The 54,782-nt window shown below is 42.4% G+C and carries 59 protein-coding genes and 1 pseudogene; 33 read left to right on the forward strand and 27 right to left on the reverse strand.

Translation table 11 applies throughout. The annotated features are described in order from the left end of the window. The 5 genes and pseudogenes from F891_RS18045 to F891_RS06070 form a co-directional block, all read left to right on the forward strand. A pseudogene (locus F891_RS18045) lies at positions 1 to 1,779 on the forward strand (phage tail protein); the annotation flags it as partial. Next, on the forward strand, positions 1,776 to 2,318 hold the full coding sequence (locus F891_RS06055; RefSeq protein ID WP_005262713.1) for a DUF4376 domain-containing protein: 543 nt from the start codon (positions 1,776 to 1,778) through the stop codon (positions 2,316 to 2,318). The pseudogene F891_RS18045 and the gene F891_RS06055, both read left to right, overlap by 4 nt. A gap of 43 nt (positions 2,319 to 2,361) precedes the next feature. Continuing rightward, positions 2,362 to 2,919, forward strand: a complete 558-nt coding sequence (locus F891_RS06060; RefSeq protein ID WP_005262714.1) for a hypothetical protein — start codon at positions 2,362 to 2,364, stop codon at positions 2,917 to 2,919. After that, positions 2,916 to 3,134, forward strand: coding sequence for a DUF7940 domain-containing protein (locus F891_RS06065; RefSeq protein ID WP_005262715.1), 219 nt, complete (start codon positions 2,916 to 2,918; stop codon positions 3,132 to 3,134). The genes F891_RS06060 and F891_RS06065 overlap by 4 nt, the downstream gene beginning before the upstream one ends. Next, a complete protein-coding gene (locus F891_RS06070; RefSeq protein ID WP_004645288.1) occupies positions 3,134 to 3,709 on the forward strand; it encodes a lysozyme in 576 nt (191 codons plus the stop codon). The genes F891_RS06065 and F891_RS06070 overlap by 1 nt, the downstream gene beginning before the upstream one ends. Positions 3,710 to 3,814: 105 nt before the next feature. Here F891_RS06070 and F891_RS06075 read toward each other — a convergent pair whose 3' ends face one another. The 3 genes from F891_RS06075 to F891_RS06085 form a co-directional block, all read right to left on the reverse strand. Then, on the reverse strand, positions 3,815 to 4,531 hold the full coding sequence (locus tag F891_RS06075) for a hypothetical protein (RefSeq protein ID WP_005262716.1): 717 nt from the start codon (positions 4,529 to 4,531) through the stop codon (positions 3,815 to 3,817). Positions 4,532 to 4,900: 369 nt separating this feature from the next. Continuing rightward, complete coding sequence (locus F891_RS06080; RefSeq protein ID WP_005262717.1) at positions 4,901 to 5,764, reverse strand: alpha/beta hydrolase family protein; 864 nt, start codon at positions 5,762 to 5,764, stop codon at positions 4,901 to 4,903. Between the two features lie 68 nt (positions 5,765 to 5,832). Further along, positions 5,833 to 6,696, reverse strand: a complete 864-nt coding sequence (locus F891_RS06085) for an IS982 family transposase (RefSeq protein WP_004729973.1) — start codon at positions 6,694 to 6,696, stop codon at positions 5,833 to 5,835. 171 nt (positions 6,697 to 6,867) lie between these two features. Between F891_RS06085 and F891_RS06090 the strand changes: the two genes are divergently transcribed. Next, the gene (locus tag F891_RS06090) at positions 6,868 to 7,326 is read left to right on the forward strand and encodes a hypothetical protein (protein ID WP_005262718.1); all 459 of its coding nucleotides are present in this window, start codon (positions 6,868 to 6,870) and stop codon (positions 7,324 to 7,326) included. A 113-nt stretch (positions 7,327 to 7,439) separates the two neighbouring features. Here F891_RS06090 and F891_RS06095 read toward each other — a convergent pair whose 3' ends face one another. Then, positions 7,440 to 7,658: a hypothetical protein gene (locus F891_RS06095; protein ID WP_004645284.1), complete on the reverse strand. Its 219-nt coding sequence runs from the start codon at positions 7,656 to 7,658 to the stop codon at positions 7,440 to 7,442. 586 nt (positions 7,659 to 8,244) lie between these two features. Next, on the reverse strand, positions 8,245 to 9,531 hold the full coding sequence (gene brnQ, locus F891_RS06100; protein ID WP_005262728.1) for a branched-chain amino acid transport system II carrier protein: 1,287 nt from the start codon (positions 9,529 to 9,531) through the stop codon (positions 8,245 to 8,247). 350 nt (positions 9,532 to 9,881) lie between these two features. On the opposite strand from brnQ, the gene map reads away from it, so the two are divergent. Beyond that, positions 9,882 to 10,676 carry a type I methionyl aminopeptidase gene (gene map / locus F891_RS06105; RefSeq protein ID WP_005262743.1) on the forward strand — a complete coding sequence of 265 codons (795 nt, stop codon included), beginning with the start codon at positions 9,882 to 9,884 and terminating at the stop codon, positions 10,674 to 10,676. Between the two features lie 246 nt (positions 10,677 to 10,922). On the opposite strand, the gene F891_RS06110 is transcribed toward map, so the two are convergent. The 4 genes from F891_RS06110 to F891_RS06125 all read right to left on the reverse strand — a co-directional run bounded on the left by F891_RS06110 (position 10,923) and on the right by F891_RS06125 (position 14,127). Beyond that, complete coding sequence (locus tag F891_RS06110; protein WP_005262745.1) at positions 10,923 to 11,822, reverse strand: LysR substrate-binding domain-containing protein; 900 nt, start codon at positions 11,820 to 11,822, stop codon at positions 10,923 to 10,925. Positions 11,823 to 11,907: 85 nt separating this feature from the next. Next, positions 11,908 to 12,612: an SIR2 family NAD-dependent protein deacylase gene (locus tag F891_RS06115; RefSeq protein WP_005262746.1), complete on the reverse strand. Its 705-nt coding sequence runs from the start codon at positions 12,610 to 12,612 to the stop codon at positions 11,908 to 11,910. Between the two features lie 19 nt (positions 12,613 to 12,631). Beyond that, positions 12,632 to 13,564, reverse strand: a complete 933-nt coding sequence (locus F891_RS06120; protein ID WP_005262748.1) for an alpha/beta fold hydrolase — start codon at positions 13,562 to 13,564, stop codon at positions 12,632 to 12,634. 20 nt (positions 13,565 to 13,584) lie between these two features. Further along, positions 13,585 to 14,127 (reverse strand): PadR family transcriptional regulator, encoded by a 543-nt coding sequence (locus F891_RS06125; protein WP_005262757.1) that lies wholly within the window; start codon positions 14,125 to 14,127, stop codon positions 13,585 to 13,587. A 166-nt stretch (positions 14,128 to 14,293) separates the two neighbouring features. On the opposite strand from F891_RS06125, the gene F891_RS06130 reads away from it, so the two are divergent. The 4 genes from F891_RS06130 to F891_RS06145 all read left to right on the forward strand — a co-directional run bounded on the left by F891_RS06130 (position 14,294) and on the right by F891_RS06145 (position 19,316). Further along, positions 14,294 to 16,318 (forward strand): NADPH-dependent 2,4-dienoyl-CoA reductase, encoded by a 2,025-nt coding sequence (locus tag F891_RS06130; protein WP_005262759.1) that lies wholly within the window; start codon positions 14,294 to 14,296, stop codon positions 16,316 to 16,318. 269 nt (positions 16,319 to 16,587) lie between these two features. Continuing rightward, a complete protein-coding gene (locus F891_RS06135; protein WP_005251678.1) occupies positions 16,588 to 17,574 on the forward strand; it encodes an IS110 family RNA-guided transposase in 987 nt (328 codons plus the stop codon). Positions 17,575 to 17,722: 148 nt separating this feature from the next. Continuing rightward, on the forward strand, positions 17,723 to 18,133 hold the full coding sequence (locus tag F891_RS06140) for a nuclear transport factor 2 family protein (protein ID WP_005247220.1): 411 nt from the start codon (positions 17,723 to 17,725) through the stop codon (positions 18,131 to 18,133). A 70-nt stretch (positions 18,134 to 18,203) separates the two neighbouring features. Further along, the gene (locus F891_RS06145) at positions 18,204 to 19,316 is read left to right on the forward strand and encodes a YheT family hydrolase (RefSeq protein WP_005262760.1); all 1,113 of its coding nucleotides are present in this window, start codon (positions 18,204 to 18,206) and stop codon (positions 19,314 to 19,316) included. A gap of 56 nt (positions 19,317 to 19,372) precedes the next feature. Here F891_RS06145 and F891_RS06150 read toward each other — a convergent pair whose 3' ends face one another. Then, on the reverse strand, positions 19,373 to 19,795 hold the full coding sequence (locus F891_RS06150) for a hypothetical protein (RefSeq protein ID WP_370940779.1): 423 nt from the start codon (positions 19,793 to 19,795) through the stop codon (positions 19,373 to 19,375). Between the two features lie 225 nt (positions 19,796 to 20,020). Between F891_RS06150 and F891_RS06155 the strand changes: the two genes are divergently transcribed. From F891_RS06155 to ispD, 5 genes are read left to right on the forward strand one after another with little or no spacing between them, the layout of a single operon-like run. Beyond that, positions 20,021 to 21,661 carry a CTP synthase gene (locus F891_RS06155; protein WP_004278723.1) on the forward strand — a complete coding sequence of 547 codons (1,641 nt, stop codon included), beginning with the start codon at positions 20,021 to 20,023 and terminating at the stop codon, positions 21,659 to 21,661. 32 nt (positions 21,662 to 21,693) lie between these two features. Further along, positions 21,694 to 22,551: a 3-deoxy-8-phosphooctulonate synthase gene (gene kdsA / locus F891_RS06160; RefSeq protein WP_004278721.1), complete on the forward strand. Its 858-nt coding sequence runs from the start codon at positions 21,694 to 21,696 to the stop codon at positions 22,549 to 22,551. A gap of 59 nt (positions 22,552 to 22,610) precedes the next feature. Then, a complete protein-coding gene (eno, locus tag F891_RS06165) occupies positions 22,611 to 23,900 on the forward strand; it encodes a phosphopyruvate hydratase (protein ID WP_004278719.1) in 1,290 nt (429 codons plus the stop codon). Between the two features lie 7 nt (positions 23,901 to 23,907). Beyond that, positions 23,908 to 24,300, forward strand: a complete 393-nt coding sequence (locus F891_RS06170) for a septum formation initiator family protein (protein WP_004645271.1) — start codon at positions 23,908 to 23,910, stop codon at positions 24,298 to 24,300. Continuing rightward, positions 24,269 to 24,982 (forward strand): 2-C-methyl-D-erythritol 4-phosphate cytidylyltransferase, encoded by a 714-nt coding sequence (ispD, locus tag F891_RS06175; RefSeq protein ID WP_004278717.1) that lies wholly within the window; start codon positions 24,269 to 24,271, stop codon positions 24,980 to 24,982. Before F891_RS06170 ends, ispD begins: the two co-directional genes overlap by 32 nt. A 55-nt stretch (positions 24,983 to 25,037) precedes the next feature. On the opposite strand, the gene F891_RS06180 is transcribed toward ispD, so the two are convergent. After that, on the reverse strand, positions 25,038 to 25,784 hold the full coding sequence (locus tag F891_RS06180; RefSeq protein WP_005262761.1) for an IS5-like element ISAba31 family transposase: 747 nt from the start codon (positions 25,782 to 25,784) through the stop codon (positions 25,038 to 25,040). A 170-nt stretch (positions 25,785 to 25,954) separates the two neighbouring features. On the opposite strand from F891_RS06180, the gene rodA reads away from it, so the two are divergent. Together rodA and F891_RS06190 are read left to right on the forward strand one after the other, a co-directional pair. Then, positions 25,955 to 27,094 (forward strand): rod shape-determining protein RodA, encoded by a 1,140-nt coding sequence (gene rodA / locus F891_RS06185; RefSeq protein WP_004278715.1) that lies wholly within the window; start codon positions 25,955 to 25,957, stop codon positions 27,092 to 27,094. A gap of 88 nt (positions 27,095 to 27,182) precedes the next feature. Continuing rightward, a complete protein-coding gene (locus F891_RS06190) occupies positions 27,183 to 27,851 on the forward strand; it encodes a DUF6988 family protein (RefSeq protein WP_005247214.1) in 669 nt (222 codons plus the stop codon). Between the two features lie 14 nt (positions 27,852 to 27,865). Here F891_RS06190 and F891_RS06195 read toward each other — a convergent pair whose 3' ends face one another. From F891_RS06195 to F891_RS06245, 11 genes are all read right to left on the reverse strand, one after another. Then, positions 27,866 to 29,170 (reverse strand): IS4 family transposase, encoded by a 1,305-nt coding sequence (locus F891_RS06195; RefSeq protein WP_005104965.1) that lies wholly within the window; start codon positions 29,168 to 29,170, stop codon positions 27,866 to 27,868. Positions 29,171 to 29,274: 104 nt separating this feature from the next. Further along, positions 29,275 to 29,577: a cyd operon YbgE family protein gene (locus F891_RS06200; protein ID WP_004278714.1), complete on the reverse strand. Its 303-nt coding sequence runs from the start codon at positions 29,575 to 29,577 to the stop codon at positions 29,275 to 29,277. A gap of 3 nt (positions 29,578 to 29,580) precedes the next feature. After that, on the reverse strand, positions 29,581 to 29,682 hold the full coding sequence (gene cydX, locus F891_RS17320) for a cytochrome bd-I oxidase subunit CydX (protein WP_004278713.1): 102 nt from the start codon (positions 29,680 to 29,682) through the stop codon (positions 29,581 to 29,583). 26 nt (positions 29,683 to 29,708) lie between these two features. Then, positions 29,709 to 30,854 carry a cytochrome d ubiquinol oxidase subunit II gene (gene cydB / locus F891_RS06210; RefSeq protein ID WP_004278709.1) on the reverse strand — a complete coding sequence of 382 codons (1,146 nt, stop codon included), beginning with the start codon at positions 30,852 to 30,854 and terminating at the stop codon, positions 29,709 to 29,711. After that, a complete protein-coding gene (locus F891_RS06215; RefSeq protein ID WP_005262762.1) occupies positions 30,851 to 32,437 on the reverse strand; it encodes a cytochrome ubiquinol oxidase subunit I in 1,587 nt (528 codons plus the stop codon). Before F891_RS06215 ends, cydB begins: the two co-directional genes overlap by 4 nt. Further along, the gene (gene cydP / locus F891_RS06220; RefSeq protein ID WP_004278707.1) at positions 32,437 to 32,628 is read right to left on the reverse strand and encodes a cytochrome oxidase putative small subunit CydP; all 192 of its coding nucleotides are present in this window, start codon (positions 32,626 to 32,628) and stop codon (positions 32,437 to 32,439) included. The genes F891_RS06215 and cydP overlap by 1 nt, the downstream gene beginning before the upstream one ends. Positions 32,629 to 33,064: 436 nt before the next feature. After that, the gene (locus F891_RS06225) at positions 33,065 to 34,198 is read right to left on the reverse strand and encodes a porin (protein ID WP_004278706.1); all 1,134 of its coding nucleotides are present in this window, start codon (positions 34,196 to 34,198) and stop codon (positions 33,065 to 33,067) included. Positions 34,199 to 34,542: 344 nt separating this feature from the next. Beyond that, positions 34,543 to 34,956: an HIT family protein gene (locus F891_RS06230; protein ID WP_004278705.1), complete on the reverse strand. Its 414-nt coding sequence runs from the start codon at positions 34,954 to 34,956 to the stop codon at positions 34,543 to 34,545. A 31-nt stretch (positions 34,957 to 34,987) separates the two neighbouring features. Further along, positions 34,988 to 35,257: a YARHG domain-containing protein gene (locus F891_RS06235; RefSeq protein WP_004278704.1), complete on the reverse strand. Its 270-nt coding sequence runs from the start codon at positions 35,255 to 35,257 to the stop codon at positions 34,988 to 34,990. A gap of 86 nt (positions 35,258 to 35,343) precedes the next feature. Continuing rightward, on the reverse strand, positions 35,344 to 36,216 hold the full coding sequence (locus tag F891_RS06240) for an NAD(P)-dependent oxidoreductase (RefSeq protein WP_005100067.1): 873 nt from the start codon (positions 36,214 to 36,216) through the stop codon (positions 35,344 to 35,346). A gap of 61 nt (positions 36,217 to 36,277) precedes the next feature. Beyond that, positions 36,278 to 37,375, reverse strand: coding sequence for an alpha/beta fold hydrolase (locus F891_RS06245; protein ID WP_005100070.1), 1,098 nt, complete (start codon positions 37,373 to 37,375; stop codon positions 36,278 to 36,280). Between the two features lie 142 nt (positions 37,376 to 37,517). Between F891_RS06245 and F891_RS06250 the strand changes: the two genes are divergently transcribed. From F891_RS06250 to trpB, 9 genes are all read left to right on the forward strand, one after another. Beyond that, positions 37,518 to 38,705, forward strand: coding sequence for an O-succinylhomoserine sulfhydrylase (locus tag F891_RS06250; protein ID WP_005100072.1), 1,188 nt, complete (start codon positions 37,518 to 37,520; stop codon positions 38,703 to 38,705). 28 nt (positions 38,706 to 38,733) lie between these two features. After that, on the forward strand, positions 38,734 to 39,063 hold the full coding sequence (locus F891_RS06255; RefSeq protein WP_004278699.1) for a YbaB/EbfC family nucleoid-associated protein: 330 nt from the start codon (positions 38,734 to 38,736) through the stop codon (positions 39,061 to 39,063). A gap of 13 nt (positions 39,064 to 39,076) precedes the next feature. Further along, positions 39,077 to 39,673 (forward strand): recombination mediator RecR, encoded by a 597-nt coding sequence (gene recR, locus F891_RS06260; RefSeq protein WP_005100074.1) that lies wholly within the window; start codon positions 39,077 to 39,079, stop codon positions 39,671 to 39,673. Between the two features lie 178 nt (positions 39,674 to 39,851). Continuing rightward, on the forward strand, positions 39,852 to 40,994 hold the full coding sequence (locus F891_RS06265) for a ribonuclease D (protein ID WP_005100076.1): 1,143 nt from the start codon (positions 39,852 to 39,854) through the stop codon (positions 40,992 to 40,994). Between the two features lie 130 nt (positions 40,995 to 41,124). After that, entirely contained in the window at positions 41,125 to 41,430 is a 306-nt protein-coding gene (locus tag F891_RS06270) for a YcgL domain-containing protein (protein WP_004278695.1), read from the forward strand. Positions 41,431 to 41,451: 21 nt separating this feature from the next. After that, on the forward strand, positions 41,452 to 41,835 hold the full coding sequence (locus F891_RS06275; protein WP_005100077.1) for a hypothetical protein: 384 nt from the start codon (positions 41,452 to 41,454) through the stop codon (positions 41,833 to 41,835). Between the two features lie 20 nt (positions 41,836 to 41,855). Then, the gene (locus tag F891_RS06280; RefSeq protein ID WP_005262763.1) at positions 41,856 to 42,707 is read left to right on the forward strand and encodes an AAA family ATPase; all 852 of its coding nucleotides are present in this window, start codon (positions 41,856 to 41,858) and stop codon (positions 42,705 to 42,707) included. Between the two features lie 13 nt (positions 42,708 to 42,720). Continuing rightward, a complete protein-coding gene (locus F891_RS06285; RefSeq protein WP_005262764.1) occupies positions 42,721 to 43,908 on the forward strand; it encodes a vWA domain-containing protein in 1,188 nt (395 codons plus the stop codon). A gap of 107 nt (positions 43,909 to 44,015) precedes the next feature. Next, a complete protein-coding gene (gene trpB / locus F891_RS06290) occupies positions 44,016 to 45,224 on the forward strand; it encodes a tryptophan synthase subunit beta (protein WP_004278689.1) in 1,209 nt (402 codons plus the stop codon). Positions 45,225 to 45,352: 128 nt separating this feature from the next. Here the strand turns inward: trpB and F891_RS06295 are convergent, their stop codons facing one another. The 3 genes from F891_RS06295 to F891_RS06305 all read right to left on the reverse strand — a co-directional run bounded on the left by F891_RS06295 (position 45,353) and on the right by F891_RS06305 (position 46,654). Continuing rightward, the gene (locus tag F891_RS06295; RefSeq protein WP_004278688.1) at positions 45,353 to 45,784 is read right to left on the reverse strand and encodes a CBS domain-containing protein; all 432 of its coding nucleotides are present in this window, start codon (positions 45,782 to 45,784) and stop codon (positions 45,353 to 45,355) included. 104 nt (positions 45,785 to 45,888) lie between these two features. Then, complete coding sequence (locus tag F891_RS06300) at positions 45,889 to 46,269, reverse strand: DUF2750 domain-containing protein (RefSeq protein WP_004278687.1); 381 nt, start codon at positions 46,267 to 46,269, stop codon at positions 45,889 to 45,891. 151 nt (positions 46,270 to 46,420) lie between these two features. Next, entirely contained in the window at positions 46,421 to 46,654 is a 234-nt protein-coding gene (locus F891_RS06305) for an SEL1-like repeat protein (protein ID WP_005262765.1), read from the reverse strand. 224 nt (positions 46,655 to 46,878) lie between these two features. On the opposite strand from F891_RS06305, the gene F891_RS06310 reads away from it, so the two are divergent. Both F891_RS06310 and F891_RS06315 read left to right on the forward strand, forming a co-directional pair. Then, entirely contained in the window at positions 46,879 to 47,238 is a 360-nt protein-coding gene (locus F891_RS06310) for a hypothetical protein (RefSeq protein WP_004278683.1), read from the forward strand. Positions 47,239 to 47,336: 98 nt separating this feature from the next. After that, a complete protein-coding gene (locus F891_RS06315; protein ID WP_005262766.1) occupies positions 47,337 to 47,660 on the forward strand; it encodes a hypothetical protein in 324 nt (107 codons plus the stop codon). Here the strand turns inward: F891_RS06315 and F891_RS06320 are convergent. Both F891_RS06320 and F891_RS06325 read right to left on the reverse strand, forming a co-directional pair. Continuing rightward, complete coding sequence (locus tag F891_RS06320) at positions 47,584 to 49,158, reverse strand: M16 family metallopeptidase (protein ID WP_005262767.1); 1,575 nt, start codon at positions 49,156 to 49,158, stop codon at positions 47,584 to 47,586. The genes F891_RS06315 and F891_RS06320 overlap by 77 nt on opposite strands. Then, positions 49,158 to 50,567 carry a M16 family metallopeptidase gene (locus F891_RS06325; RefSeq protein ID WP_005262768.1) on the reverse strand — a complete coding sequence of 470 codons (1,410 nt, stop codon included), beginning with the start codon at positions 50,565 to 50,567 and terminating at the stop codon, positions 49,158 to 49,160. Before F891_RS06325 ends, F891_RS06320 begins: the two co-directional genes overlap by 1 nt. A gap of 177 nt (positions 50,568 to 50,744) precedes the next feature. Between F891_RS06325 and ftsY the strand changes: the two genes are divergently transcribed. The 4 genes from ftsY to F891_RS06345 all read left to right on the forward strand — a co-directional run bounded on the left by ftsY (position 50,745) and on the right by F891_RS06345 (position 54,331). Then, positions 50,745 to 51,848 (forward strand): signal recognition particle-docking protein FtsY, encoded by a 1,104-nt coding sequence (ftsY, locus tag F891_RS06330; protein ID WP_004278679.1) that lies wholly within the window; start codon positions 50,745 to 50,747, stop codon positions 51,846 to 51,848. Positions 51,849 to 52,025: 177 nt separating this feature from the next. Beyond that, the gene (locus F891_RS06335; protein ID WP_004645250.1) at positions 52,026 to 52,715 is read left to right on the forward strand and encodes a nitroreductase family protein; all 690 of its coding nucleotides are present in this window, start codon (positions 52,026 to 52,028) and stop codon (positions 52,713 to 52,715) included. Positions 52,716 to 52,911: 196 nt separating this feature from the next. Further along, positions 52,912 to 53,505, forward strand: coding sequence for a nitroreductase family protein (locus F891_RS06340; RefSeq protein ID WP_004731228.1), 594 nt, complete (start codon positions 52,912 to 52,914; stop codon positions 53,503 to 53,505). A gap of 211 nt (positions 53,506 to 53,716) precedes the next feature. Further along, entirely contained in the window at positions 53,717 to 54,331 is a 615-nt protein-coding gene (locus F891_RS06345; RefSeq protein ID WP_005262769.1) for a DUF2057 family protein, read from the forward strand. The last annotated feature ends 451 nt before the right edge of the window (positions 54,332 to 54,782 follow it).

Genomic DNA, 54,782 nt, shown 5'->3' on the forward strand with positions numbered 1-54,782 from the left:
GCATTGTCTCAAACCGATGCAAAAGTGGCTGAACATGAAGGAAAAATCAGCGCCAATACAACCAAAATTGATGGTGTATACGCACAAGTCAATCCAAAGTTAATTGGCTCCTCTGAAGACTTGATCGGTAGTACCGAAGGCTTTGCAGGCACATGGACTTTACAATCAGCAATGATTGAAAACGATATGGCTTTGAGTCAGCGAATTGATACCACAGTTGCACAGATTGGAGATAACACAGCGCTTATTCAGGCTGAAACTATTGCTCGGGCTAATGCGGATTCCGCACTGGGGCAGCGGGTTGATACCCTGCAAGCTCAAGTGGGTAATGATCTGCAACAGAATCTAGCAGCTATTCGCTCAGAAATGAGTGTTTTAGCTGACGCGGATTCTGCCTTGTCATCACGTGTGGATACTGTTCAAGCATCAACTACTGTAGCTCAATCAACCGCAGATCAAGCTATTTTAGATGCGCAATCTAAATCAGCAGCAGCGGAGGTGGCAGCAAAAACTTATGCAGAAGCGAAGGCAAAAGCCGAGGCGGATGCAGCAAAGGCATCAGCTTCAAGTGATGCAACCGCTAAAGCCAATGCAGCTGAGTCAGCAGCAAAAGCAGCAGCAGCGCTAGATGCCAAAAATAAAGCGGATGCTGCCGAAGCCGCCGCCAAGGCTGTAGCCAACGCAGCTCAGGCTACAGCCAATGATGCGCTTGGCAAGGCAAATACTGCGACGCAAAACATCGCGACGGTACAAAACCAAGTCAACACCCTGACTACACAGCAAGGGGCTACAGCAACGCAAGTTGGCACCATTCAAACAACCGTAGGTCAAAATACTGCGTCTATTCAGGAGGTCAGCCAATCAGTTAATGGCTTGTATGCACAAAAATACATCAAACTCGACGTAAATGGGAAGGTGGCAGGCTGGGGTGGCGCTAACGATGGCAAGGAATCTAACTTCATTTTGAACTTTGATTCATTTGCAATTGGTTCTGGTAATAGCACTGGTTATTACCCATTTATATTCCGCAATACGCCATTTACTGATCCGGTTACAGGCACAGTATTTCCTGTTGGTGCTTACATAAAGTCTGCATTTATGGACTACCAGTCTGTCAAAACTTCGCATATTGAAGATTTAGCGGTTAAGACTGCAAAGATTGATGATTTGGCGGTGACTACTGCGAAGATTGGCGATCTACAGGTTGATACGCTGAAGATTAAAGATAACGCTGTTACGGTGCCAATTGCTTCGTACAACGATACGCCAAATACATGGCCTTCAAGTATGACCATGCGATATCCCAGCACCTACGCAGGAGGCACTGCAACTCTGGATGATACCTCGAATGCCTTTGGCGATCTTATAAGCATCACACTGAATAGGTCTGGAGGTAAGTGTCGCATCGAGGGTAACGTAGAGTTTAAAAATCTACAGGCATCGGTATGGTCAAGCAATCAAACCGCCTTGGCAAATTCAAACCAAACACTATATGTAGGGCTTATTTTACTGAAAAACGGAAGCGTTATCCGGAGAATGCGCGTACCTGCCAATACAGTCTTGCTCGGGGACACAATTGCGCAGTTTAATGGATTTGTGAATATGCCTATCCACTTGGATGATGCAGGCACAGGGAATACAACATATACCTTGCGCATCGGCATAGGAACAACAAGGAACAGTCCGGCCGGAGTATATATGAGTAGGCCGGCTACACCTGCTGAGTATTGGCCTTCTGTAGTTTCAGCATCATTAGCAGTAATGGAGATTAAGAAGTGACAGCGATAGTGGAAAAAGCTACGGGGCGATTTATTAAGTCAATAAGCGCCCCTGACGATGTTGTAGAGATGAATACGCCTGAAGGGTGTCTTGCGGTTGAAGACCCTCCTGAACCAAATATGTATTATCAGGATGGCTGGGTAGCAATGCCTGCTCAACCAACCCTGTACCACATATTTAATTACGATCTAAAGGATTGGATTGATCCGCGCACCCTGGATGAAATCAAAGCCCAGAAATGGGCCGAGATTAAATCTGGGCGCGACAGTCTTGAATTTGGCGGCTTTGAGTTTGAGGGTGGTGTTTATGATTCAGATCAGGTTTCTCAAGGTCGGATTATGGGTGCAGCGGTTGCAGGCGTAGATCAAGTATGGACGCTGGCTGATAACACAACAGTCGAGTTAAGCGCATCACAGTTACAGCAACTCTATGCAGCACTACAAGCCCACATTGCAAGTGTTCACGAAAGAGGACGCATTGCTAGACAGTTAATCTTTGATGCTGAAACTAAAGAGCAAGTGGAAGAAATCAATCTCTAGCACCTTCGGGTGCTTTTTTATTACCAATAATTTAGGGGGCGCAATGTCCAACGATTATTCAACTGATCCGCCACCAATAACACCAAGTCAACTTTACGCAATTTCAGACAACATCAATCAGTTGCGGCAAAGCATGGAAAAATTGGCTGATGTGCCTCAAAAGATCGACCGAATGAGCATGCAGTTTGATCAACTTCAGGAAAAGCAAAAACACCTGGATAATAACCTGCAACAGGCAAAAGGGGATTTTGAAGCAGATCTAGACCGAACAAAATCAAGTATTCGAGCTGATATAAAGCAGCTGCGAATGGATGCTGAGGTAAGGCACAAGGAAACCGATATGCAGATCCGTGTGCTGCATGAAAGTAAAACCAAAATAGATAGTGTGACCAATCTGGTTCGCTGGGGTGGGATTGCAATCATAGGTGTCTTTGCTGCCGCCTGGAACAATCAAACTGCCAAAACCGACACAGTGAATGCACAAGCAATGGCAAATAGCCAGTCCATCCAAGTTCTTGAAAAACAATCTGACCAACTCTTAAGAACGGTTGAAGAAATCCGCAACAAACTTTATGAGCGAAATATGAGAGAGGAAAAATGAAATTAATCCCCGAAAATGTCTGGAAATATTTATCTGTAAAGCTCCCAATTATCGGAGCTTTTTTATTGGGTGTGCTGCCTGTTTTAATTCAGGAAGGCATCAATACGCAGCTTATCCCTGCTGAATACCATGCTATTTTGCTTTCTGTAGTTTTACCGGCACTAGCATACGTTGGCCGTAAGATTGCGCAGCCTAAAGTTAAGGGTGGTCCATAATGAAACACATTTTTGATTTCTTGCGAAAGATTAGTGGCGGCAAACTCACCCAGAAGCAGGTTGATGCTGCAGATAATCTGATTGCAACTGCCTATGACGATCTGAACGATGTATTAGGTATCGCCACAGATGAAATGCATGTGAGTCCAAGTGGAGTCGATTTGATCTGCAATTTTGAAGGTCTGCGACTGAAAGCCTATGATGATGGCGTAGGTGTATGGACTATTGGTTTCGGCACCACAAAATACCCAAATGGTATTCGTGTCAAAAAAGGGGATACCTGCACACTGGATCAAGCCAAAGCTTATATGCAGAACGATCTGAAATCATTTGAGCAGACTGTAAATAATACGGTCAAAGTTCCACTCAATCAGAATCAGTTCGATGCTTTAGTTTCACTGGCCTACAACATTGGATCAACTGCATTCAAAAATTCCACTTTGGTCAAACGATTGAATGAAGGAAATTATAAAGCTGCAGCCAATCAGTTTGATGTATGGGTGAATGCCGGTGGCAAGCGCATGCAAGGTCTGGTCAATCGCCGGGCTGCTGAAAAGGCCTTATTCTTAAAATGAAGTTATTTGCTTTATTGCTGTGCCTCCTCCTATCAGGCTGCACAGCTCATTCAATTACGACGAATGTGAATGTGGGGATTTGTGTGAAGGCTTTTTAAGTGAGGGTTAACCACCTATGAATACTCCTGGTATAGGGGAGAACCCTTCGGTATGTATTTTAGGTATTTCCCTCATGTGGGATGTGATACGACTATTGCCTTTGCTATCTTGCAGCCAATTATTTACCCCCTCAATAATTCGATAGCAAAAGGCTTCTAATTTTAGAAGAAGAATATTATTCAATTTTAGACAATCTGAATTCATTTCAGCCATAAATTCTATTTTTACAGATTTACTTTCATAATCTTTAATAATTCTCTCATCTTCAATGTTATTTGTTCCTTTATGGAGGTAACTACATCTTAGAGCAAAACATTCTTCACCAGATAAGAAGGTAGTTTCAACTTGGTCTGAACCGATGTGCGAAATATAATGATGTCCAACATACTTCTTAAACCATTTAGCGTATTTTGCACCGGATGTCCATCTATTCTCATTATCCATAGAGCAACAAATGTCTGGCAAAGTTAATGCCACAATCAAAGCTGAAAAATAATTTTTTGAGATCAATGATTGCTCAATAGATTTAGTGAACTGCAATAAGCGAGGCTCACTTGATTCAAGTCGACTTTTAGCAAAAGCTAATAGTTTTGCCCCTAGAATCTCCTGTTCTTCTCTTTCGTGTTGCTGTGTTCGCAAAGACTCATCTTCTTTTTGAGACTCTAATTCCAAGGCTTGCTTTTTTCTTTCTTCAAAATTACCGCGATTTTTTGCCTCACCCATATCATCACCCTTATAAATTACTTAATTTTTTCTGATCTCAAACCCCACCCAGACTCCTTCCTAAAAAAACTTCCTTCCTGAATCGTGTGCACTATATAAAAGTAGGTCCATGTTTTCATTTTTCCATCCATTCTTTTTATTTCAAGATGAGTGATATAATAAGCATAAACAAGAAGTTGTTAGCTGTGGATAACTTTAGGATTACGCCAGTTTTTCGCCAGTTATTCATAAGTATTTGTTTTTAGAAAATAAAAAGCCCCATGGTTAGGGGCTAGTCGTATATAGGTCAAGCCCATATACTGTAAGAGGCTCATCTCAAACTGCGTGTATTAGAACACAGCAGCCCGCAAATAACTATCTAAATCTGATTTAAACAGCCAATTGCTGTTCAATCACCGGCCATAAATTCTGATGCGACTTTTTAAACATCAGCATATGACCAATGGTTTTATAGGCATAACTTTTAGGTCTAAGTTCAATTATCTGGGTTTTTGCGTTTGGATATAAACGTAGTAAATCTTTCACGTTGGCTTCCGTGGCAATTTCATCATCCGATGACCAGATCGAGGTAATCGGGCAGGTGATTTGAGTATGAAAATCTGCTTTAGGTGATATAAGTTTACCGACCGCATTCATCACATAGCCCGGTTTACTACAAAACAGTGCCCATTCTCGTGCTACATCTTTAGGCAGGTTTTCACCCATACCAATCGCTTGAGTCGGGCCATAACCTTTTGTGATTCGAGCCAGTGGGAAAATGACATTAAACATGACCGGCGCAAGTAACTTGGTTTTACCTTTGAGTCCTTTCACATGTCCAGTAGAGCCAGAGACAGCCACCACTTTTGCGACTTTATCGTAATTTGGCACAATACCTAAAAGCTGACCACCGGCACTATGTCCAAGTAGGATCACTTTTTCTGCATTGGTACGCGTTGATAAAGCATCAATCGCGGTCGGTATATCCAGTTGCCCCCATTGCACAATACTGGCTTTTGAATTTTTCAACAGGCCATGTAGTGAATCACCAATCCCCCGGAAATCAAAGACCATAACCGCATAGCCTTGAGCTTGTAACCACACACAAAACTGATGATAAAACTGTTTAGTAATGCCAGTTGCCGGACAGACTAATACTGGAAGTTTGTCAGTTTCAGAAATAGCTGAATAAAAACGTGCACTTAAGCGATAGCCATCTTGGCACTGGAGAGTCAATGTTTCAAATTCAGACATACGTTACACTATATTTTTTAGAATCCTGATGAAGCTTTTAATATATAACCTGAGTTCGATGAAATATTTTAGCTTTTTAGCAAGTTTTGGAAAGTTGGCTTATTTGGATTTAAGCAATAAGCCACTATAGCAGCCATAATATTCACCATAAAGTTATTCACCGAACGATGACGTGAATGGTCAATTTGATGTAAGTTTTTTAACTGATCATTCACTGTTTCGATCAATCCTCTTCTGCAAAGCAATTGTTTTTCTTCTTCAGTTTGGATGGGTTTATTTTTCATATTCTTGCGTGACGGGGTTAATAGTCTGAGCCCCCTTGCTGCTAAAGCTTCAGTTTTTGCTTTACTCAGATAGCCTTTATCGCCCAGTAAAATACCTTTTAACTCTTGGGTTAAAGATTCAAGTACAGCAACATCATGAACACTTCCCGATGTAATCTTGAGATTAATAATTTCACCCAAGTTGTTGATAACAATATGGACTTTAAATCCATAAAACCAACCTGTGCTACTTTTACCACGACCAGCTAAGCCTTTAAATACACGATGTCTTTTAATTCTAAGATTATGGCAAACGACCAATTTAGTCGAATCAATAATACAAATTCCGGTATCTTCTCCTTTAACTTGATGGAAGAAACTACTCAAAGCTTGCAAACAACGCGGCATAATTTCAATAAAACGATTGTAACTAAGAAGCTTGGGAAAAGCTGATTTCCAAAATGGGATGATCATATGACAATAAAAATATTTGAAAAATCTAAACCCGGATTTATGAAATAAAATGACAATGGTCATGACTTCAGACAAGCTTAAAGCTGACTTTTTCATTGTTGTTTTTTGATCAGAAATTAGAGCTTTCTCTAAAGATTCATTAAACTTTTTGCAGAAATCATCCAAGATACAAAATAATTCGGTAATATAGTCCATGAAAAAGCCTTGCTCTGAAATGTTTTGTCTTCGTAACCAAGATATTACAGATGCTAAGGCTTTTTTTTATTTATTTTTTATGTCGAACTCAGGTTATATACATTTTTAGCAGGGTGACTCGGGGAAAATATGACTTAAACGTCAGTAAAATAACAGAGATGGAATAAACTTATGCAGCTAATGGAACTTGAGCTGGCCGTTAAAATAGCCATTATTTTTAGTGGAATCTTCTTGTGGATCGGGATGTTTACTGGTGTCTGGAAATATTGGCAGATCCGTCAATCGCCTCAATCACGCGCACATTATTATGTTGATATTGCGCATCGCAGTAGTCTGCTTTATGCACCTGCGACCTTAATTCTGGCAGTATTGGCCTATTGTTCGGTTTTGCCAAGTATGGTGAATCTGCTTTGCGTGCTGGTTAATATTGTGTTTTTCAGTTTTTCTATTGGGGCTTATATGCTGCATGGTTTACTACAAGACACCACTAATCAGTTTAAACAGCCGCATCAACTGGGTAAATTTCATTTGCCAGGAAGTTTAATGACTTTCGCCATGCTAGGTTTAATTGTCGCAGAATTGGGCGGGACAGGGATTTTGGTCTATGGAGCATTTGCGGGATTATTCTAATCTTCTTTTTATAGTTATTCTGAAAGGATGCTGGAATGTTTGAAAGTTAAAACACTTTTTTCACCAGATGGATGACTGGCCAAATCATCCATCTGGGCTAATTTAAAATTTGATTATCGGTATTTCTGGTCTATGGCAGCCCATAGGAAAAATGCAGCTGAGACAATCAGTGCATAGCCAAAGTATTCAAGTTTTAAATTACCTTGAATTAAGCAATGGACGGTTAAAGTCAGCATGAGTGCAAAAGTGGTGCATATAAATGTCACCAGATTGGTGTTGTTGGCTTTAAGAGCGTCAATGAAGACTTGCTTGTTGAAATGTAATGATAACATCTCCATCCCTCCCATTTATTCATATTATTGAAGATTAAAGCAGATTTAATCAGTCAGAATTGAATATATAGTTGTACTGTTTAATTTGGACCTTTGCAACTGCTGTGGCAGGCTTTTACAGTCAAAATGCTCATCTTTAGTCGTATAACTACATAATCACTTGATTAGGCAAGAATTATATTTTCAGATTTCACCTCCAGCTAATTTTGGAAATAAGATGTAGTCATCATTTGATTAATGCGACCAGATAGAAAATGCAAATTCTACGCCAAAGATATGTAGTGTTAATCAATACTTTGTAAGCCTGCGTATGACTCGGAGGGGGACTTGGTTTAAGTTGGCAACAATAGGTATCTAAAATCAGGAAATTAAAGTTTTGTTTATATTTATATAAAAAATAAAATAATTAAAGTGCAATTCTATACATCATATTTTATAGAAAATCTTAGTATCAAGATTTACAGCGGTGATTTGATGTCATTATTAAGAAACAATAAATGTCCGTTTGGGTAAAACCTGACAATTATTGATCACGCTCAAACCGGATTTTGGGTAAAAATACGATTTTTCAGACATCCTAGAAGTTTTAGTTTCTAATACGGTCAATCACAGCTGTAATCAGCAATACAATCATGGACGGGATAAACCAGGCCAGATTCTGATCTGATAGAGGTAAATTTTGCAGGAATGCAGGCAATTCAAAACCAGCGACTTTTAATCCATCAAAAATACCAAAGATCAAGGCCACCAGGGTCACTGGCGCAATCACATGAGATGGTTTCTTGAAGAAGTTTGCACAGAAGCTCAGCATAATGACGCTAATGGCAGGCGGATAAATCGCACTTAAGACTGGAACCGAAACAGCGATCAGTTTGGTTAAACCCAGATTTGAAATCACCAGTGAGAAGCCCACCAGAATAAATACAAAGATCTTGTACGGAATTTTGGTCAAGCTGGAAAAATACTCAGCGCAGGCACAGGTCAGACCAATTGCAGTGACCATACAGGCAATAAAAATCATGCCGGACAGGAAGTAAGCACCCATATCGCCAAAAGCATGTTGTACATATGCATGCAGGATAATGGCACCATTGGCTGCATTTGGTGCAATCTCATGGCTACCTAGTCCAAGTTTAAACAGACTTAAATACACCAGAGTTAAACCAATACCAGAAATAATGCCGGCATTCACTGCATATTTGGTAATCAGTTTTTTATCGGTTACACCACGTGAAGTAATGGCTTTAACAATCACAATACCGAAAACTAAAGCGCCCAAAGTATCCATGGTTAAATAACCATTTACGAAGCCTTCAGTCACTGGACTGGTAACGTAATTATCGATCGCTGCAGGCGGATTGCTGGCAGGGATCATCACGGCTGCTACACCCAAAATTATCAAAGAAATAATTTTAAGTGGTGACAGGAAATAGCCGACGGTATCCAGAATCTTGTTTGGATATAAAGATACGATGGTCACCACAGCAAAATAGATGATGCTGTAAATGAGCAGGCTGCCAGATTCATTGCCAAAGTAAGATGAAAAACCGATTTCATAAGAAACGGTTGCGGTACGCGGCGTCGCAAATAAAGGGCCAACAGCTAAGTAACAGATTACAGTCAGCAAGATGCTGGCTGCTTTGCCAAGAGGCGAGCTTAGTGCCTGAATGGAACCTTCAACGCGAGACAACGCAATAATGGTAATCACGGGTAAGCCGACTGCTGTAATAAGGAAACCTAAAGCAGCGAGCCATACGTGTTCACCGGCTTGTTGAGCCACAATCGGTGGGAAGATAATGTTGCCCGCACCAATAAATAGTGCAAAGGTCATAAAACCTAGGGCGACAATATCCCGGGTACGCAGACTTGTCATAAAGGGAGATCAATAGAACAAAAGAAAGCGATTTTAGTGTATATGTCCAATTTTTTGGAGTTTATTTTAAGGCTGGAAGCCTTGATTCTAGTGAGTTTGCGGATCACATAACCGGTCATTCAAATCTTGGTAGAAATATATGTTTGATAATTCGCTGAAAAATATATTTTTCCTTACAAGCTCAAAAAATATCTGCACTTGATATCAAAATATGTCAGTTATTGTTTGTACAAATAAGCAGCAGTGAAAAGTCCTATTTCAAGGAAAATTGCTGTGCCGAAACTCAACAACTGCGACATATTTCGCAAAAAAGGGATTATAATTCAGGGATTCATAGTGAGGATGGGTATATGCGAGCTACAGCGATTAGTCTTAAAACTGAGCAAGATGTTGAAAAACTGCGGATATCTGGGCGTTTGGCTGCAGAGGTTTTAGCGATGATCGGGGAGCATGTCAAGCCAGGTGTCACGACTGAATATCTGGATGATCTCTGTCATGATTTTATTGTAAATACATTAAAAGTGACGCCAGCCAATATTGGCTATTATGGCTATACCAAAACCACCTGTATTTCACTGAATGAAGTGGTTTGTCACGGCATTCCATCATCAAAAGTCGTTCTTCAGGATGGCGATATTATCAATATTGATGTTGCCATTATTAAAGACGGTTATTTCGGTGATACCAGCCGGATGTACTATGTCGGAACTCCATCTCCAGAAGCCAAGCGACTGGTCAATACCACCTATGAAGCTATGGTAGCCGGGATTCATGCAGTGAAGCCGGGCGCGACCCTGGGTGATATTGGTTATGCGATTCAAACGGTCGCACAGCGTGAAGGCTATTCCATCGTGCGCGAATATTGCGGTCATGGCATCGGCAAGGTCTATCACGAACAGCCAAACATTCTGCATTACGGCCAGCCGGGTCAGGGCATTAAACTGGTTCCGGGCATGGTGTTTACCATTGAGCCGATGGTGAATATGGGAAAAGCCCGCGTCAAAGAGCTGAAAGATGGCTGGACTGTGGTCACCACGGATAAATCCTGGTCTGCGCAATGGGAACATATGGTCTATGTGACTGAAACCGGGTTTGAAGTGTTGTCGCCTTGGCCTGAAGGCACAGGTGAGTATCCGGAGATTTAAAATATTGATTGCATGATCTTTATTTAGATAATCCACTTACATAAATTACAACTCACTCGTGATTGTTGACGAAAACATACAAAACACTACATTAAACAGTGGTTTAGGATTGTATATCTGATTAAACTAAGAGTCAGATACATAGTTCCTTTTTTCGCTCACTATGCTGTAGTGAAAGTTTCTCTAGCTCATTTTTCCCCAAGAATGAGCTATTTTTTTGTCCAGTTTTCCTCAACAGCATATCACTTAGCGCTGATTTAATTCAGCGACCAGATAGTCAATAAAGACCCGTACTGCGGGCAATAAGCCGCGACGTGAAGGATAAACCACATGGAAAATACCATGCGGCGCTTTCCAGTCAGGGAGTACCCGAACAAGTTCACCACTTGCCACGTAATGCTCGACCACGTTATCTGGTAACAAAGTAACGCCTGATCCTGACGCGGCCAATTGTGCCAGCATATTTAAGTCAGAACCCATAACGGTTGGACTGACACGAATTTTTTTCTGTTCCTGCTGTTCATTTTGTAAGGTCAGAAACTGTTCGGTATGATCTTCAGCCATACTCAGGATTTTATGTTCAGCCAGTTGCTCAGGGTTTTTCAGTTCACCAAATTCATTTAAGTAACCCTGACTGGCGAATAGATGCTGCTCAATTTTTTCAAACTGGCGAATCACCAGATTCGGGTCATCATCCAGACTGGAACGGACGCGTAAGGCCAGATCAAAGCCTTCATTGATAATATCGACCCGGCGATTGGTGATCATCATCTGGACTTTAATTTCAGGATATTTTTTCAAAAAATCTGGCAGAATTTTTGCCAGTTCGTTCTGGGCAATAGAGACGGGCAAGCTGACTTTAATAGTTCCGCGCGGTTCGGTACTCAAATGGTCGACCAGATCATGCGCTGCCTGTGCAGCACTCAGCATGACTTGGGCATGCCGGTAAATATTCATGCCGATATCGGTGACAGCAAAATGACGCGAACTGCGCTGAATCAGACGTACGCCCAGGCGCTCTTCCAGATTAAACACCCGGCGGCTAAGTTTGGATTTGGGAATATCAGTTGCACGTTCGGCTGCACTAAAGCCGCCATGTTCCACCACCTGAGCGAAACAATAAAAGTCATCCAGATCAGACAGCATGGTTTAATTCCATTCTTGCAACGATAAGCTGATTAAAAATTGATTGTTGCATACTGTCAATCAGAGAATGTAGTGCATAAAGATTTTAATTCGCGGATTTCAGTAAACCTAGCAGTGTTTGCATGCCATCGGTCGCGTTTTGGGGGATTTTGTAAAACTGTGCAGGCAAATACTGCTGCTCGGCTTTCGGGTCGATGTAATAGGCCTGACAGTACGCAGGAATATCATGAATTAACCCGGCGACCGGATAAACCTGTAGGCTGGTGCCAATCACCACAAAAATATCGGCATCCTGTACACAGTCTTGGGCTTCTTCATACGCGGGCACGGCTTCGCCAAACCAGACCACATGCGGACGTAACGGATAGCCTGCCTTACAAAAGTGTTGATTTAAATCTAATTCAGCACCTTCAATTGGATAAAACTCGGTCGTGCTTTGTGCATCGGGGCCTGAGCTTTTGGCCAGACGAATATTGCCATGTAAATGGATCACCTTGGAGCTGCCGGCACGTTCATGCAAGTCATCAATATTCTGGGTGATTACATGCACATCAAACTCATTTTCAAGATCGGCAATTAATTGATGTGCGGCATTCGGCTGTGCTTCCAGAATGTTTTTACGGCGGGCATTATAAAAGCGTTGCACCAGTTCTGGATTTTTGGCCCAAGCTTCAGGTGTCGCGACCTCTTCAATCCGGTATTGTTCCCAAAGTCCATCACTGTCGCGAAAAGTATGAATGCCACTTTCGGCGCTCATGCCTGCACCGGAAAAAGCCACCAACTTTTTCATTGTTCTATCTCCTGAATCTTTAGGCAGCTGAAGTGCTAGATTGTGAATTTTCATTTAAAAAGATGCCAAGTTCTCGGGCAAATTTTAGCGGTTCAGTCAGTAAAGGTGTATGGCCGGATTTGCTGAAAAGTATCTGTTTGGCCTGAGGCAGACTTTCTGCAATCAGGTGCTGACCTTCAAAAGGATATAGCTTGGATTGTACGCCGCTAAAGAAAGTCACCGAACAGCTGAGCTGGGCCAATGCCTCTCGGTAATCCTCACGATGGTATAAATAATTGTTGATATACCACGCCATATAATCCACCCGGCTGGAAGGCATTAACAGACTTTGCAGGCGAGGTTGATTCAAAATGAATTCGAAAGCTTTCAGACTATATTTTTGTTGATTTTGTAGCTGAATAAACTTTAGCCATAGGGCGGCAATTTGTTTACGGACAGAAACGTCAAGATCACGGATCAATTCAACTTGCTGATATTGCGTAAGTAGGACAGAGAGCTGCTGCAGGATGTCGATAAATTCCTGATAACGTGGACCAAAAAGTCCAAAAGCCCAAGCATCATCGACCGGAATTTTGGGAGTCTGATCAATGTGCAAATAAGCAGAAATCTGACTGGCAAAGTTGTCATAATGCATGCCGTGCATTGCGGTGGTTGCACCCATGGAATAGGCAATGACGATGACTTGATCTAATTCTAGCTGGGTCAGAACTGAACGCACATCCAGCCAGTGACTGGAAATTGCATCCCTATCTGGCGGAATTTTACAGCGACTGGAAGCCCCAAAGCCGCGCCATTCTGGAATAATGAAACAGAAATTTTTCTGATGCGGATAAAGAAAAGCTTTCCATTGCCAGCTCAGCATGCCAAGTCCCGAGAGCACCAGTACAGGCTGTCCCTGACCATATTCGCGTACAAATAGCTGTTCACCATCGGGCATGCGATAAAAGGGCATGTGTGTCTCCGTATTTAGAATTATTTTGCGTCAAATTGTTTGAGTCGCGGAATGACTTGTTCCAGCCAGGAAATCCAGCCCAGTTCCTGATCAATCCCCAGTTGCAAAATCATTTTATGAATATACAGGGTACGGTCAGTTTCGTCCGCTTCGGCAAAGTCCTTGGCAAAAATCTGCTGATAGGTTTTCAGTTTTTCTTTATGCAGTTCTAGATGGCGTTCCAGCTCTGCCAAGGTGTTATTGCCACCAAGCTGGGCTTCGGCACGTAAACGCACCATCAGTTCTTCGCGCAGTTGTGCCGGTGGGCTTTGTTGCAGCATCCAGTTGGCCAGTTCTTCCCGGCCCAGACGTTCCACTTGATAAGTCTTTTTGCGGCTATTCGAGTCTTCCTCTTCTATCGTCGAAATCCAGCCTTTTTGCAGCATGGCATTCAGCTCGCGATAAATCTGCTGATGAGTGGCATTCCAGAAGAAGCCCATGGAACGGTCAAAACGGCGAGCCAGTTCGATTCCGGTGCTAGGTTTTTCAATCAGGCTGGTCAATAAAACATGCGCTAAAGACATAAACGTCTCAAAAAAGTGACTCGGGATTATTATGCAACATGTTGCATAAAAATCAATTCTGGCATATAAATTAGTGCAACAAGTTGCATTAAACTGGAAAGATTGAGGGATCAAACTGCCAGTTGCTAAAACAATAGCCAGCCTAAACGCATGCTCAGGAGTTGAAATGTCTAAATATCCGAATTTACTTGCCCCATTGAACTTGGGTTTTACCACACTTAAAAACCGCGTATTAATGGGTTCCATGCACGTTGGTCTTGAAGAAGCACCCGGCGGATATGATCGGATGGCAGCTTTTTATGCAGAGCGCGCCAAAGGTGGAGTCGCTTTAATCGTCACCGGCGGGATTTCACCAAATGATCATGGCGTAACGTTTCATGGCGGTTCCAAACTTGACACCATTGAAGAAGCTGAAAAGCATAAGGTGATTACCCAGGCCGTACATGAAGCGGGCGGGAAAATTGCCATGCAGATTCTGCATACCGGACGTTATTCTTATCAGGCTGAAAATGTCGCGCCATCCCCAATTCAGGCACCGATCAATCCAGTCAAACCGCATGCTTTAACTTCGGCTGAGGTGCAGCAAACCATTGATGATTTTGCCAATTGTGCCAAGCTGGCTCAATACGCCGGTTATGACGGTGTAGAAATCATGGGCTCGGAAGGCTATCTGATTAACGAATTTATTGCAGCACGTACCAACCATCGTGATGATGAGTGGGGTGGAAGCTATGCAAACCGCATCCGTTTCCCGATTGAAATCGTACGCCGTACCCGTGAAATGGTCGGTGAGAACTTTATCATTATTTATCGCCTATCTATGCTGGATCTGGTCGAAGGCGGTTCAACTCTGGAAGAAGTCATCCAGTTGGCCAAAGAAATTGAAAAAGCCGGTGCGACCATTATCAATACTGGCATTGGCTGGCATGAAGCGCGTATTCCGACCATTGCCACCAAAGTGCCACGTGCAGCCTTCACTTGGGTCACGCGTAAGCTGAAAGGTCAGGTGAAGATTCCTTTAATCACTTCAAACCGTATTAATACTCCGGAAATGGCTGAATATGTATTGGCGTCTGGTGATGCTGATATGATTTCCATGGCCCGCCCAATGCTGGCAGACTCTGAGTTTGTCTTGAAAGCGGAGCAGGGTCGTAGCGATGAGATCAATACCTGTATCGGTTGTAATCAGGCCTGTCTGGATCATATTTTCTCAATGAAAATTGCCACCTGTCTGGTCAATCCACGTGCCTGCTATGAAACAGAACTAATTTTTAAAGAAACCAATGTGGCAAAAAATATTGCCGTGATTGGTGCGGGTCCTGCAGGTTTAAGCTTTGCTGTGTATGCTGCAAATCGTGGTCATCAGGTGACGGTATTTGAAACCGCTGCTCAGATTGGTGGACAGTTTAATATTGCCAAGACTATTCCAGGCAAGGAAGAGTTTTATGAAACCTTGCGTTATTTCAAACGCCAGATTGAATTACAGCCACGTATCAAATTGCAACTGAATCATAAGGCGAGTCTGGAAGAGCTGGCTCAGTCAAACTTTGATGACATTGTGGTGGCAACAGGCGTGACACCGCGTCAGCTTGAGATTCCAGGCATTGATCATGCAAAAGTACTGTCTTATCTGGATGTTCTGAAAGAGCGTAAGCCAGTGGGTCAGCGAGTTGCCATTATTGGTGCAGGTGGTATTGGTTTTGATACAGCCGAATTCCTGAGCCATGAAGGGGAAAGTGGCAGTATCAATCCGGAAAAATTCTATGATGAATGGGGTATTGATACTGACTATGAAAATGTCGGTGGCTTAAAAGCCGCAAATGTAGAAAAACCGCAACGTGAAATTTATTTATTGCAACGTAAAGCCGCTTCAGTCGGCGCGAGTCTGGGTAAAACCACAGGCTGGATTCATCGTACCGGTTTAAAACACCGTGACGTAAAAATGATTGCGGGCGCCAGCTATGAAAAAATTGATGATCAGGGCTTACATATCGTCGTGAATGACAAACCTGCAGTACTAGAAGTCGATCATGTGATTATTTGTGCCGGTCAGGAATCTTATACCGCCATGTTTGATGAGCTAAAAGCAGCCGGGAAAAATGTGCATCTGATTGGTGGAGCGAAAGAAGCGGGTGAATTGGATGCCAAGCGTGCAATCCGTCAGGGTGCTGAATTGGCGGCGGTGATTTAATTTAAAAACGTCAAGCTTTATTAACCTCTCCCTTGCGCAGCAGTGCTACTTGTATCTTGATTGATATAGTGATTAGCTACCACTATACGCAAATTGTAGAGTTTGGAGTGCTGCTAAAATCTTAAATTTGAACCTGAGATAAAACCTACAATTTGCCCTTATCCCTCATACAACTCTGAACGGTAACTAAGCACTTTGATGCTGTATTCACAAGGTAAGATGATGGTTAATGGGATAAAAATCATAGCTTAAACTCAAGGAATATCACCATGATTATGCTAGGTATTGATGTCAGTAAAACCAAAATAGATTGTTGCATTTTTCCTCAAGGTTTGACTGGAAAAAGAAAAAATAAAATATTTACTAATACAGAAAGTGGCTTTGGCAGTCTGCTCAAATGGCTCATCACTCTTAAAATTGAACCTGATCAAGTGACAGCAATCATGGAAGCGACTTCGGTTTATCATGAGAATTTGGGATATTATCTATATGATGCAGGTGTAAAGGTTTGTGTGGCTAATCCTTCACGAGTAAGAGCCTTTGCCAAAGGCATGTCCATGCTAAATAAAACGGATAAAGCTGATAGTGAAGCTCTTTCACGTTATGGTTACACCGCAAAGTTAATCATATGGCAGCCTGAACCTGAAAATGTCAGATTATTAAAAGCTTTACTAGGCAGACGAGATGTCTATCTAGGTAGTCTATTGCAGGAAAAGAATCGACTTGAAAAGGCGCAGTCCACTCATACCTCCGTTGTTGTGATTAAATTACTTGAAGAGAATATTGAGTATTTAAATCAGCAACTTGAAAATATTGATAAGTTAATAAATAATCACATAGATCAAGATCCAACATTGAAACAGGATTTGAAATTACTGCAAACTATTCCTTCAATCGGTGAACGATCAGGCTTATTACTGTTGGGGTTATTTCATTCGCACAAGTTTGAAAAAGCAAGTCAAGCTGCTGCATATGTAGGTTTGGTTCCAGTACATCAGTTGTCTGGCAGTTCAGTCAACAAGCAAAGTCACTTATCAAAAGCAGGTGACAGTAAAATACGCTCAGTATTGTATATGTCAGCATTAACAGCGATTAAATATAATCCACACATTGAAGCTTTATATCAACGATTATTAAGCCAGGGTAAAAATAAAATGTGTGCTTTAGGTGCTGCAATGCGCAAGCTTATACATCTGTGTTATGGCGTTTTAAAACATCAGACTGCCTATCAAAGAGATTATTTATTGGTCGAATAATCTCAAAACCTGATTGACTACCAAGACGGTATCTCATCTCCTATAAGGAGAGGGATAAATCGGTATAAAAAGTGTTATCTCCCTCTCCCTTTGGGAGAGGGCTGGGGTGAGGGAGATTAATTTTTTAATAACAAAAAAGGAATCTAAAATGACCATCGAAAATACCAGAAAATCCATTGCACGCTGGCATGAGATGCTGGAAACCCGTGATATGTCGATCTTGAATGAACTACTTGCTGAAGAAGTGGTATTTCGTTCGCCTGTGGCTTTTCAACCTTATCCTGGAAAACAGGTGGTATTTTTTATTTTGACCAATGTCATTCAAGTCTTTGAAAACTTCACCTATCACCGTGAATTTATAAGTGAAGATGGTAACAATGTCGTACTTGAGTTTTCTGCCAATGTGGGCGATAAAAAACTAAAGGGAGTTGACATGATTCAGTTTAATGAAGAGGGTCAGATGATTGATTTTGAAGTCATGATTCGACCTAAGTCCGGACTTGAAGCCCTGGCTGTACAGATGGGCCAGCGGATGCAATCATTCCAAGCTAAAACTTAATTCGAACTATTGATTCAAGTCGGCATGAAATTTGTAAATCACAGCTAGTACAACTAGAGGGGGATGACAGATGAAAATGTTGCTTAAAAAATTGGGTCAGCTTTCCAGTGAGTATCTGGATCGTTTCAGTGGAGCAGACGAGCCGACCCTGTATTACAATCCGAATGGTGTATTTTCAGGACTCATTGAGCGCTTACCGCAGCTGCAACAAAAATATCGTCCTACACCTTGGTTAGCCAATGCACATGCACATATTCTGTATTTCGATTTAATTAAAAAACGCACCATTAAACTGAAATATGATGCGCTTGAACAGCTGAAAATGTCAGATGGTGGAATTACCGGTATTGCCTGGTATGGACTCGATCTTCCGGCAAGCACGCCGACCATTGTATTACTTCATACTATTACCGGTTCTCCTGAATCAATGCGTGAACTGGTTCGTGATCTGCATAAATATACGGGTTGGCGTGTTGCATTGTGTTTACGCCGTGGTCATGCAGACTTACCCATGCCTGTGCCTAAAATGAACCTGTTTGGTTCAACTCAGGATTTGCGTGAGCAGCTCTTGTATATACAGGACAGATTTCCTCAGTCCGATCTCTATGGGGTTGGATCTTCTGCGGGTACGGGATTGTTAGTGCGTTATCTGGGCGAAGAAGGTGAACAAACCCCACTCAAAGCGGCTTTTGCCTTATGCCCTGGCTATAACACTGAAACCGGTTTTGCCAATGTGCATCCGTTTTACAGTAAAGTCATGGCCAAAAAACTGATTAAGCGCTTTATTCATCCTTATCAGGAAACCTGGCAGGTCTGCCCAAGCTGGAAACAGTTATTAGAAGTTAAAGATCTGTCTGAATTTGAAAAACTTTATTTTGAACTGGCCGGATTTGCGGATTATGCCAGTTATACTCAGGCAACCAATCCGATTTATGTGTTTGAAAGTGTCAAAATCCCACTGATGATTTTAAATGCGGAGGATGATCCGGTTTGTCACATCCGAAATTTAGAACCTTATAAAGAAAAAATTCGGGCGATGTCTAATATTATGGTGATTACCACCAAAAAAGGCAGTCATTGCGGCTTTTATCAGGGCTTGATGCAAACCGAATCTTGGGCTACCCGACTAATGACAGACTATTTGATTCACTTATCTCGTGCACCGGCAACAGTATCTGCTTAAAAAGTTCCAATAAAAAACCCAGCATCTGCTGGGTTTTTTGATGAATGATACTGTAATTAGTCAAGTGCTGGCATCGCTGCGGCAATTGCGTCAGCAACCGCATCATCCTCAGACTTGTTTTCTGGATTTGAATTGGTTTTAGGTGTGGTCGCAGCAGGCTTTGACGCAGGTTCTTCGCGGGTTTCAGGCACTGGTGCCGGCTCAGTAGTTTCTGGTTTTTTGATTTCACGACGGATTTCAGTCGTGGTGTTTTCAGTTTGCTCACGTTGAATTTCAACCGTTGGCGCTACTTCCTCTTCAATTGCCGCTGGCTCTACAGGTTCAAGCGGTTCAAATTGCGTTGGTTCTGGAGTCGAGATTTCAGATGCTGGAGTAACTTCTACTTGCTCTTCTTCTTTTGGTGCTTCTTTTTTTACACACGCAGTTAATGTCAGGCCAGTCAGGATTAGGGTGGAGATTAAAAGTTTCTTCATCATCATTGCATCAAACATAAAAGTGTGGAGTGGATACACTATTATAGCAGCAAAATGCAAGATAGAAATCATATGAACTTACTGTAATTTTTTATAGGAATTGCTGTTAGAATAGTCAATTGTTTATTGTTCTTTGAATTGATGCGGATTGACTTTGCTTTCTAGGTACAAGGTAAAGTAAAATTGCGCAACATTGCAGGCCGATTTAGGCTCGATTGTACGAGAAACCCAATGACCCATTTTATTTTCGTTACTGGTGGTGTAGTTTCATCACTAGGTAAAGGTATTTCAGCTGCTTCTGTTGCTGCACTTTTAGAAGCTCGTGGTTTAAAAGTGACCATGGTAAAAATGGATCCATACATTAATGTCGATCCAGGGACAATGAGCCCATTCCAGCATGGTGAAGTTTTTGTTACAGAAGATGGTGCTGAAACAGACTTAGACTTGGGTTACTACGAACGTTTCTTGCGTCGTGCGAAAATGACCAAACTAAATAACTTCACATCAGGCCGTGTTTACCAGGATGTTCTAAACAAAGAACGCCGTGGTGACTATCTAGGCGGTACTGTTCAAGTTATTCCACACATTACTGACAATATCAAAGAGCGTGTACTTCGTGCAGGCGAAGGTTATGACGTTGCGATCGTAGAGATCGGCGGTACTGTAGGTGACATTGAATCTCTCCCATTCATGGAATCTGTACGTCAGTTAATGGTTGAACTTGGTCATAAACGTACCATGTTAATGCACTTAACGTTACTCCCATACATTAAGTCTGCAGCAGAATTAAAAACCAAACCAACACAGCACTCTGTTAAAGAACTCCTGTCGATTGGTATTCAGCCAGACATTCTCATCTGTCGTACAGAGTACGATGTAGATGCAGATACGACGCGTAAGATTGCATTATTTACCAACGTTGAAGCACGTGCCGTTGTGGTATGTAAAGACGCACGTTCGATCTACCAGATTCCACGTACATTCTACGAACAAAATGTTGATGATTTAATCTGTGAACGTTTTGGTTATAACGATCTTCCTGAAGCTGATTTAACAGATTGGGATAACGTTGTAGAAGCATTACTGAACCCTGAATACACCGTACGTGTTGCAATGGTCGGTAAATACGTTGAACTTCCAGATGCTTACAAATCTGTCAACGAAGCACTTTTACATGCGGGTATTCAAAACCGTGTGAAAGTTCAGATTGACTACGTAAACGCTGAAGAGCTTGAAGGCCAAGATGTAGCAGAAGTATTGAAAGATGCTGATGCGATTCTAGTTCCTGGTGGTTTCGGTGAGCGCGGTACTGAAGGCAAAATGAAGGCGATTCAGTTCGCACGTGAGAACGGTGTGCCGTTCCTCGGTATTTGCTTGGGTATGCAGTTGGCTGTGATCGAATACGCACGTAATGTTGCTGGTATTGCAGACGCGACCTCGACTGAATTTAACCGTTCAACCAAATCTCCATTGATTGGTTTAATTACTGAATGGTTAGATGAGCGTGGTGAAGTTCAGCAACGTTCTGCTGATTCTGATCTGGGTGGCACGATGCGTTTAGGCGCGCAAAAATCTGAACTGGTTGCAGGGACTAAAACTGCAGAAGTTTATGGTTCTGAAGAAATCATCGAGCGTCACCGTCACCGTTACGAGATGAACAACCGTTATATCCCAGTGCTGGAAGAAAAAGGCATGAAGATTTCTGGTTATTCTCCGGTACAGCATCTGGTAGAAACTGTTGAAATTCCTGCACATCCTTGGTTTATTGCAGTACAATTCCACCCGGAATTTACCAGCTCGCCACGTGATGGTCACCCGTTGTTTGCAGGTTTCATTGATGCTGCGAAAAAGCAGTACCAAAAAACCAAATAATCGGTGCGTAGGACACAACTAGGGAAGTTTAAATGTCGCAATTAAAACCACAAGAAATTGTACGTTTGGGCGATATACAAATGGCAAATCATTTGCCATTTGTATTATTCGGCGGAATGAATGTACTTGAATCTAAAGACCTGGCTTTTGAAATTGCAGAGACTTATGTCGATATCTGCACACGTTTGGGCATTCCTTATGTGTTCAAAGCCAGCTTTGATAAAGCCAACCGTTCAAGCCTGAACTCTTTCCGTGGCCCAGGCCTGGAAAAAGGTCTCGAGTGGTTAGCTGACATTAAAAAACACTTTAATGTGCCGATCATCACCGATGTGCATGAGCCGTACCAAGCGGCTCCTGTTGCAGAAGTGGCAGACATTATTCAATTGCCAGCTTTCTTAAGCCGTCAGACGGATCTGGTTGAAGCCATGGCAAAAACGGATGCGATCATCAACATCAAAAAAGCCCAGTTCCTGGCTCCGCACGAAATGCGTCATATTTTGCATAAGTGTCTGGAAGCCGGAAATGACAAGCTGATCATTTGTGAACGCGGTTCGGCATTTGGCTATAACAATCTGGTTGTAGACATGCTGGGCTTCGACATCATGAAAGAAATGAATGTCCCGGTTTTCTTTGATGTGACCCATGCCTTACAAACCCCAGGCGGCCGTGCAGATTCTGCCGGTGGTCGTCGTGCGCAAATTACAACGCTTGCACGTGCGGGTATGGCAACGGGTCTTGCAGGCTTGTTCCTGGAAGCACATCCAGATCCGGAAAAAGCCAAGTGTGATGGTCCATGTGCGCTGCGCATGTCTCAGCTTGAGCCGTTCCTGGCACAGCTAAAAGAATTGGATACCTTGGTTAAAGGTTTCGAAAAGTTAGATACACACTGAGTTTATCACTCTTGCGCTGCCGTATAGGCAGCTCATATTAATCAACTGAGGAATAGTTCATGAGCCAAATCGTTGACATTCGTGCACGTGAAATTTTGGACTCTCGTGGTAACCCTACCATCGAAGCAGACGTAATCTTAGCATCTGGCGTAGTTGGCCGTGCATGTGCACCATCTGGTGCTTCAACTGGTTCTCGTGAAGCTTTAGAACTTCGTGATGGCGATAAAGCGCGTTACTTAGGTAAAGGCGTTAAAACTGCGGTAAATAACGTCAATACGTTAATCCGTGACGCTTTGGTCGGTAAATCAGTATTCGAACAAAAAGACATCGATAACACGATGATCGCGCTTGACGGTACTGAAAACAAAGAAAAATTAGGTGCAAACGCAACTTTGGCAGTGTCTTTGGCTGCTGCTCGCGCTGCTGCTGAAGAAAAGAAAATTCCTCTTTTCCAATACATCGCAGATCTTCGCGGTCAAACGATTCTAACCATGCCTGTACCAATGATGAACATCATCAATGGTGGTTCACATGCAGACAACAATGTCGATATTCAAGAATTCATGATTGAGCCAGTAGGCTTCACTTCATTCTCTGAAGCGCTACGTGCCGGTGCTGAAATCTTCCATTCACTTAAATCAGTATTAAACAAAAAAGGTTTAAACACTGCGGTAGGTGATGAAGGTGGTTTTGCACCAAACTTGCGTTCAAACGAAGAAGCAATTACGGTTATTCTTGAAGCAATTGGTCAAACTGGCTACAAAGCAGGTTCTGACATCATGCTTGCGCTTGACTGTGCATCTTCAGAATTCTACAAAAATGGTCAATATATTCTTGCGGGCGAAGGCAACAAAGCGTTCACAAGCAACCAGTTCTCTGACTATTTAGCAGGTCTGGTAAACCAGTATCCAATTATCTCGATTGAAGATGGTTTGGACGAATCTGACTGGGAAGGCTGGTCTTACCTGACTTCTATTCTTGGCGACAAGATCCAGTTGGTTGGTGACGACTTGTTCGTAACGAACCCGAAAATTCTGCAACGTGGTATCAACGAAAAAGTGGGTAACTCGATTCTGATCAAATACAACCAGATCGGTACCTTGACTGAAACTTTAGATGCCATCTACCTTGCGAAAGAGAATGGTTACTCTACTGTAATTTCACACCGTTCAGGTGAAACGGAAGATTCAACGATTGCTGATCTTGCAGTAGGTACAGCAGCGGGTCAAATCAAGACTGGTTCACTTTGCCGTTCTGACCGTGTAGCGAAATATAATCAATTACTTCGTATTGAAGAATTGACTAATGCTGCATATCGCGGTAAAGCTGAGTTCAAAGGTTTGAACTAAGCGACTTATGTCAATGTTAAATGTATTCGACTCGACTGCGAGTAAAGTACTGTTGGGCCTTGCGATCATTTTGATCGCAGGGTTTCAATATTTATACTGGTTTGGTGAAGGTGGTTATCATGATCATCAGCAACTGACCCAGAAAATCCAGCAACAGATGGAATTGAATGATGAGCTGAAAGAGCGTAATCGCGTTCTGGCGGCAGAAGTTTATGATTTGAAGAATGGTATTGAAGCCATCGAAGAACATGCGCGTTTAGATCTTGGTCTGATTAAGCCACGCGAAACTTTTATTCAAATGAGCACGATCAGTACTCAATATAAACCGATCTATCTTAATCCTAATTCTAAAGTAGACCTGCGAACCAATGAGTCAGCTGAAGCACCAACTACACCCTAAACTTTGGGTCATTCTTCCAGCTGCAGGTTCCGGTAGCCGTTTCTCCAAAACAGAACTGAAACAATATCAGATGATTCAAGAGCGTACTGTTCTTGAACATACGGTGACTCGTCTGAATCAACTGCCTTTGACGGGTTATGTCCTGGCGATTGGTGTACAGGATAATGTCGCAAAAACGCTTCCATTTTCCAGGCTGGAGAAAGCCCATTTTTGTTTGGGTGGTGCCGAGCGGGTGAATTCCGTGTTAAATGCACTGAACTATTTATCTCAAATCGCTTCTGAAGATGACTGGGTGTTGGTACATGATGCGGCACGTCCGTGTGTCAGTCAGGATTGTCTGCAACAGTTGGTCAATACGGCAATTACCAAGGATAGGGCTGCGATTCTGGCGATTCCGGTGCGAGATACACTTAAGCGTGTAGTAACCAATTTTGATATTGAGGAAACAGTGGATCGCTCGATGCTCTGGCAGGCACAAACGCCACAAATGGCCAAGCTAGGTGTGTTGAAACGGGCGCTTGAGCAGGCTTTGCAAGATGGTGCCACGATTACCGATGAAGCCAGTGCGCTGGAACATATCGGTAAGCCGGTGAGTGTAGTACAAGGTCGTTCCGATAATATTAAAATTACCTATCCGGATGATCTGGAACTGGCCAGGCTGATTTTACAGGCTCAGGCTTAAAAATATATTCAAATAATATTTAGGGTCTGTTGACATTTACTGTTCATAATTAACCCTATAAAGGTAGCCATAAAAATATACAGGCTAAAGCAACAGAACTTTGATAATTTCTTTTGAGCTTGTCATATCGAGTAGCTATTCCTCTAAATTGCTTTAATCTACAAAACATATTTTCAACTAAATGCCTGATTTTATATAAACACCAGTCCATATGGTCATTGTTTGATTGGCTATTTGTTTTCTTTGGTATATTCGCTTTAGTCCCTGTTTTCCTGATCTGTTCACGCAGTGGTTCTGAATCATAGCCTTTATCTGCACATACCACTTTTGTCTCTTTTAAATCTAATGTTGATATTAAATCAGGTGCAACTTTAACATCATGTGTGGTTCCATCGGTAATCATGAAATCAATAGGATTGCCATGTGCATCAACAATCAAATGTATTTTTGAGGAGTTTCCTCCTACACTTTTAGAAATAGATTGATTCGCTATACCGGCAGAATGTTGATGAGCACGTACATGAGAGCCATCAATAAAAATCCACTCCATATCGGGGCATGAGGCTAGTAATTTGAATAATCTAAGTAACTTACCGCTGCTTGACCAACGATTAAAACGTTTGAAAATAGAGTTTGAATGACCAAAACAACAAGGAATATCTCGCCACGGACAGCCTGTTCTAATTCTATAGAGAATAGCTTCAATAAAATTGCGTAAATTTGAGTTGTGGTGAATGGATAAATTACGCAGAATAACTTTCAACTTTTGCCAGTGTTGATCTGTCAGCATGGTACGAGGCATAGCGAATAGTAAAATTGGGTTTGGCGATTTGATTTTACTACTTCGCTATTTTTTTAAGCTAAAAGTGTCAACACACCCTAAATAAAAGCAGAATAAATCTGGCTGTAGCGATCTATTCGCTATAGCTTTCACTTATAATTTTGCCATCATTCTTTTTCACCTTTTGGCCAATGATACCTTCACAGCAGTATCGGTTTTTACGTCACTCTTTGCGTGATGGACGTAGTATTAACCCGCAAGATTCATCTCGATGGACCAAGTTGCACCTTGATCCATGGTTATTGTGCTTTCTGGTTCTCAATGCAATCCTGGGTTTAATGGTGGTGTATAGCGCGACCTCCGAAGACTCTGGCATGGTGGTGCGTCAGGCCGTCAGTTTCGGGATTGGTTTTGTGCTGCTATTTATCTGTGCGCAGATTCCACCGAAAGTCTATCAGGCGATTAGTCCATACCTGTATGCCTTCGGGATCTTCATGCTGCTTCTGGTCTTTGTGATTGGTGAAAAACGTTTAGGTGCAACCCGCTGGATTACCTTGCCGGGGGTGGGAAGCATGCAACCGAGTGAGGTAATGAAATTTGCGATGCCTTTGATGATGGCATGGTATTTTGCACGTAAGCCGTTTCCTCCCAAATTTTTGCATATTGTCGGGGCTTTGATTTTATTGGGCATACCATTTGTTTTGGTGGCGCTTCAGCCTGACTTGAATATTGGTTTGGTGATTCCCGGTATTTTTGTTCTATTTTTAAGTGGCATGTCATGGCGTCTGATTGGTGGTGCAGTTGCAGCAGTTGCTGTGGCAGCACCGGTTGCATGGATGTTTGTGCTACAAGAGTATCAAAAAAAGCGTATTACCACCTTGTTTGATCCGGAGTCGGATGCCTTGGGCGCGGGCTGGAATATTATCCAGTCCAAAATTGCCATTGGTTCAGGTGGTTCCACGGGCAAAGGCTATACCGAAGGTACGCAATCACATTTAGGTTATCTGCCTGAACATCATACTGACTTTATTATGTCGACGTATGCTGAAGAATTCGGTTTTATCGGTGTTTTTCTGCTGTTCAGTTTATTCACTGCCATTATTATTCGCTGTTTGATGATTGGTTTAAACAGCTTTCATAACTTTGGCCGTTTATATGCTGGAGCCATGGGACTGACCTTCTTCTTCTTTGTATTTTTAAACTCCGGCATGGTGAGCGGGATTTTACCTGTGACCGGAGATCCATTGCCGCTGATGAGCTATGGCGGAACGGCGGTGATTTCCATGTTGGCCGGGATGGGCATTGTGATGTCGATTCATACTCATCGATAATTATTCTAAAAGTCGGACTGGTTCCGGCTTTTTTAGTATTCTTAAAACAAAACATAAATCTCTATTAAGTATAAAAAGGAAGTTAAGTTTGAGTAATATTTTTCGTGAATCAGAAAAAATGTTGGTAGAGCTTGGGAGTGAATTAAATAATTCAATATTTTTGGAGGGTGGGCCTCGGCTTGAGATAGTTTATCAATGCTGTGAATTGTCGATTGAGCATGGTGTGGCTATTCTCAGTTTACTGGAAATAAAAAGAGATATATCTGCGCTTGCCTTGTTTAGAATTCAGTTTGAGGCGGTCGTTAGAGCTTACTGGTTACTTATGGTTGCCTCAAATCAAGAAATACAAAAGTTTGAATTAAATAATGCAGATGACCTTTTAAAGAATATTAAAATCCCGACAGCAGTAGAAATGATAACGAAATTAGAGAATATTGTAGAGATAGCTCATATAGTAGAGATATTTAAAGAGTTTAAATTTTACTCATTAAAACATTTGCATTCTATTGTTCATACAGGACGAAATTCATTAATTCAAAAAAGAGCAGGATTAGCTGATGAGCAAATGCTTGTGATTATTAAACAAGTAAATGGATTTATTACGATGGCTGCACAAATATTGTTAAGACATGCGGGTAAAGAAAAGTATATTCATCACATTCATGCGCAATATAGAAATTGTTTCCAGATGCAGAGTGATATAACAGTAGAACAAAAAGCAGAAATCGATAAGCGATATCAAAAAGCCCTCACTTGAGTAATGCCAGTCAGTTAAGAAATTGACTGGCATTTTCTTGGGTATTTCTGCGGTTTTCCTTTCACAACTCGTGGGCAACTTCTAACCCTTCTCTCAGGCAAAACATACCTCCTCGATTTCTCCAGTAAACTTTCTAGATGTTTAGGTAAATTCCCTGCGGAGTCTAAAGAATCAAATCTTAATATATTCAGGATGCTGATAGAGGCAATATGAAAGCTGATTCTCAAAGGACTGACTTTTGCACGTTGAGCCATATGTTTCATTTGTCTTCTTAGAATATTATAGGCAATGAAGACCCCCCATAATTCTTGATAAATTAAATCAGGTTGCTTGCTCCTCAAATGCTTACCTTCCTGTAAATCACTTTTGATTTCTCGGTAACACATTTCTATTTCCCAGCGCTGGGCATAAAGCTTCGCCAAGCCTATCAGTGGATATGCCTTTGAATCCATTAATGAAGTGATATAACGTCTAATTTTCCCTGCCTGCTCAACTTCAATCAAACGCGCTTCCCAATATTCTCCTAATGATGGATTTAGCTTCCTGGCTCTAGCTGAAAGAGGCATTTTGATTTGAAAGTCATGCGGGGAATTACGTTTAATGATCTCATAGCGTAAATTATCTTTTGCTCTCATTAACCAATGACTGGCTTCTACTCGTGTTTGCCAGTCAATCAAGAAATCAGCAGAGAAATAGGCTCGATCAAACAAGGTAATACTATGCGATGGAGGACATAATCGATTTGCCAGTGTAAGTTCACCCTGATCCATGCTACCTATTTGGGCATCAATGATTTCATGGGTGCTGGTATTTACCAGGCAGGTTGCTCTCACTTGTGGATAAGGGGCTGCAGCGGTTTTACCCTTAGATGAGCCAAAGTGTTCAAAATTCTCGTCTGTATAAGGCATAGACCAAACCACCCCGTCAACAGCACATACACTAAGGCCATGAAAGTTTGAGTATTGCTGTTGGGATTCTTCAAACCAGGCTTGGCTGAGTAGAGAAAACAAGGTATTCAAGGGCTCTCGTCCTAAACGTTGTCGTGCTTGCACTGCTGCACTGGGGACACAATATTCTGTTGTACCAAACACAAGTTTTAGTTGCTCTACGACATACCCGATCGGTTGATCTCGAAATAGGGCAAGCCCAATTACCAGCCATACCACATGTTCGGCAGGTAATTTTCTTCTCCTGATAGAAGCCTTACCTGTTTGATGTAGGCTTTCTTTAATCCAGTTTAAATCAATGAGTTCACTGAAATGGCTGAGTGAAGGCAAAGAATGTTGAAGGGTGCAATCTAAATTTTCAGATAAAGTCATAAAAAAAATGAGCGTATTGGCATACACTCATTTTTACTACATTTTTCTAATGTCTGCTTAACTGACTGGCATTACTCACTTGAGGGCTTTTTTAATTTCATACTTTAACTGAGAAACCAGGTGTAATAGCCCCAGATCATTAAAGGCCATGCCAAGAATGGACTAAACAACCATTTCCAGAACCAGTGGCGCGGCATAAAGCCAACACCATGGACAAAGCCTCCAGAAATACCAATCATGATATACATCATGGCACTATGGCTATATTCACCGTTGGCATCCAGCATTGCAGAAGGATGAACCAATAACACTGCTGCGAGAGGAAAAGCCAGGAGGCAGGAAATCATCATCGCAAATTTGTTTGGTTTCTTGTCTACAACGGTTTTCTCAAGCGCAGCTTCGGTCATGTTTTATTCCTCATCTAGGTCTTGGTGTTGTTCCATGTAAATGGCAGCAATCACACTGGCAAAACATGCCATCAGTACACCCAGAATCCAAGCAAAATACCACATAGTTGTCTCTCCTTAAGACACAGCCCTTAGTACAGGCTGTGTGAATTATCTTCAATGTGTTTGTTGGTAATCACGCCCCACATCTTGTAATAACACCAAGTGGTATAGATCAGGATCAGTGGAACAAAGATACAGGCAGCAACGGTCATAACGGTTAAGGTATTTTTACTAGATACCGCATCCCACATGGTCAGACTTGCAACCGGGTTAATGCTTGAAGGCATCAGGAAAGGGAATAGGGCGAAACCAGCAGTCAGAATTGCACCGATAACTGCCAGAGATGAACCCAGGAAGCTCAAGCCTGCTTTATTTTTACCTGCTGCCAGTACAATGATCAAACCGCCCAAAATGCCGACAATAGGCGCTGCCATCGTGATTGGATAAGTCGAGTAGTTATTCATCCAGCCTGGATTGGCATTGGTCAGCACTTCTTTGGCGAGCGGGTTGGCAACACCATTGGTATCAAAAGGTGTAACCAGTGTATAACCTTGAATACCACCAAAGTACAGCCAAGCGCCTGCAGCCAGGAAGGTAACCAGATAAACCAGACCCATGATTTGTGTTGCTTTGGCAGAACGTTGGCGTAGGTCACCATCAGTACGCAGCATTAACCATGCACCACCATGTGCACACAGCATCGATAAGCTGACCAGACCACACACAATAGCAAACGGATTCAGTAGTGCAAAGAAGCTACCAGTATAAGTAGAACGTACAGTTTCATCTAAAGTAAATGGTACACCCAGGAACATGTTGCCGAATGCCACACCGAAGACCAATGCAGGCACTGCACCACCAATGGCTAGACCCCAGTCCCATGAATTGCGCCATTTGGTATTTTCCAGTTTTGAGCGATAGTCAAAACCGACCGGACGCAGGAATAGGGCAAACAGTACCAGCAACAGTGCCCAGTACATGCCAGAGAAGGCGGTTGCATAGACCATTGGCCAGGCAGCGAACAAAGCACCGCCGGCAGTAATAAACCAGACTTGGTTACCGTCCCAGTGCGGCGCAATGGTATTGATCGCTGCACGGCGCTCGCTATCATTTTTGCCCACAAATGGCATGATCGCCATGGAGCCCATATCGAAGCCGTCGGTGAGGGCAAAGCCAATCAGCAATACGCCTACCAGCACCCACCAAATGATTTTTAATAATTCATATTCGATCATGCGTGAGTCTCCCCATTTGACTTTTCTGCAGCTGCAAGCTTTTCAAAATGGTATTTACCAGTATGCAGTGAGCTTGGGCCAAGACGTGAGAACTTGATCATCAGATACATCTCGATAATCAGTAACACGGTATAGAATGCTGCCAATGCGAGGATTGAACCCCAGACATCACCTGTGCTTAAGCTTGATGCTGAAAGATGCGTCGGTAATACCTCACCAATAGTCCATGGTTGACGACCTACTTCTGCTACATACCAGCCAGTTTGCGCAGCAACCCAAGGTAAAGGCAGTGCAAATAATGCAAATTTCAATAACCATGGTTTGTTTTCAGCATTACGTTTTGCTACCGCAAAAGTTGCCAGTGCAAATAGAAGTAGCATCAGGAAGCCGGAAGCTACCATGGCACGGAATGCCCAGAACAGGCTTGGTACGTGTGGAATAGTGTCTTTAGCAGCTGCTTTGATTTGCTCTTCAGAAGCATCAACGACATTTGGTGTGTATTTTTTCAGAAGTAGACCGTAACCTAAGTCTTTTTGGCTTTCTTCAAAAGCGGTTTTCAGTTCTGGAGACTGATCACCAGCACGTAATTTTTCCAGTTGTGAATAGGCCACCATACCATTACGGATACGCGCTTCATGCTGAACCAGCAGGTCCTTAATACCTGTAACTTGTTCAGTCGTAGAACGTGTAGCAATCAGACCCATTACATAAGGAATTTTCACTGCATAATCTGTAGTCATGGTTTCCTTATTCGGGATACCGAACAAAGTAAATGGCGCAGGTGCAGGGTGAGTATCCCATTCTGCTTCAATCGCTGCCAGTTTGGTTTTCTGTACATCGCCCAGCTCATACCCTGATTCATCACCCAGTAAAATCACTGAAAGTGTAGAAGCAAGCCCGAAGATGGCTGCAATGGCAAAAGAACGGCGTGCAAAAGGCAAGTCACGTTTTTTCAGCATGTAGTAACTTGAAATAGCCAGGACGAAGATGGCACCTGTGACATAACCGGCAGATACTGTATGCACAAATTTAACCTGAGCGACCGGATTAAAGATCAATGCAGCAAAGTCCACCATTTCCATACGCATGGTTTCATAGTTAAATGCCGAACCGACCGGGTTTTGCATCCAGCCATTGGCGACCAGAATCCAGAGTGCGGACATGTTCGAGCCTAAAGCCACCAGCCAGGTTACTGCCAGATGTTGCACTTTGGACAGGCGATCCCAGCCAAAGAAGAACAAGCCAATAAATGTCGATTCAAGGAAGAAGGCCATCAAACCTTCAATCGCCAGTGGTGCACCGAAAATATCACCGACATAATGCGAGTAATAAGCCCAGTTGGTTCCGAACTGGAACTCCATGGTCAGGCCCGTGGTTACCCCTAAGGCAAAGTTAATACCAAACAGCTTTCCCCAGAACTTGGTCATGTCTTTGTAGATTTCTTTGCCGGAAATCACATAGGTGGTTTCCATAATGGCAAGCAGAAATGCCAGACCTAGCGTCAGTGGAACAAAAATAAAGTGATACATCGCGGTCATGGCGAACTGGAACCGCGAGAGATCGACCACGCTTTCAGAAATCATCAACGTGTCTCCTGGATTTGGGAAGGATTGCCGGCGATACGCTCGGCGACTTGGTTATCAAAATTTTTAGGAATCGTAGGCGCATCAAACCAGATATTTTTAATTACCATCAGTAGAATAACCTTGATAATTAAAATAGCGGTTATTTCTCTAACCACTCTCTGGTTTAGATTTTTGGGAACTAAGCTCATTCGACTAAGCCTGTTATATGACTTGTTGTATATTATTAATCTATTGTAACTAAAAAATAAATAGACGATACAGTTTAAATAAATATATATTTATAAGTGTTTGAAAATATTAAATATATATTTATATGAGTTAAAATTTATTCTAAATATTTTTTATTATTTTATGTAATTTTATCGGTTTTTAAATCCGACTAAAATGCTTATATTTATATATTTTAATGTAGATTATTTTAGTTGGATTAATATTTTTTAATCTGATTAAAATGCTTGGTTTTAAAATAAAGAATAAAATTAATCAAACTAAACTGGTTGGTTTTATGAGGGTTGAATATCAGTGTCACAATCTTTCTCACTATATTTATATTGATAAAAAACACACCAAAAAAAGAACATGCTGGAGGCATGTTCTTTTTAAGCTTTGTGAGGGAGACTGGACTTAGAAGTCGTAACGCATGCCTAGAGAAAGACCTAGGCTGTCTTCACCGCGTGCGCCACCTACAGCATTGGTACGACCTTGTGCCCAAGGGGTAAGGTTTGAGTTTTCATCATTTAGTACAGTTGCTATGTTGCCATAAATGCGGACTGTTGGATCTAAACGGTGTTCAAGTCCGATTGCCAGTAAAGTTGCATTCGCATCATCGGCATCGACATCGCGGTGGAATACTTCACCACGGAATGAGGTTTTTGGTGCAAATTTATATTCACCGGCTACACCAAATACTTGTGCATCTGGGTTTGCTTCAGAATTATCATGTTGAAGGAATTGGTATAAACCGCCCAGATTGAATTCAGGGGTGATTTTGTAAGCACCAGCAATACGGAAACCATCGCGTTCGCCACGACCTGCATCTTCTTCATAATGTTCATAGGCAGCAGCAAAATCAACTTTACCTTCTTTATAGGTTAAAGCGAGGTCGTATGCTTTATCATCGCGATTATCTTTATTGGTAGTAGTTGTGGTTCCCGGTACGACTACTGTTACTGGACCATTCACAGTTTCAATTACAGTAGTTTTTGGTGAAGACGTTGACACGCTATCAGGGCTATTACCTTCGTGTAAAGAAAGTGCTGCTAAAACATTAAAGCCGCCGCCAAACTTAGGTGATTTATATTCAATGGTATTGTTATTACGTTCATCAAAACGCAAGTTGCCAGCACGTGTGACGTTACGAACATCACCGACCATATCACCAAAGAAGTTGACCGGGCCACGTGCTACTTTGAATGGGCTGTCAAAACGGCCGATACGCGCTTGACCGAAATCACCTTTTAAACCAACAAAAGTATCGCGAGTTGCAAATTCAACATCATCGTTTGCAGAACCACTTGCAAAGTTAATTTCCTGTTCGATTTGACCAAATACGGTCATACCATTTTCTAGTTTTTGTTCAGCTTTAAAGCCTAGGCGTGAAGAGTTTGAAGAAAGACCTACTTCGTTATAATCCTGGCCATCGTCCAGATAATCTAAAGAAACGTGTGCACGACCATACACTTTAACATCAGCAGCAGCTGCCATCACTGGTGTTAAAATTGTTGCCCCGATTGCTAATGCAGATAACGTTTTTTTCATGTGTTGCTCCAATAAAGACTTTTTTATTCATCGTCTTAAAAACAAGTTTCAGTATTGTTTTGAAACATCTACTGCTCTATTGGTGCCAAGTATTCATTACAAATAAGTCAATATGATTAAGGAAATATTTCAGAAATATTAAACACAATCATTGTCTTATTTTTTATAGGATTATGAGTGGGGTAAGCAGGATTGATGCAAATGCAGCTAAGTTCGGTGTTTGCTGCAAAACCTAAAAATAGGCTAGGTGACTTTTACTGATATTTGAGTGGCTTAATTCAGGGTGCAATACATCAGACATAAAAAATGGAGCCGAAGCTCCATTTTTAGGTATTAAGAATAGCTTAAAGGGCAGCTTTAATTTTCTCAGCCAGCGCTTTAATTTTTTCCTGGTCGCCCATTTGTGCTGCATGTTTGCCCAGATTGTGCAAAGAGGTAGGAACCAGATGGAAATGTACGTGTGGTACGGTCTGACCCGCTGCGGCCCCTGATAATTGCATCAGCACGATACCGTCCACACCTAAACCTTTTTCAATGGCTTTTGCAACTTTCTGTACGATCTGAATCGTATAGGCTGCAGCTTCAGGGGGTAGATCCAGTAAAGTGATCGCCGGAGTTTTCGGAACCACGAGAGTATGACCTTCTGCCTGAGGCATGATGTCCATAAATGCAAGAACCTGGTCATCTTCATACACTTTTATCGCAGGAAGTTCACCGCGTAGAATTCGTGCAAAAATATTCTGATCATCATAAGTCATAAGTATATTCCTTGAGCGTCATTAAACTGAATTATTTACAGTTCAATTCTTTCTGACGATCTTTGATCGCGTCAAGACGTTGTTGCTCTTTTTCCGAGAATTTTGGCTTGGTTGTATAGCAATTGTCATTACCAAACTTGGCTTTTGCTTCAGGATCTTTGAAACAGAAACCTTTAGACGCATAAATCACGTCATGATCATTTTTTAATTTTTTGCACTCTTGTTCAGATGCAAGAACCGATGTTGAAGCCCCGAACAAAGTTGCAAAGCCAATCAATGCTGCAACAGAAAATTTCTTCATGAGAGTTTCCTCTGGGTTATCCACTATATGTGCCTGCCTACTAGTCACAATATGAGGTTTCGTTATCATTATTCAATGGCGAGATATTACTCGATGGTAATATTACTCCATGATTCATACATTTTCACAGCACTGGAAAAATCACTGTTTTTATCCGACAGATCGCTGGCCGCTTGAATCAGATTCTGGGTCAACGAGAGCACAGGCGCAGAAATTTTGGCTTCACGCGCAAGGTCGATTGCAATGCCTGTATCTTTGGCCAAGAGTGGCAGGGCAAAGGTTACAGGAAAACTGCGGTTTAAAATACGCTGCGGCAAAACGGTTTCAGTCACCATGCTTTTACCACTTGAAGCATTAATACAATCCAGCGCTTCATGCAAGTTTACCCCATGCGCTTTCAGTGTAGTAAAGCCTTCTGCGACGGCACACAGGTTTACAGCCATTAACATATTATTTACGGCCTTCACTGCAAAACCTGCGCCAGATTCACCCACATGCTTGATCAGCTTGCCAAAAGCCTGCATCGCAGGAAGGGCTTGTTCATAGCCCTCTGCATTACCGCCCACCATCACAGTTAACGTGCCATTTTCAGCGCCAATGGTTTGACCGCTGACCGGTGCATCCAGAAAGATTACCCCATGTTCAGCCAGTTGTACTGCCAGTTTTTGGGCAGAATCCGGTACACCACTGGTGCAGTCGACCCAGACTGAACCGGATTTAAGCGGTAAATTTTCCAGAAGTCGTTCAACGTCAGCGCTAGTTGGCAAGCATGAAAAAATCACATCTGCCTGTACGGCCTGTTCCAGTGTGACGGCTTGGGTGCCATATTCAGCAGCATGTTGCTCTGCTTTGTTAAAGCTGCGGTTCCAGACATAGACCGTATCAAACTGCTTGGGTAAATGTGCTGCCATACGAAAACCCATTGCACCTAGGCCGATAAATGCCACTGACTGAATCATGCTGTACCCTCTGAATATGTTTAAAGCTATTTAATATTTTTTCTGGTGCGGGGAATCTACACTAAACATCAAGACGTGTAGAGCGCTGCACCAGCCAGGTCGTCATTTTGGGCCAGAATGTATTTGCCGTTTTCTGGTTCGACATTAGTCCAAGATGACCACCCGGTATAAGAGTAAACGTCTTATCCTGGCTACTTGTCAATTCCATCAAAGGCTTAGCTGACTGTTCTGTGACAATCTGGTCGGTTTGACCTGCACCTACCAATAGGGAGCAGCTGATATTTTTAAGATCAACAATACGACCATCTAAAGTGATAGAACCGTATTTTAAAGGATTTTGCAGCCATAAATGCAGAACCATGTCCTGATTAATCCCGCCCGGATAATCGATCATCTTGTTCAGGAAATTCCCCATGGTGGCATGTTCATAGACATCTTCGACATGATCCAGATTCAGCAAAAACTGCTTCTGGCTTTTTAGCCAGCCAATCGGATCAAGTAATTTAAAGCCCAAGGCATTTACAATACCCGGCGTATGAATATATTGCTTCGGGATCAGTCCTTGATGAATGGCCTGTTGCAAATTCTTATTTTTAGAAATCAGTTTATTGGTCGTAGAAAAAAGTTTGCCGACACGTCCTGACGCATAACTGTCGATAGGACTGCCCACCACGATCAGATTCTTGACATGTTCAGGCGAATGCAGGGCTGTATAGAGCGTGACAAACACCCCAGCCATACTCCAGCCGTGTAAGGAAATGAACTGACTGCCTGAATGCTTGCAGATGGTTTCAATGGATTGAGGAATGGCTGCATCGATAAAAGATAAAAAATTCAGGTGACGGTGCTTAAAGTTAAAGCGTTTCCATTCCACCAGATAGACATCAAAACCGCTATGCTGAAAATGCTTGACCAGAGAGCGATAAGGATACAGATCATAGATATCCATATTAATGGCTAACGGTGCGATGAAAACCAGAGGCTCCTTATATTTTTTCTCAGGTGAAGCGTAATAACGAATCTTGCAAAACTCGGTGCCGGCAATATATTCAAAAGGGGTTTTTTGCGACAGGATCAGTGAGGAGGCATTAAACACCCGGGTGCTGAGGTGTTTCAATTTTTTTTGCTGGCGTTGAAAGTTTTGTTTTAACTGAATCATGTAAATAAAATATCCGTATCCGCGGGAGGATTGATCGAAGTCTAAGCAATAATCGCTTATTATGCCTTGACCTGAAATAGCTTAGGCGCTCAAAATGTTGGCAAATTTTTACAAAAGGCAGCCTGAGGGCTGAGGTAAAGCGATGAGCCAGCAAGACGATATTTCTTACCAATTAGAAACTTTAGCCATTCGTACCGGTCATACCCGCACTTTTGAAGGTGAGCATGGCGAACCGATTTTTCTAACATCGTCTTTTGTGTATGAAAATGCTGCAGAAGCCGCAGCTAAATTCTCAGGCCAGGAACCGGGCAATATCTATTCTCGCTTTACCAATCCGACCGTTGCCATGTTTGAAAAGCGTCTAGCTGCACTTGAAGGTGCAGAGCGCGCCGTCGCCACCAGTTCAGGTATGGCTGCCATTATGGCAGTGATGATGGCTTTTTTAAAAGCGGGTGATCATGTGATCTGTTCACGTGCTGTCTTCGGCTCTACGGTTTCCATGTTTGAAAAATATGTCGCAAAATTTGGCGTCAGCGTTGATTTCGTTGATTTGACCGATCTTGATGCATGGAAAAATGCCATCAAGCCTGAAACAAAAATTCTCTTTGTTGAATCTCCATCGAATCCTTTAGCGGAAGTAGCCGATATACAGGGACTCGCTGATATTGCGCATGCCAATGATGCTTTACTGGCGATTGATAACAGCTTCTGTACACCGGTGTTACAACAACCAATCAAATTTGGTGCAGACCTGGTAGTGTATTCTGCGACTAAATATCTGGATGGTCAGGGCCGCGCCTTGGGTGGTGCTGTCGTAGGTAATCACAAGTTACTAGAAGAAATCTTCGGCTACGTGCGTACCACAGGCCCGTCAATGAGCCCATTCAATGCTTGGGTCTTCCTGAAAGGCTTGGAGACACTACGTTTGCGTATGCGTGAACATTCAGCAAGTGCTCAGCAACTGGCTGAATTTTTGAATCAGCATCCAAAAGTAGAAAAAGTATATTATGCGGGCCTGCCTGAGCATGTCGGTCATGAACTGGCAGCAAAACAGCAGAGCGGTTTTGGCGGTATTGTGTCTTTTGAAGTCAAAGGTGGCCGTGAGGAAGCGTGGACTGTCATTGACAATACCCAGTTTATTTCGATTACCGGCAATCTGGGCGATGTAAAATCGACTATTACCCATCCGGCGACCACGACACACGGTAAATTGTCGCCTGAAGCCAAAGAAGCCGCTGGTATTCGTGAAGGTTTAATTCGCGTATCTGTTGGTTTGGAAGAGATTGGTGATATTATCCAGGATATTCGTCGCGGTTTAGACCTGATTTAATTTTATAAATTTATGTTCGGAGATATTTATGAACATTAACATGTTGATGCAGCAAGCTCAGCGCATGCAGAAAGAAGTTGAAAACAACGTAAAAAAAGCCAAAGAAGAGCTTGCGCAAACTGAAGTGCATGCCGAGGCGGGTGGCGGTCTGGTGAAAGTAACCATGACTTGCCGTAACGTAGTGAAGCGTATCGAAATCAATCCTGAATTACTTCAGGATGATCCAGACATGATCGAGGACCTGATTGCAGCTGCAATGAATGATGCAGCACGTCAGGCAGAAGTGGTATCTGACGAAAGAATGAAAGCAGCGAACTCAGGCATGGGTTTACCGCCTGGTCTTGCAGGTATGTTCTAAGGAAGAATGCGCAATGTTTAGTGATCGTTTTGATCAACTCGTTCAAGCATTACGCATTTTGCCAAGCGTTGGGCCAAAATCGGCTCAACGTATGGCATTGCATATGATCATGAAAAATCGTGAGGGTGCTATTGGTCTGGCACATGCGCTGACTGAGGCAACCAATCACATTCATGAATGTTCAGTCTGTCATTCTCTGACCGAAGACGAAGTCTGCAATATTTGCAGCTCTCTGGATCGTGATGATGAACTGCTCTGTGTAGTGGAATCACCTGCAGATGTCATGGCGATTGAGCAAAGTGGTAGTTTCAGAGGTAAATATCATGTATTGGGCGGACATTTATCGCCACTGGATGGTATTGGTCCCGAAGAAATCGGTATTCCGTACTTATTGCATCGTTTGGCCAATGGTCAGGTGAAAGAAGTGATTCTGGCAACCAATGCCACGGTAGAAGGTCAGGCTACGGCGCATTATCTGGTTGAGGCCAGTAAGCATTTGCCGATCCAGATGACCCGAATTGCCCAGGGCGTACCACAAGGTGGTGAGCTGGAATATGTCGACAGTCATACCTTGAGTCAGGCAGTACATAACCGGATGCGCATGAAGTAAGCTAAGCTTAAATATCTTGTTAGTTTTAATATAAAAAAGATATTAATTAGAATATAAATCCTGATAAGTAAGCGCCATTTTTTAGGAAATAGGGCAGAATTGACGTTATTTTTTATACAAAAATTCTATAGATCAGTTAATATGGATCTATCGAGAATCTAATCTTAGACTCAGTTCTATGTTTCAATTTATTCAACATCAAAACGACTTAACTCATGTACTGAAGCTGATGGATCAGAATTCAGTGTATGGGCTGGATACCGAGTTTATCAAGGTTGATACCTTATGGCCTAAGCTGGGTGTTTTTCAGATTAACGTAGACAATAAGGTCTATTTGTTGGATGGAACCACGCTAGATCTGACTGAGTTCCTTAATAAAATTTTTAACGCACAGCAGAATATTTTTCATGCCTGTAGTGAAGATATCGATCTGATCTATCACTATACCCAGAAGAAATCGCTGAGTAATGTGTTTGATACCCAGGTCGGCATGTCATTTTTGGGGCATGGTCTGCAAGTCAGCTATCAAAATGCGCTGAAGCAGATGCTGGAAATCGATATCGAAAAAGACCAGACCCGTTCTGACTGGTTGGCGCGTCCACTCAGTTCCGAACAGTTGCTCTATGCTGCCAATGATGTGCATTATCTGGTGCAACTGTCAGAGAAAATTAAACAGGATCTAGATTCGAAAGATCTGCTGGATTTTGCCTTGCAAGATTGCCGGTTTCTGACTCAGGAAATTGGCGAAGATACCCCAACTGCCTTGTTGTATCAGGATGTCGGAAATTACCGGCATTCACGCCGTCAGCTGATGCAATTGCAGCAATTAATGGTCTGGCGTGATCAGATTGCCAAAGCACTGAATCAGCCACGCAGTTTCATTTTAAAAAATGCCAGCATGATTGATCTGGTGGAAAAATTCCCGCGCAATAATTTCCAGCTGAGTCATGTGAAAGACATTCGTTCGAATGTGGTTCGTGAGCATGGTAAAACCATTTTAGATTTACTGAAATTCCTGCCGGAGCCGGCAAATTGGCCTTTACGTCTGGCACGTCCAATTCGCCACTCTTCCAAAGATATTGGTGAAAAAATTGATTCAATTATTCAGAATGTAGTCAATGAAACTTCAATTCCGAAAGAAGTCCTGATGCGTAAGAAATGGCTGAATGCCTTGTATCAACATGTGGTTTTCCATAAGGACGAGCAGGATCTGCCGGATTATCTACTCGGCTGGCGCTATGAGTTATTAACTCAGCCACTGATTCAGGTATTGCATCAGGATGAATCTTATCTGTCTACCCAGATGAAAGTCAGCGAGTGATTGGCTGCAGGATTGGTTAAAGAAAAAGCAATTATACAAAATCACGACTGATGCATGAGACGTGGCTAATGTTTCTGTCTTTTTTTTGATGTATCCTTGCGGTTGTTTTTCCAGAAAAGTCGTTTGAAATATGCAAGTGTCTATCTACAAATCCAGCAAAAAAAGTGAAATGTATCTGTATGTGGCGCGTCCTGCGAATGAAAGCGAAGCTGAAACATTCGAGCCTTTAAGTGTATTAACTGAAGCAGTGCAGGCAGCATTTGGACGTGCGACTTTTGTCATGCATCTTGAATTAAGTGAATCACGTAAACTGGCACGTGCCAATGTCTTGCATGTTATGGATTCTATTGAAACTCGCGGTTTCTTCCTGCAAATGCCGCCAGAGGGCTTGATTGATCCAAATGCGGTCGCACCAGAAGGTTTACGCGGTGCTTAATGTTAATTCAGGAGTTGTGAAATGAATGGTTATGTGGCTGTATTAGACTCAATTCCTGAACAGAGCATTGCCGTAGCAGTTTATTTGCTCGGCAGCCTGATTGCTTTATGGTGCTGGTATGGCGTAACCAAACGTCTACCTAAACCTATGGGCGGTTTTTTGTGGATTGTGGCCTTTGCCATTCTGTTGACACCGACGATATCTGAGGGGGCGAATGCTTCTATTGCACCTGCGATCTTCGGTCTGTTATTTGGGGTGTTGACCAAAGAGCAATCCCTGGTTTGGATTAATGCGTCACTTATTTTATTTGTCATTGGGATCGGATCTGTGATTGGCTATTGCTGGTCGACTTATGTGTCGAACAAAAGCAATATTCGTGTTCACGAGAAAAGTTCACCGCTGTAAGTAAAAAATAAGGTTCAATCATGTCTGCTGATATTCAACAATTTTCAGGTACCGATCAGTACATCGCGACTGACAGTTTAAAACTTGCGGTGAAAGCTGCACGCAGTTTGCAAAAACCGTTGCTGGTCAAAGGGGAGCCGGGTACAGGTAAGACTTTACTGGCCGAGCAAGTTGCAGAAAGTCTGGGTTTGGAACTGATCACCTGGCACATCAAGTCTACTACCAAAGCACAGCAAGGTCTGTATGAATATGATGCAGTATCGCGCTTGCGCGATAGCCAGTTGGGTGATGACCGTGTCTATGACATCAAGAACTACATCAAGCCGGGCAAATTGTGGGAAGCATTTACTAGTGAAGAACGCTGTGTTCTGCTGATTGATGAAATTGACAAGGCAGACATCGAGTTTCCAAATGACTTGCTGCATGAACTCGATAAAATGTCGTTCTATGTGTACGAGACAGGCGAGACCATTACCGCAACTCAGCGCCCAATCGTGATCATTACCTCAAATAATGAAAAAGAATTGCCAGATGCTTTCCTGCGTCGTTGCTTCTTCCATTACATCGAATTCCCAGATGAAGCCACCATGCGTGAAATCATTGATGTGCATTTTGCCAATATCTCGACCACACTGGTGAATGAAGCCTTACAGGTTTTCTTTAAATTGCGCCAGATTCCGGGTTTAAAAAAACCACCTTCAACGTCTGAACTGATCGACTGGCTCAGTCTACTCATGGCTGACGACATGCCGGAAGATATTCTGCGCAATACTGATAAATCTAAAGCAATTCCACCTTTGTACGGTGCATTAATCAAGAATGAGCAAGATGTGCAGTTGCTCGAACGTCTAGCATTTATGTCACGTCGTTAAGGGAGAAACACGCATGTTTGTGCGACTGTTTTATACCTTACGCAAATACGGTGTACCGGTATCGACCCGCGAATTGATTGACCTGAATCAGGCAGTTGCTGCAGGTCTGGTCTTTGCCGATCAGGACGAGTTCTATCAGCTGGCCAAAACTGTAATGGTCAAAGACGAGCGCTATTTCGACAAGTTCGATCGCGCCATGAAAGACTATTTTGATGGTATCGCGACCTTTGATCTGGATGACTTGCTAAATCAGGTGCATAAGCTGCCCAAAGACTGGTTCGATCTCGAATTGCTCGAGAAGCATCTGACCCCGGAGCAGCGCGAAGAGCTGAAAAAGGCCGGATCGCTGGAAGAACTGATGAAAATGCTGGAAGAGCGTCTGCGCGAACAGCATAAAAAACATCAGGGCGGTAACAAGATGGTTGGTACCGGTGGCACTTCACCCTTTGGTGCCTATGGCGATCATCCCGAAGGTGTGCGTATTGGCGGGCCGGGGCGTAAGCGTTCTGCGGTGAAAGTCTGGGAGCAGCGTCAATACCGCAATCTGGATGATGAACAGATTTTGGGTAGCCGTCAGATGCAGATGGCATTGCGCCGTTTGCGTAAGTTTGCCCGTCAGGGTGCAGCCGAAGAGCTGGATATTGATGGTACGATTCGTGAAACGGCCAAGCAGGGCATTCTGGATGTGCAACTGGTGCCCGAGCGTCGTAACCGTATTAAAGTTTTAATGCTGTTCGATGTCGGTGGTTCGATGGATGCGCATATTGCCCAGTGTGAAAAGCTGTTCAGTGCGGCGAAAACCGAATTCAAGACCCTGGAATATTTCTATTTCCATAACTGTCTCTATGACTATGTCTGGAAAGACAATATCCGTCGTTCCAGTTCACGCATCAATACCTGGGATTTGTTCAATACCTATGGCCGTGATTACCGCGTGATTGTGGTCGGAGATGCCAGTATGGCGCCGTATGAGCTGAATTCTGTCGGTGGTTCGGTTGAGTATATGAATGATGAAGCTGGACAGGTCTGGTTACAGCGTCTGCGTCAGCATTTTGATAAAACTGCTTGGCTGAATCCGGAAGAAGAAAAATACTGGCATTACACCCATACCATTGGTCTGATCCAGCAGATATTTGAAAATCATATGTTTCCAATGACGCTGAAAGGCATTGAAGACATGACCAAATATCTGGCGCGTTAATTCCATTTATCTATAAGTGACTTTAGCTATAGTTATTAGTGCTTTAAAACAAATTATTCTAGTATAAAGTCACTCATTATCTCTTATTTAAAATTTCAGGCATGATTATGGCTCATCAAATTAATGGTATTGCGTTACCGAATGAAGAGGGTTTTTTTGGTCAGTATGGCGGTCAGTTTATTCCACCCGATCTGAAACAGGCCATGGATGATATTAATGTGGCCTATCAGGAAATTCGTCAGACTGAAGAGTTTCAGAATGAATTGAAAGATCTGTTTGCCCATTATGTCGGTCGCCCAAGTCCTTTATTTCATGCCAAACGTCTTTCTGAACAGCTTGGCGGGGCGCAGATTTATCTGAAACGTGAAGATCTGAACCATACCGGGGCGCACAAGATCAATCATTGTCTGGGTGAAGCTTTACTTGCGAAATATATGGGCAAGACCAAAGTCATTGCAGAAACCGGTGCCGGCCAGCATGGTGTTGCTTTGGCAACTGCATGTGCCTTGGTGGGTATCCCATGTGAAATTCATATGGGGCAAGTGGATATTGAAAAAGAGCATCCAAACGTCGTCAAGATGAAAATTCTGGGTGCCAAGCTGATTTCTGTGACTCGCGGTACAGCCACACTCAAAGATGCAGTCGACAGTGCTTTTGAAGAATATTTAAAAGACCCGAAAAACTACATCTATGCCATTGGTTCGGTAGTCGGGCCGCACCCATTCCCGATGATGGTACGTGATTTCCAGTCGATTATTGGTGATGAGATTAAAGTTCAGGCCAATGAGCGTTTTGGTGCAAATCCTGACTATGTTGTTGCCTGTGTCGGTGGGGGTTCCAATGCAGTTGGCGCATTCACTGCATTTTTAAATGAACCAGATGTGAAACTGGTAGGCGTTGAGCCGGCAGGTCATGGTCTGGATACTGACAAGCACTCAGCAACATTAACTTTGGGTAAGCCGAGCCAGTTACACGGGATGGCCTGTTATGTGCTAGAAGATGAACAAGGCGAACCTTTACCAGTGCATTCAATTGCTTCTGGTCTGGACTATCCAGGAGTAGGCCCGCAGCACAGTCTGTTAAAAGATCTGGGACGGGTAGAGTACACTACAGCAACTGATCAGGAATGTCTGGATGCATTTATGACCCTTTCACGCGTTGAAGGCATTGTGCCTGCACTGGAAAGTTCACATGCAGTAGCTTGGGCCATTCGTGAAGCGGGTAAATTGCCAAAAGATACCAAGATTGTGGTGAACTTATCAGGTCGTGGTGATAAAGACTCAGATTACGTCGCAGAAAAATTAGGTCTCAACTGATTTTATTCAAAATGTTCATATAAAAAATCCCGGTACACGTACCGGGATTTTTTATGCATCAGATATAAAACTTTATCTTGTATCATTTAAGTGATCTTCAAATGCCTTAGAGAAAGCTAGATGATATTTTAACCTGAGATATATTGCTGTAACTGTTCAATTAATTTGCGTTGGTCATCCATGGCCGCTTTGACCAAATCCCCAATTGAAATCAAACCGATCAGTTTTTCATGTTCGACCACAGGTAAGTGGCGTAGGTGGCGTTCAGTCATCAGAGATAAACAGTCTTCTACGCTAGTAGCTGTATTTACGGTAATCACTTTAGAGGTCATGATCTCATTAACAGTGGTGTCGAATGAGGTTCTTTGCATCAGCGCGATCTTACGCGTGTAATCTCGCTCTGACAAAATCCCCACCACGTTGTCTTCATGGGTTACCACAAGCGCCCCGATTCCTTTATCTGCCATCAAGGTGATGGCCTCTAAAACGGTAGAATCTGGACGGATGGTATAAATAGCTTGATGCATTTTTTCACTGAGCACCTGTGCCACATTGGTCATGCTTAATCATCCTTATTGGTTAATTTATTATTAATCCTAGAGTATGTATTCAACCTGAACATCTCTAAGTGTTTAGGTTTTAGTCTTTATAAATAGCATGTTATTTAAGCAATGTGCAGTCTTTGTTGCGAAAAAAACAGATGACGCATCTGTGCAGCAGTCAGTTTGAGTTTGGTTCCATTGGTGTTGAACAGGGCTGGCGTAACATTCAGTCGCGACAGGGTCGGCAATAATGCATTTTCAAAATCTTCAGAATTGATTTTACGCGGGATGTAATCCGGCCAATGCTGCTGGGCATAATTTTTAGCATCCAGCGGATTGAGCCAGAATGGGAAGATACAGTCTTCCTGGTCACGCATCATCGCCCAGCCTTGGTGATATGCGCCCCATAGCTCGCCACAATTCATCAAAGATTTAAGCATCGTGATCTTTAACAGAAAGTTTTTGCAGATCGGATCAATTTGAATAATTTTTCGTGGTTTCATTAGAATAAAGTGCTATTGGAGTTCAGGCTCTATTCTAGGAACTTTATATGAAATTACTGTTTCAGCTTTGCAAGGATTCGTAAGAAAATATGTATTGATTGCTATTTATTGAAAAAAGGGCTGAAAAAAACGCCACCTAGGTGACGTTTCTTTATGCTTGCATGATGGCCATGTTTTGCCAGTACTGGGCTTTGAGTGAATCTCGTTCTACACGGAAACCTTGATAATAAAGTTCTGCTAAAAAGAGCGCTGCTTTACCATGGCCTGCACGAGCGGCTTCTTCAAGCTGTTTTACCGCATCAGCAAAGTTCATTTGCGATTGAATGGTATTCACGGCATCTGCGTACAGATGTTCCAGATCGTGTTGAGAGAGTTGTTGTATCATATAAAAACTCCTTAATTTTAATTATGATTACAGGATAGACTATTTAGTCTAAATACAAATATAAATTAGTATTGTTAAACTAATATTACAAAATAATGGAAAAGTCAACTATTCGATTTTATTTGTTTACTTCAGTTATAGTTTAACTGATTAAACTATACACAACTATAAATATTATTAAGCTACATTGTAAATTGATAGCAAACAATAAGGAGAAGGCCATGATGACAAGAACTTTAGATGGTGTGAAATTTGATATGCCTCCGACTGCAGGTCAAATTATGGAACTTGCCGATTTGCATCGTAAAAAACTCGATCAAGCTATATTCAGTAAATATACCCATCTAGGCGATTATGGGCTGGCACAACGTAAAGAAGTCTACGACTTTACCCGGGCGCTGGACGAAAACCAGCGTGAGCAGTTTTATAAACTCTATAATGGTGAGCTGGTCCGCATTGCAGATGAGGATCGCTTACATCCGCCTGAAGCAGAAGCCGGTTTAAGTAAATTTGCAATTGCACTGGTATTGCTTGTTGTTGCATTGGTGCTGTATTCAACAATTATTACTAGAATAATGAATTAATGCCCAAAATAGCAGGATTCAGCTCTTGTGAATATTCAGTGCGCTGACTTGAACTTATGTAACTGCGACCATACACTACCTCTAACCTGAGGTAGTGTATGTCTATAGATACAGAAAAACTAAGCCAATTTTTCAGCAGAATCAAACTGGAACAGATTTATAACAGTGTGGTTATTTTTATTATTGCGGTCATTCTACTTTTAGCCGCATTTGCTTTATATCGTCCGCTTAGCCTTTCCCAAGTCACCCAGATTCAACAACTGTCTAAACAGCAAAACCTTCCCCAAACCCAAGATATGGCACTCGCCTTGTTAGATCAGCAGCATATCCGTCGTGGGCAGTACCTTAAATTGATGCAGGCTTATCAGCAGGAATCGCTTCGGGCACGTCAGCTTCCGCCGGTCTCTGTGGAGATGCCTTAGGCATAGGATTTGTTGGTAGGTAATAATTGGCATCCCTTAAATTCTGTTCCAAACGCATTTTCAAAGCATTTTGATCCAGTTCTTTATTGACAACGACCAGGGTTAAGCGATCAGGATGAAAATGCTTGCGCACTGCATTTTGTACATCTGCCGCTGTGATTTTAGCCAAGCGTTCTGGATAACTGGATAAATAATCAGTTTGCTCACTATAAAAACCCATATTGCCTAGCTGGGCATTAATGGTGGCATTACTGCTGTAATTATTAGGAAAAGCACGTAACATGCCTGCTTTGGTTTCTTCCAGACGCTGAGTATCAATAGGTTGACTGACAAAGTTGATAAATGCTTGATGTGCGACCTGAATGCTATCTAGCAGTTGATCCTGACGCGTGGAATACTTAAAGCTGAATACGCCCGGTGCCTGACTAAAGCTCAACGAACTATAAGCGCCATAAGTAAAACCACGTTTCACCCGCAGTTCCTGCATCAATACCGCATTAAATCCGCTACCGCCAAACATGCGATTGGCGACCTCTAAAGCCAGTTTATCTTCAGTAAAGCGAGTTGGGCCTAAATGCCCAAAGGTGACATGCGCCTGAGACGAGTTATAGGGTAGATGTACCACTTCAAAACCAGATTGAGTTTCAGGTTGTGGCAATCGCACTGCTTTTTGCCCTTGGGGTAAATTACCGGCAATGCGTTCAGACAGTTCCAGTGCCTGTTTCGGGCTGAGTTTTCCAGTAATGGAAATATTCATATTTTGCGCCACCAAAAACTGATCACGAAATTTTTTCAATAATTCTGCGTTAATTTTCTTGGTACTGCCTTGGGTACCGCTGATTGGTTCTGCATAAGGGTGTTGACCATATAGGGCACGATAAAAACGGATATCCATGAGTCGGCTTGGATTTTCCTGCAGCTGTTTTTGTCCCACTTGGGTATTGCTTAAAGCCAGATTAATGCTGGATGGTTTAAATGATGCATTCTTGAGAACCTCCATCAGCATGCCCAATGCGGGTTCCAGTTTTTCCGGGTCTGAAAGCGTACGCAGACGAACCACAAACATATCCCGATAGGCTTGTACGCTGAATTGTGCTCCGGTTTGGTCAAAAACTTCCGCCACCTGATTGGCGCTATATTTGTCGGTTCCTTCACGCATCAACTTGGCTGCCATATTGGATAGACCATATAGGCCTTTGGCAATTTCCTGATCACGGGCCGAACCGGCATTAAAGGTCAGCTGGATATCTACCATGGGAAGATCTTGCGTTTCAACAAACAGCGTGCGTACTTTGTAGCGATTGTTTAGATCATGAATATAAGGCGCCTGAAAATCCCGTTGCTGATTAATATTTTTTAAGCTTTGCAGCAAAGGGATAGACTGTAACTGACTCGGATTATCATTTTGGTTAGGCTGGGGATCCAGATAGTTTTCTGCATGGGTAGCCGAGCTAAGACTTAAAATTGAAATAAGCAAAAATGAACGAAGTTGAAGCATTATAATCCCCGTTGCTGGGTGTTTTGTTCAGGAGCGAGATAAAGCGTGCTGAGATTTTCACGTACAAAATAGGCGTTTGCGACACGCTGGATATCCTGAATACTGACACTTTCAAAGTGTTTCGGTAATTCATCCATCAGGCGATAACTCAAGCCATTGACCTCCAGATTTCCAATCATTTTGGCTTGTCCGGCAATATCATCCTGGCTATAGATCAAATTGGAAATAAAGCGGGTACTGATACGATCCACTTCCTGTTGGGTCATCGCTGTAGTTTTAAGTAAATCCACTTCATCCTGAATTGCTTGTTGTGCCTCTTGCAAAGAGATGCCCGGCGCAGGTAAGGCAGAAATACCAAACAGGCTGTCGCCGCGATTATAGGGATCATAAGAAACGCTGACAGAGGTCAGAATTTTACGCTCACGTACCAAACGGTCTTGCAGGCGCGAAGAAATGCCACTGTCCAAAAGACTGCGAATAATGGTCAAGGCATAAGCATCTTGGGGGTTTTTGGCAGTGCCAAGGGATTTTACATTCCAGGTCATGTACAGATTGGGCACATGAACATTGCTATTAATCTCCATATGCCGATAGCCTAAGCGTTCAAACTCCAGTACATCATTGCGTGCTGGTGTTGGGCGTGCGGGAATGTCAGCAAAATATTTTTGTACCTGAGCCAAAGCAGCTTCAGATTCTACATTTCCAACAATCACCAGAATGGCATTATTCGGACTGTACCAATCCCGATACCATTTTTTGACATCATTCAACTGAATATTATTCAGAGTTTTCATGTGTCCAATCACCGGCTGACGGTAGTGGCTGGTCGGATAACTGATCCATTTAAACCGTTCAAAGGCTTGCGCACGCGGATTGTCATCGGTACGCTGGCGCCGTTCTTCCATGACGACTTTAATTTCTGGCTCGAAGTCCTGCTGTCGAAGCAGTAAATTACTCATCCGATCAGACTCAAGTTCCAGCGCCATAGGAAAATAGGCCTTAGGATAAAGCTGATAATAATTGGTGTAATTGGTGAAGGTAGCCGCATTGATACTGCCGCCATAAATCCGGCTAAGACGGGTAAATTCATCATTTGGGACTTTATGAGTGCCTTTGAACATCATATGTTCAAGTGCATGGGATACCCCCAGAATATTTCCGGATTCATCACTACTGCCGACTTTGTACCAAATTTGTGTCATTACCATGGGCGCACGATGGTCTTCCCGAATAATGACTTTTAAACCGTTACTTAAAGTGGTTTCAAAAGTAGTCCGTGACAATTCGCTTCGGGTTTGTGCCTGAACCGAGTTAAAACTCAGGCTAAGCAAGACTGCTGCACCGAGTGGATAAAGCGTCTGTTTGATCATTTGCGAGAAAGAGGAGATAGTCAAAAAGGTGATGAACACTAGATCTCCTGAAATAGGCGTTTGTATTTAGAGTTATTTTTAATAAATGCGTGCTTGAAAGCAACCGAGAGCTGTAGCTTTTTGGTATGTTTGTCCAGCATTTGCATTGCTAGCTGCAAAGCAGGCAAGTTATGGTAGAATCTGGGTTTTTAACGCAATGCTTTTCAAGGATTCGGCATGCAACAGCAATCTAATGGGCAAAACAAATTTTTGATTGATGCTGATATCGGAGATGATGATGTCACATTACCGAGCTTACCTGCGGTCAATGTGCCTATCGTAGAAACGCCAAGCGAAACAGCTGTAGTTTCTGCACCTGTCGAAACAGAAACTGAAAATGAAGATTCTGCGGCGAAAGGTGGCTTCTTTAGCCGTATGAAAGTGGGTTTAACCAAAACCCGTAAAAACCTTGCCGATGGGATGGTAAATATCCTGATCGGTGGTAAAGAAATTGATGATGAATTATTAGAAGAAGTCGAAGAGCAGCTTCTGGTGGCCGATATCGGTGTGGAAGCCACCAAGACCATTATCGCTAACCTGACTGAACGTACGGCACGTGGTGATTTGATCTATTCGCATTCACTCTATAAAGCGCTTCAGGAAGAACTGGTGGCTTTATTGGCACCACGGGTAAAACCGCTGCATATTGATCCGAATAAATCGCCTTATGTGATTCTGGTAGTTGGTGTGAATGGTGTCGGTAAAACGACTACCATTGGCAAGTTGGCAAAGCGCCTGCAAGGTGAAGGCAAGACCGTCATGTTGGCAGCAGGCGATACTTTCCGTGCGGCTGCAACTGAACAGCTCCAGATCTGGGGTGAGCGTAATAATATTGCGGTTGTTGCTCAGGGTCATGGTGCTGACTCAGCTTCAGTGATTTTCGATGCTTTTGAAAGTGCGCGTGCCAAAGGTGTGGATGTATTGATTGCAGACACAGCGGGCCGTTTGCATAACAAAGGTCATTTGATGCAGGAATTGACTAAAGTAAAACGTGTAATGCAGAAAATTGATGCCACTGCACCTCATGAAGTGATGTTGGTGGTCGATGCCGGTACTGGTCAGAATGCTATTAATCAGGTCGAGATGTTTGATGAGGCGGTAGGCTTGACGGGCTTAACTATTACCAAACTTGATGGTACTGCCAAAGGTGGGGTACTGTTTAATATCGCCAGTCGTACTCATGTGCCGATTCGCTTTATTGGTGTGGGTGAAAAAATTGATGACCTGCGTCCATTCTCTGCCAAATCTTTTGTTGCTGCATTATTTGAAACTGAAAAATAAATAATGTGCAATGCTTCACATAAACTCCGCCAAGTGCGGAGTTTGTTGTTTTTGGCTGGTTTGAGTGTTGTAAAAACCGACAGTAAAACCACCACTAAATCTGCCCATCTTGATAAAGGCCTTATAATTGTAGGGGATTTTCTAAGCTGATTTGGCTTGTTTTTTGTGGGGTAGAAAATGGCATTGCTAAATAAGATTGGTCAGGTATTAACAAGCGATATAACCAAGGATTTTAAATTTTCAAGAAAAAATAAACTGAATGGTGATTTAGAACTGACTTTTGTCGATCAATTGAAAAAGCGCCGTAGTATCGATCAACTCGGTAAGCGGGTACATTATAGTCAGACTTATCTTGGCGAAATCATTCAGGAAGCAGTGCGCAGTTGCCCTTCGGCTTATGATTCTCAAACTACGCGCATTGTGGTGTTATTTGCAGATTCTCATCATCAATTCTGGGAAATTGTGAAACAGGTACAGCGTCAGCATATGCCGGCATCTATTTACGAAGGAATGGAAATCAAGTTGAATCAATGTGCTGCTGCCTATGGCACGGTTTTGTTTTATGAAGATCAAGCCGTGATTCAACAATTACAAAAGAAAATGCCATTAAATAGTGAAGATTTTCCAGCATGGTCGGAACAAACTTCCGGTATGGCGCAATTTGCTGTGTGGACGACGCTGGCAGATTCTGGCTTAGGGGCATCCTTACAGCACTACAATCCACTGATTGATGAAAGGGTCGCTGAGCATTTTGAAATTGAAAAGAACTGGTTGTTGCGAGCCCAACTTTGCTTTGGATCAATTGAACAAACAGTAGAAGAAAAATTACAAAAACCGGATCAGCATCGTTTCAAAGTATTTAATTAAAAGTTTATAGAACACTTTATATGTGACAGCATGGAAGCTGCGGATAAAATCAGATACAAATACGCTACTCAGATCTAAATCTGATTGTTCTATAAATAAAACACATTGTTATCGAAATGCACCTGTCTTGGGTGCTTAAAGCACGTAATATAACTTTATCGATTTTCAAATAACCAAAATATACAGAGGTGGGTTCATGGCATTTTTAGATCAAATCAAACAACGCCGTAGCATTTATTCAATTGGAAAAAATGTAGATCTGGATCAAGCAGAAATTGAGAAAATCATTAAAGATGCGGTGAAGCACAGTCCGTCATCTTTTAACTCGCAAACCTCGCGTGTGGTGATTTTATTTGGTCAATCACATGATACCTTCTGGCATATTGTACGTGAAACTTTACGTGACCTTGTTTCAGCAGATGCATTTGAATCAACTAATAGCAAGATCAATGCTTTTGCTGCAGGTTATGGTACCGCACTGTTTTATGAAGATCAGAATGTGGTGAAGTCGATGCAGGAGCAGTTCGCACTCTATGCCGATAACTTTCCGGTCTGGTCTGAGCATTCTTCCGCTATTGCACAGTTTGCAACCTGGACCGCTTTGGCAGAAAAAAATATCGGTGCCTCATTGCAGCACTACAATCCAATTATTGATGAAGAAGTTGCACAAACTTTCGAAATACCATCTCACTGGAAGCTTCGCGCTCAACTGGTATTTGGTTCGATTGAAGCTCCTGCAGGGGAAAAAACCTTTATGGATGATGCAGAGCGCTTTAAGACCTTTGCATAAATAATTTTAGATTAAAAAGTAGATTTAAAAGAAGCACGTTGATGCTTCTTTTTTATGTCTTCGAGTTGTATTTAGATGTGATGTAATATGTCTAGCCAAATAAATGCTAAGAACACAGGCTGTATCGCTCCAGCTTTTGTCATAAGATTGTCATTTAGACGCGGCATAGTGCAGCTAATTTTTAATAAACAACCAAAAATGAGTATAGGATATGGGTTTACGTATTGCGGCAACTGCAGCAGTGTTTCTGTTTAGCACACCAGTTTTTTCGGCAGTGACCGTCACAGTACCTGAAGAAATAAAAATTGTTGCCGTAAATGATCAGGAGGTGAACTCGGGTCTATTGCGTTCTAATCAGACTTATAGCTTGGATGCAGGTGTAAATGCGATCAGTGTACGCTATAACGAATTTTTCCAGCATTCAGACAATTCACATGACATTTTAAAGTCAGGTGTTGTTACGGTAAAAACACCCAGCCTTAAAGATGGTGAGACTTATCGTTTAGCACTCATTCAGGCGCCTAAGGATTTTGATGCAGCGCAAAAATATAAAGATCAGCCCATTATTGGTCTATATGATGCAAAAAATCAGCTCTTAGTCCAGCAGACGGGCGCTAAAGATGCAGCGAAACCATGGTTTGGAAATCGAGTGTTGACTAAAAAAGTGGATTTGACAACTCAAGCTGCGACAGAAGTTAATCAACCGGCAGCTATATATACTCAGTCAGCAGAACAGAATGATCAGCAGCTGATTCAATTATGGCAGAAGGCTTCTAAAGCTGAGCGTCAAAAATTTATGACTTGGCTCGCTGAGCAGGCAAATTAAAATATTTTGATGAAGAATCAAAAAGATCACTATTAAAGTGATCTTTTTTTTATAAGATGAGGGCTAGAAAATTAACATTTGCTTAAACTTTTCATGTGGAATTAGCTAGAAAAATGCAAAAAAAGTGTTAAAAATAGCCTTTTAGATTAAAAAATAAACGCATGATTGGTTTTTTTGAATATTTTTAAGAAAAGCCCTTGCGCTCGTTTTGAAACTGTATAAAATACGCAGCACACCAACGCAATGCATGAAACGAAACGTTAAGTGATTGGGTTGGAGCTTGAAACTGACGAGGTTTTAAGAAGATCATTAAGAGATTATGAAGAACAACTTGTGTGGATTTTTACTGGTTGATTGATCGAAATTATTTTCATTGATTGATGGTAGAAATTACTCGAAGTTTATTTGAGAAATATTTGTCAGAAAATTGATGAGCCAAGATTGGCACCCT

Origin of the sequence: Acinetobacter sp. CIP 101966, from assembly GCF_000369725.1 — a bacterium.
Taxonomy (GTDB): Bacteria; Pseudomonadota; Gammaproteobacteria; order Pseudomonadales; family Moraxellaceae; genus Acinetobacter; species Acinetobacter lwoffii_Q.

What these genes read in the sequence shown, in the direction of transcription:
- F891_RS06060 (WP_005262714.1), top strand. Translation starts at nt 2,362, where the DNA reads ATGTCCAACGATTATTCAACTGATCCGCCACCAATAACACCAAGTCAA.
- F891_RS06065 (WP_005262715.1), top strand. Translation starts at nt 2,916, where the DNA reads ATGAAATTAATCCCCGAAAATGTCTGGAAATATTTATCTGTAAAGCTC.
- F891_RS06070 (WP_004645288.1), top strand. Translation starts at nt 3,134, where the DNA reads ATGAAACACATTTTTGATTTCTTGCGAAAGATTAGTGGCGGCAAACTC.
- F891_RS06075 (WP_005262716.1), bottom strand. Translation starts at nt 4,531, where the DNA reads ATGGGTGAGGCAAAAAATCGCGGTAATTTTGAAGAAAGAAAAAAGCAA.
- F891_RS06080 (WP_005262717.1), bottom strand. Translation starts at nt 5,764, where the DNA reads ATGTCTGAATTTGAAACATTGACTCTCCAGTGCCAAGATGGCTATCGC.
- F891_RS06085 (WP_004729973.1), bottom strand. Translation starts at nt 6,696, where the DNA reads ATGGACTATATTACCGAATTATTTTGTATCTTGGATGATTTCTGCAAA.
- F891_RS06090 (WP_005262718.1), top strand. Translation starts at nt 6,868, where the DNA reads ATGCAGCTAATGGAACTTGAGCTGGCCGTTAAAATAGCCATTATTTTT.
- F891_RS06095 (WP_004645284.1), bottom strand. Translation starts at nt 7,658, where the DNA reads ATGTTATCATTACATTTCAACAAGCAAGTCTTCATTGACGCTCTTAAA.
- brnQ (WP_005262728.1), bottom strand. Translation starts at nt 9,531, where the DNA reads ATGACAAGTCTGCGTACCCGGGATATTGTCGCCCTAGGTTTTATGACC.
- map (WP_005262743.1), top strand. Translation starts at nt 9,882, where the DNA reads ATGCGAGCTACAGCGATTAGTCTTAAAACTGAGCAAGATGTTGAAAAA.
- F891_RS06110 (WP_005262745.1), bottom strand. Translation starts at nt 11,822, where the DNA reads ATGCTGTCTGATCTGGATGACTTTTATTGTTTCGCTCAGGTGGTGGAA.
- F891_RS06115 (WP_005262746.1), bottom strand. Translation starts at nt 12,612, where the DNA reads ATGAAAAAGTTGGTGGCTTTTTCCGGTGCAGGCATGAGCGCCGAAAGT.
- F891_RS06120 (WP_005262748.1), bottom strand. Translation starts at nt 13,564, where the DNA reads ATGCCCTTTTATCGCATGCCCGATGGTGAACAGCTATTTGTACGCGAA.
- F891_RS06125 (WP_005262757.1), bottom strand. Translation starts at nt 14,127, where the DNA reads ATGTCTTTAGCGCATGTTTTATTGACCAGCCTGATTGAAAAACCTAGC.
- F891_RS06130 (WP_005262759.1), top strand. Translation starts at nt 14,294, where the DNA reads ATGTCTAAATATCCGAATTTACTTGCCCCATTGAACTTGGGTTTTACC.
- F891_RS06135 (WP_005251678.1), top strand. Translation starts at nt 16,588, where the DNA reads ATGATTATGCTAGGTATTGATGTCAGTAAAACCAAAATAGATTGTTGC.
- F891_RS06140 (WP_005247220.1), top strand. Translation starts at nt 17,723, where the DNA reads ATGACCATCGAAAATACCAGAAAATCCATTGCACGCTGGCATGAGATG.
- F891_RS06145 (WP_005262760.1), top strand. Translation starts at nt 18,204, where the DNA reads ATGAAAATGTTGCTTAAAAAATTGGGTCAGCTTTCCAGTGAGTATCTG.
- F891_RS06150 (WP_370940779.1), bottom strand. Translation starts at nt 19,795, where the DNA reads ATGATGATGAAGAAACTTTTAATCTCCACCCTAATCCTGACTGGCCTG.
- F891_RS06155 (WP_004278723.1), top strand. Translation starts at nt 20,021, where the DNA reads ATGACCCATTTTATTTTCGTTACTGGTGGTGTAGTTTCATCACTAGGT.
- kdsA (WP_004278721.1), top strand. Translation starts at nt 21,694, where the DNA reads ATGTCGCAATTAAAACCACAAGAAATTGTACGTTTGGGCGATATACAA.
- eno (WP_004278719.1), top strand. Translation starts at nt 22,611, where the DNA reads ATGAGCCAAATCGTTGACATTCGTGCACGTGAAATTTTGGACTCTCGT.
- F891_RS06170 (WP_004645271.1), top strand. Translation starts at nt 23,908, where the DNA reads ATGTCAATGTTAAATGTATTCGACTCGACTGCGAGTAAAGTACTGTTG.
- ispD (WP_004278717.1), top strand. Translation starts at nt 24,269, where the DNA reads ATGAGTCAGCTGAAGCACCAACTACACCCTAAACTTTGGGTCATTCTT.
- F891_RS06180 (WP_005262761.1), bottom strand. Translation starts at nt 25,784, where the DNA reads ATGCCTCGTACCATGCTGACAGATCAACACTGGCAAAAGTTGAAAGTT.
- rodA (WP_004278715.1), top strand. Translation starts at nt 25,955, where the DNA reads ATGATACCTTCACAGCAGTATCGGTTTTTACGTCACTCTTTGCGTGAT.
- F891_RS06195 (WP_005104965.1), bottom strand. Translation starts at nt 29,170, where the DNA reads ATGACTTTATCTGAAAATTTAGATTGCACCCTTCAACATTCTTTGCCT.
- F891_RS06200 (WP_004278714.1), bottom strand. Translation starts at nt 29,577, where the DNA reads ATGACCGAAGCTGCGCTTGAGAAAACCGTTGTAGACAAGAAACCAAAC.
- cydX (WP_004278713.1), bottom strand. Translation starts at nt 29,682, where the DNA reads ATGTGGTATTTTGCTTGGATTCTGGGTGTACTGATGGCATGTTTTGCC.
- cydB (WP_004278709.1), bottom strand. Translation starts at nt 30,854, where the DNA reads ATGATCGAATATGAATTATTAAAAATCATTTGGTGGGTGCTGGTAGGC.
- F891_RS06215 (WP_005262762.1), bottom strand. Translation starts at nt 32,437, where the DNA reads ATGATTTCTGAAAGCGTGGTCGATCTCTCGCGGTTCCAGTTCGCCATG.
- cydP (WP_004278707.1), bottom strand. Translation starts at nt 32,628, where the DNA reads ATGAGCTTAGTTCCCAAAAATCTAAACCAGAGAGTGGTTAGAGAAATA.
- F891_RS06225 (WP_004278706.1), bottom strand. Translation starts at nt 34,198, where the DNA reads ATGAAAAAAACGTTATCTGCATTAGCAATCGGGGCAACAATTTTAACA.
- F891_RS06230 (WP_004278705.1), bottom strand. Translation starts at nt 34,956, where the DNA reads ATGACTTATGATGATCAGAATATTTTTGCACGAATTCTACGCGGTGAA.
- F891_RS06235 (WP_004278704.1), bottom strand. Translation starts at nt 35,257, where the DNA reads ATGAAGAAATTTTCTGTTGCAGCATTGATTGGCTTTGCAACTTTGTTC.
- F891_RS06240 (WP_005100067.1), bottom strand. Translation starts at nt 36,216, where the DNA reads ATGATTCAGTCAGTGGCATTTATCGGCCTAGGTGCAATGGGTTTTCGT.
- F891_RS06245 (WP_005100070.1), bottom strand. Translation starts at nt 37,375, where the DNA reads ATGATTCAGTTAAAACAAAACTTTCAACGCCAGCAAAAAAAATTGAAA.
- F891_RS06250 (WP_005100072.1), top strand. Translation starts at nt 37,518, where the DNA reads ATGAGCCAGCAAGACGATATTTCTTACCAATTAGAAACTTTAGCCATT.
- F891_RS06255 (WP_004278699.1), top strand. Translation starts at nt 38,734, where the DNA reads ATGAACATTAACATGTTGATGCAGCAAGCTCAGCGCATGCAGAAAGAA.
- recR (WP_005100074.1), top strand. Translation starts at nt 39,077, where the DNA reads ATGTTTAGTGATCGTTTTGATCAACTCGTTCAAGCATTACGCATTTTG.
- F891_RS06265 (WP_005100076.1), top strand. Translation starts at nt 39,852, where the DNA reads ATGTTTCAATTTATTCAACATCAAAACGACTTAACTCATGTACTGAAG.
- F891_RS06270 (WP_004278695.1), top strand. Translation starts at nt 41,125, where the DNA reads ATGCAAGTGTCTATCTACAAATCCAGCAAAAAAAGTGAAATGTATCTG.
- F891_RS06275 (WP_005100077.1), top strand. Translation starts at nt 41,452, where the DNA reads ATGAATGGTTATGTGGCTGTATTAGACTCAATTCCTGAACAGAGCATT.
- F891_RS06280 (WP_005262763.1), top strand. Translation starts at nt 41,856, where the DNA reads ATGTCTGCTGATATTCAACAATTTTCAGGTACCGATCAGTACATCGCG.
- F891_RS06285 (WP_005262764.1), top strand. Translation starts at nt 42,721, where the DNA reads ATGTTTGTGCGACTGTTTTATACCTTACGCAAATACGGTGTACCGGTA.
- trpB (WP_004278689.1), top strand. Translation starts at nt 44,016, where the DNA reads ATGGCTCATCAAATTAATGGTATTGCGTTACCGAATGAAGAGGGTTTT.
- F891_RS06295 (WP_004278688.1), bottom strand. Translation starts at nt 45,784, where the DNA reads ATGACCAATGTGGCACAGGTGCTCAGTGAAAAAATGCATCAAGCTATT.
- F891_RS06300 (WP_004278687.1), bottom strand. Translation starts at nt 46,269, where the DNA reads ATGAAACCACGAAAAATTATTCAAATTGATCCGATCTGCAAAAACTTT.
- F891_RS06305 (WP_005262765.1), bottom strand. Translation starts at nt 46,654, where the DNA reads ATGATACAACAACTCTCTCAACACGATCTGGAACATCTGTACGCAGAT.
- F891_RS06310 (WP_004278683.1), top strand. Translation starts at nt 46,879, where the DNA reads ATGACAAGAACTTTAGATGGTGTGAAATTTGATATGCCTCCGACTGCA.
- F891_RS06315 (WP_005262766.1), top strand. Translation starts at nt 47,337, where the DNA reads ATGTCTATAGATACAGAAAAACTAAGCCAATTTTTCAGCAGAATCAAA.
- F891_RS06320 (WP_005262767.1), bottom strand. Translation starts at nt 49,158, where the DNA reads ATGCTTCAACTTCGTTCATTTTTGCTTATTTCAATTTTAAGTCTTAGC.
- ftsY (WP_004278679.1), top strand. Translation starts at nt 50,745, where the DNA reads ATGCAACAGCAATCTAATGGGCAAAACAAATTTTTGATTGATGCTGAT.
- F891_RS06335 (WP_004645250.1), top strand. Translation starts at nt 52,026, where the DNA reads ATGGCATTGCTAAATAAGATTGGTCAGGTATTAACAAGCGATATAACC.
- F891_RS06340 (WP_004731228.1), top strand. Translation starts at nt 52,912, where the DNA reads ATGGCATTTTTAGATCAAATCAAACAACGCCGTAGCATTTATTCAATT.
- F891_RS06345 (WP_005262769.1), top strand. Translation starts at nt 53,717, where the DNA reads ATGGGTTTACGTATTGCGGCAACTGCAGCAGTGTTTCTGTTTAGCACA.